This window comes from Pseudomonas chlororaphis subsp. piscium (assembly GCF_003850345.1).
Lineage (GTDB): Bacteria > Pseudomonadota > Gammaproteobacteria > Pseudomonadales > Pseudomonadaceae > Aquipseudomonas > Aquipseudomonas piscium.
This window is the reverse complement of the sequence record NZ_CP027707.1, coordinates 6117002-6174672: the sequence shown is the minus strand read 5'-3', so window position 1 is coordinate 6174672 and position 57671 is coordinate 6117002. Positions and strand designations below refer to the sequence as shown.

The 57671-nt window shown below is 63.9% G+C and carries 49 protein-coding genes (2 of these 49 running past the window's edge); 29 read left to right on the top strand and 20 right to left on the bottom strand.

Going from position 1 to position 57671, the window contains the following annotated elements; all coding sequences use genetic code 11:
- From C4K38_RS27995 to C4K38_RS27980, 4 genes are all read left to right on the top strand, one after another.
- Positions 1-418 carry the 3' portion of an IclR family transcriptional regulator gene (locus C4K38_RS27995; protein ID WP_053281040.1) on the top strand. The gene continues 359 nt to the left of window position 1, outside the view, so only the last 418 of its 777 coding nucleotides appear in the window; the start codon falls outside the window, past its left edge; it ends in the stop codon at positions 416-418.
- A 233-nt stretch (positions 419-651) separates the two neighbouring features.
- Positions 652-1707: a Gfo/Idh/MocA family protein gene (locus C4K38_RS27990; RefSeq protein WP_053281039.1), complete on the top strand. Its 1056-nt coding sequence runs from the start codon at positions 652-654 to the stop codon at positions 1705-1707.
- A 2-nt stretch (positions 1708-1709) separates the two neighbouring features.
- A complete protein-coding gene (locus C4K38_RS27985) occupies positions 1710-2525 on the top strand; it encodes a sugar phosphate isomerase/epimerase family protein (protein ID WP_053281038.1) in 816 nt (271 codons plus the stop codon).
- Between the two features lie 124 nt (positions 2526-2649).
- The gene (locus C4K38_RS27980) at positions 2650-3528 is read left to right on the top strand and encodes a DMT family transporter (RefSeq protein ID WP_053281037.1); all 879 of its coding nucleotides are present in this window, start codon (positions 2650-2652) and stop codon (positions 3526-3528) included.
- Here C4K38_RS27980 and C4K38_RS27975 read toward each other — a convergent pair whose 3' ends face one another.
- Positions 3529-5151 carry a methyl-accepting chemotaxis protein gene (locus tag C4K38_RS27975; protein WP_053281036.1) on the bottom strand — a complete coding sequence of 541 codons (1623 nt, stop codon included), beginning with the start codon at positions 5149-5151 and terminating at the stop codon, positions 3529-3531.
- A gap of 84 nt (positions 5152-5235) precedes the next feature.
- On the bottom strand, positions 5236-6573 hold the full coding sequence (locus tag C4K38_RS27970) for an MFS transporter (RefSeq protein ID WP_053281035.1): 1338 nt from the start codon (positions 6571-6573) through the stop codon (positions 5236-5238).
- 581 nt (positions 6574-7154) lie between these two features.
- On the opposite strand from C4K38_RS27970, the gene quiC reads away from it, so the two are divergent.
- Both quiC and C4K38_RS27960 read left to right on the top strand, forming a co-directional pair.
- A complete protein-coding gene (quiC, locus tag C4K38_RS27965; RefSeq protein WP_053281034.1) occupies positions 7155-9065 on the top strand; it encodes a 3-dehydroshikimate dehydratase QuiC in 1911 nt (636 codons plus the stop codon).
- Between the two features lie 104 nt (positions 9066-9169).
- Entirely contained in the window at positions 9170-9847 is a 678-nt protein-coding gene (locus C4K38_RS27960; protein ID WP_053281033.1) for a TetR/AcrR family transcriptional regulator, read from the top strand.
- Between the two features lie 4 nt (positions 9848-9851).
- Here C4K38_RS27960 and pdxR read toward each other — a convergent pair whose 3' ends face one another.
- The gene (gene pdxR, locus C4K38_RS27955; protein WP_053281032.1) at positions 9852-11339 is read right to left on the bottom strand and encodes a MocR-like pyridoxine biosynthesis transcription factor PdxR; all 1488 of its coding nucleotides are present in this window, start codon (positions 11337-11339) and stop codon (positions 9852-9854) included.
- Positions 11340-11476: 137 nt separating this feature from the next.
- Between pdxR and C4K38_RS27950 the strand changes: the two genes are divergently transcribed.
- Positions 11477-12676: a benzoate/H(+) symporter BenE family transporter gene (locus tag C4K38_RS27950; RefSeq protein WP_053281031.1), complete on the top strand. Its 1200-nt coding sequence runs from the start codon at positions 11477-11479 to the stop codon at positions 12674-12676.
- Between the two features lie 98 nt (positions 12677-12774).
- Here the strand turns inward: C4K38_RS27950 and C4K38_RS27945 are convergent, their stop codons facing one another.
- Both C4K38_RS27945 and aroQ read right to left on the bottom strand, forming a co-directional pair.
- The gene (locus tag C4K38_RS27945) at positions 12775-13629 is read right to left on the bottom strand and encodes a shikimate dehydrogenase (RefSeq protein WP_053281030.1); all 855 of its coding nucleotides are present in this window, start codon (positions 13627-13629) and stop codon (positions 12775-12777) included.
- The gene (gene aroQ / locus C4K38_RS27940; RefSeq protein ID WP_053281029.1) at positions 13626-14075 is read right to left on the bottom strand and encodes a type II 3-dehydroquinate dehydratase; all 450 of its coding nucleotides are present in this window, start codon (positions 14073-14075) and stop codon (positions 13626-13628) included. The genes C4K38_RS27945 and aroQ overlap by 4 nt, the downstream gene beginning before the upstream one ends.
- Positions 14076-14331: 256 nt before the next feature.
- Between aroQ and C4K38_RS27935 the strand changes: the two genes are divergently transcribed.
- From C4K38_RS27935 to C4K38_RS27905, 7 genes are all read left to right on the top strand, one after another.
- Positions 14332-14850: an RNA polymerase sigma factor gene (locus tag C4K38_RS27935; protein ID WP_007928868.1), complete on the top strand. Its 519-nt coding sequence runs from the start codon at positions 14332-14334 to the stop codon at positions 14848-14850.
- Positions 14851-14913: 63 nt separating this feature from the next.
- Entirely contained in the window at positions 14914-15918 is a 1005-nt protein-coding gene (locus C4K38_RS27930; RefSeq protein ID WP_053281028.1) for a FecR family protein, read from the top strand.
- Positions 15919-16048: 130 nt separating this feature from the next.
- The gene (locus tag C4K38_RS27925; RefSeq protein ID WP_053281027.1) at positions 16049-18733 is read left to right on the top strand and encodes a TonB-dependent receptor; all 2685 of its coding nucleotides are present in this window, start codon (positions 16049-16051) and stop codon (positions 18731-18733) included.
- Positions 18734-18814: 81 nt separating this feature from the next.
- On the top strand, positions 18815-19435 hold the full coding sequence (locus C4K38_RS27920; protein WP_053281026.1) for a heme acquisition protein HasA: 621 nt from the start codon (positions 18815-18817) through the stop codon (positions 19433-19435).
- Between the two features lie 218 nt (positions 19436-19653).
- Positions 19654-21435, top strand: a complete 1782-nt coding sequence (locus C4K38_RS27915) for a type I secretion system permease/ATPase (protein ID WP_053281025.1) — start codon at positions 19654-19656, stop codon at positions 21433-21435.
- Positions 21432-22787, top strand: coding sequence for an HlyD family type I secretion periplasmic adaptor subunit (locus tag C4K38_RS27910; protein ID WP_053281024.1), 1356 nt, complete (start codon positions 21432-21434; stop codon positions 22785-22787). The genes C4K38_RS27915 and C4K38_RS27910 overlap by 4 nt, the downstream gene beginning before the upstream one ends.
- Entirely contained in the window at positions 22784-24127 is a 1344-nt protein-coding gene (locus C4K38_RS27905) for a TolC family outer membrane protein (protein WP_053281023.1), read from the top strand. Before C4K38_RS27910 ends, C4K38_RS27905 begins: the two co-directional genes overlap by 4 nt.
- Before the next feature lie 171 nt (positions 24128-24298).
- Here C4K38_RS27905 and trmA read toward each other — a convergent pair whose 3' ends face one another.
- Positions 24299-25378: a tRNA (uridine(54)-C5)-methyltransferase TrmA gene (gene trmA, locus C4K38_RS27900; protein ID WP_053281022.1), complete on the bottom strand. Its 1080-nt coding sequence runs from the start codon at positions 25376-25378 to the stop codon at positions 24299-24301.
- Complete coding sequence (locus C4K38_RS27895) at positions 25375-26670, bottom strand: NCS2 family permease (protein ID WP_053281021.1); 1296 nt, start codon at positions 26668-26670, stop codon at positions 25375-25377. Before C4K38_RS27895 ends, trmA begins: the two co-directional genes overlap by 4 nt.
- A gap of 204 nt (positions 26671-26874) precedes the next feature.
- Between C4K38_RS27895 and C4K38_RS27890 the strand changes: the two genes are divergently transcribed.
- Positions 26875-27324, top strand: a complete 450-nt coding sequence (locus C4K38_RS27890) for a DUF4879 domain-containing protein (RefSeq protein ID WP_053281020.1) — start codon at positions 26875-26877, stop codon at positions 27322-27324.
- Between the two features lie 69 nt (positions 27325-27393).
- Complete coding sequence (locus tag C4K38_RS27885) at positions 27394-27945, top strand: DJ-1 family glyoxalase III (protein ID WP_053281019.1); 552 nt, start codon at positions 27394-27396, stop codon at positions 27943-27945.
- A gap of 3 nt (positions 27946-27948) precedes the next feature.
- Here C4K38_RS27885 and C4K38_RS27880 read toward each other — a convergent pair whose 3' ends face one another.
- The 3 genes from C4K38_RS27880 to C4K38_RS27870 form a co-directional block, all read right to left on the bottom strand.
- Positions 27949-28239, bottom strand: a complete 291-nt coding sequence (locus tag C4K38_RS27880) for a HigA family addiction module antitoxin (RefSeq protein ID WP_053281018.1) — start codon at positions 28237-28239, stop codon at positions 27949-27951.
- Between the two features lie 15 nt (positions 28240-28254).
- The gene (locus tag C4K38_RS27875; protein ID WP_053281017.1) at positions 28255-28533 is read right to left on the bottom strand and encodes a type II toxin-antitoxin system RelE/ParE family toxin; all 279 of its coding nucleotides are present in this window, start codon (positions 28531-28533) and stop codon (positions 28255-28257) included.
- A 108-nt stretch (positions 28534-28641) separates the two neighbouring features.
- A complete protein-coding gene (locus tag C4K38_RS27870; RefSeq protein WP_053281016.1) occupies positions 28642-29880 on the bottom strand; it encodes an MFS transporter in 1239 nt (412 codons plus the stop codon).
- A gap of 501 nt (positions 29881-30381) precedes the next feature.
- On the opposite strand from C4K38_RS27870, the gene C4K38_RS27865 reads away from it, so the two are divergent.
- From C4K38_RS27865 to C4K38_RS27855, 3 genes are all read left to right on the top strand, one after another.
- Complete coding sequence (locus C4K38_RS27865; protein ID WP_053281015.1) at positions 30382-31818, top strand: cytochrome ubiquinol oxidase subunit I; 1437 nt, start codon at positions 30382-30384, stop codon at positions 31816-31818.
- Between the two features lie 3 nt (positions 31819-31821).
- Positions 31822-32829, top strand: coding sequence for a cytochrome d ubiquinol oxidase subunit II (gene cydB, locus C4K38_RS27860; protein WP_009050973.1), 1008 nt, complete (start codon positions 31822-31824; stop codon positions 32827-32829).
- Positions 32830-32919: 90 nt separating this feature from the next.
- The gene (locus tag C4K38_RS27855; protein WP_023969448.1) at positions 32920-33087 is read left to right on the top strand and encodes a DUF2474 domain-containing protein; all 168 of its coding nucleotides are present in this window, start codon (positions 32920-32922) and stop codon (positions 33085-33087) included.
- 218 nt (positions 33088-33305) lie between these two features.
- On the opposite strand, the gene C4K38_RS27850 is transcribed toward C4K38_RS27855, so the two are convergent.
- On the bottom strand, positions 33306-34430 hold the full coding sequence (locus tag C4K38_RS27850) for a methyltransferase (RefSeq protein WP_053281013.1): 1125 nt from the start codon (positions 34428-34430) through the stop codon (positions 33306-33308).
- 228 nt (positions 34431-34658) lie between these two features.
- Here C4K38_RS27850 and C4K38_RS27845 point away from each other — a divergent pair, with 228 nt between their 5' ends.
- Positions 34659-35435, top strand: a complete 777-nt coding sequence (locus C4K38_RS27845) for a ferredoxin--NADP reductase (RefSeq protein WP_053281012.1) — start codon at positions 34659-34661, stop codon at positions 35433-35435.
- Between the two features lie 58 nt (positions 35436-35493).
- Here the strand turns inward: C4K38_RS27845 and mscL are convergent, their stop codons facing one another.
- The gene (gene mscL / locus C4K38_RS27840) at positions 35494-35898 is read right to left on the bottom strand and encodes a large-conductance mechanosensitive channel protein MscL (protein WP_053281011.1); all 405 of its coding nucleotides are present in this window, start codon (positions 35896-35898) and stop codon (positions 35494-35496) included.
- A gap of 286 nt (positions 35899-36184) precedes the next feature.
- Between mscL and katB the strand changes: the two genes are divergently transcribed.
- The 4 genes from katB (at position 36185) to C4K38_RS27820 (ending at position 40626) form a co-directional block, all read left to right on the top strand.
- Positions 36185-37726 carry a catalase KatB gene (gene katB, locus C4K38_RS27835; protein WP_053281010.1) on the top strand — a complete coding sequence of 514 codons (1542 nt, stop codon included), beginning with the start codon at positions 36185-36187 and terminating at the stop codon, positions 37724-37726.
- A 181-nt stretch (positions 37727-37907) separates the two neighbouring features.
- Entirely contained in the window at positions 37908-38456 is a 549-nt protein-coding gene (locus C4K38_RS27830; RefSeq protein WP_053281009.1) for an ankyrin repeat domain-containing protein, read from the top strand.
- 45 nt (positions 38457-38501) lie between these two features.
- A complete protein-coding gene (gene radA, locus C4K38_RS27825) occupies positions 38502-39869 on the top strand; it encodes a DNA repair protein RadA (RefSeq protein WP_053281008.1) in 1368 nt (455 codons plus the stop codon).
- Between the two features lie 28 nt (positions 39870-39897).
- On the top strand, positions 39898-40626 hold the full coding sequence (locus C4K38_RS27820) for a hypothetical protein (protein WP_053281014.1): 729 nt from the start codon (positions 39898-39900) through the stop codon (positions 40624-40626).
- A 25-nt stretch (positions 40627-40651) separates the two neighbouring features.
- Here the strand turns inward: C4K38_RS27820 and C4K38_RS27815 are convergent, their stop codons facing one another.
- Both C4K38_RS27815 and C4K38_RS27810 read right to left on the bottom strand, forming a co-directional pair.
- Positions 40652-41020, bottom strand: coding sequence for a PilZ domain-containing protein (locus C4K38_RS27815; RefSeq protein ID WP_053281007.1), 369 nt, complete (start codon positions 41018-41020; stop codon positions 40652-40654).
- A 58-nt stretch (positions 41021-41078) separates the two neighbouring features.
- The gene (locus C4K38_RS27810) at positions 41079-41540 is read right to left on the bottom strand and encodes a methyltransferase family protein (RefSeq protein ID WP_053281006.1); all 462 of its coding nucleotides are present in this window, start codon (positions 41538-41540) and stop codon (positions 41079-41081) included.
- 209 nt (positions 41541-41749) lie between these two features.
- Here C4K38_RS27810 and C4K38_RS27805 point away from each other — a divergent pair, with 209 nt between their 5' ends.
- The 3 genes from C4K38_RS27805 (at position 41750) to yjiA (ending at position 45123) form a co-directional block, all read left to right on the top strand.
- Positions 41750-43816 carry a carbon starvation CstA family protein gene (locus C4K38_RS27805; protein ID WP_038575596.1) on the top strand — a complete coding sequence of 689 codons (2067 nt, stop codon included), beginning with the start codon at positions 41750-41752 and terminating at the stop codon, positions 43814-43816.
- Between the two features lie 15 nt (positions 43817-43831).
- The gene (locus C4K38_RS27800; protein ID WP_007930039.1) at positions 43832-44029 is read left to right on the top strand and encodes a YbdD/YjiX family protein; all 198 of its coding nucleotides are present in this window, start codon (positions 43832-43834) and stop codon (positions 44027-44029) included.
- A 107-nt stretch (positions 44030-44136) separates the two neighbouring features.
- Positions 44137-45123: a GTPase gene (gene yjiA, locus C4K38_RS27795; protein ID WP_164487026.1), complete on the top strand. Its 987-nt coding sequence runs from the start codon at positions 44137-44139 to the stop codon at positions 45121-45123.
- A gap of 81 nt (positions 45124-45204) precedes the next feature.
- On the opposite strand, the gene C4K38_RS27790 is transcribed toward yjiA, so the two are convergent.
- From C4K38_RS27790 to C4K38_RS27765, 5 genes are all read right to left on the bottom strand, one after another.
- A complete protein-coding gene (locus tag C4K38_RS27790; protein WP_053281004.1) occupies positions 45205-45915 on the bottom strand; it encodes a GntR family transcriptional regulator in 711 nt (236 codons plus the stop codon).
- A gap of 45 nt (positions 45916-45960) precedes the next feature.
- Entirely contained in the window at positions 45961-46665 is a 705-nt protein-coding gene (locus C4K38_RS27785; RefSeq protein ID WP_053281003.1) for a FadR/GntR family transcriptional regulator, read from the bottom strand.
- A gap of 83 nt (positions 46666-46748) precedes the next feature.
- Entirely contained in the window at positions 46749-48062 is a 1314-nt protein-coding gene (locus C4K38_RS27780; protein WP_009050961.1) for a C4-dicarboxylate transporter DctA, read from the bottom strand.
- Between the two features lie 354 nt (positions 48063-48416).
- Positions 48417-49670 carry a serine hydroxymethyltransferase gene (gene glyA / locus C4K38_RS27770; RefSeq protein WP_009050960.1) on the bottom strand — a complete coding sequence of 418 codons (1254 nt, stop codon included), beginning with the start codon at positions 49668-49670 and terminating at the stop codon, positions 48417-48419.
- Between the two features lie 208 nt (positions 49671-49878).
- Positions 49879-53718: a sensor domain-containing protein gene (locus C4K38_RS27765; protein WP_053281002.1), complete on the bottom strand. Its 3840-nt coding sequence runs from the start codon at positions 53716-53718 to the stop codon at positions 49879-49881.
- Positions 53719-54003: 285 nt separating this feature from the next.
- Between C4K38_RS27765 and ettA the strand changes: the two genes are divergently transcribed.
- A complete protein-coding gene (gene ettA, locus C4K38_RS27760; protein ID WP_007924767.1) occupies positions 54004-55668 on the top strand; it encodes an energy-dependent translational throttle protein EttA in 1665 nt (554 codons plus the stop codon).
- A 260-nt stretch (positions 55669-55928) separates the two neighbouring features.
- Complete coding sequence (gdhA, locus tag C4K38_RS27755; protein WP_053281001.1) at positions 55929-57266, top strand: NADP-specific glutamate dehydrogenase; 1338 nt, start codon at positions 55929-55931, stop codon at positions 57264-57266.
- Here gdhA and C4K38_RS27750 read toward each other — a convergent pair.
- On the bottom strand, positions 57263-57671 hold the 3' portion of the coding sequence (locus tag C4K38_RS27750; protein WP_053281000.1) for a GreA/GreB family elongation factor. The gene runs 86 nt beyond the window's last position; the window shows 409 of its 495 coding nt (coding positions 87-495); its start codon lies off the right edge, out of view; its stop codon occupies positions 57263-57265. The genes gdhA and C4K38_RS27750 overlap by 4 nt on opposite strands.

Below are 57671 nucleotides of genomic sequence, written 5' to 3'. Positions count from 1 at the left end.
GTTGCGCTACGACCCCGACATGGGGCGTGAGGCGCCGCTGTTCTATACCGCTTCCGGGCACGCCTGGCTGGCCTGCCTGAGTGATGCCGAGGCCTTGTCGCTGGTGGAGCGCCAGGCTGCCGAGATTCCCGCGGACCTGGGCCCGAACGCGCCGCGCTCGAACATCGAGCTGCTCGAACGCCTGCGCCTGGCCCGGGAGCAAGGCTACGCCTGGGTCGAGGAAAGTTCGGCGGTGGGCACCTCGGCGGTGGCCGCGGTGGTGCGTCACCCGGTCGATGGCCGGGTGGTCGGGGTGCTGAGCATCGCCGGCCCGAGCGCGCGCATGCCGCTGGCGCGCCTGCATGAACTGGCGCCACTGCTGTTGAAGTTCACTGATGAACTCTCGGCTGCCAGCCAGGCTTCCGAGCTTTTCAGCTGAGCCATATTTTCTTTTTGTGTAGGAGCGAGGCTTGCCCGCGATAGGCGTGACGCGACCTTCTGCCGTGCCTCGCTGCCCTGATCGCGGGCAAGCCTCGCTCCTACACATTCAAGTCATCCTTAAAGCTGTTCGCTGATCGGACACTATTTTGTTTTGCTCTTGTGTGAAAGTGGAACCAGGTTCTAAATATTTTAAATCTCGCGTTCCGATAACAATCACAAGAGGATCCCGCCTTGGACTCACCTTTGCGCATTGCCTTGATCGGCGCCGGCAACATGGGCCAGCAGCATTACCAGCACCTCAAGACCCTGACCGAAGCCAGGCTCTGCGCCGTGGCCGATCCCGGCCCGCAAGCCGCCGGCATCGCCGCACAGTGGGAGGTGGCGTATTACTCCGACTATCGACAGATGCTCGAACAGGCCCGCCCCGACGCGGTGATAGTCGCCAACCCGAACAACCTGCACGTCAGCACCGCCCTGGATTGCCTGGCGGCCGGGGTACCGGTGCTGCTGGAAAAACCGGTCGGCGTGCACCTGGATGAAGTCCGTGAACTGGTCGCCGCCGTGAAAAGCAGCGGAGTGCCGGTGCTGGTGGGCCATCATCGTCGCCACAACCCGCTGATCGTCCACGCTCATGCGCTGGTGCAGGGCGGGGCACTGGGGCGATTGACCACGGTCACCGCGCTCTGGCAATTGCAGAAGCCCGACAGTTATTTCGAGATTCCCTGGCGCCGCGAACCCGGGGCCGGAATGCTGCTGACCAACCTGATTCACGACCTCGACCTGCTGCGTCACCTGTGTGGTGAGGTGCATCAGGTGCAGGCCGTCACCAGCAACGCGGTGCGCGGTTTCGCCAACGAGGATTGCGCCGCCGTCCTGCTGCAATTCGCCAACGGCGCCCTGGGCAGCCTGACCGGTTCCGACGCGGTGGCGGCGCCCTGGAGCTGGGAGCTGGATTCCGGCGAGAACCCGGTGTACCCGCGCCAGGCCGACCAGCCGTGCTATTTGCTGGCCGGCACCGGTGGCGCCCTGAGCATTCCGCAACTCAAGCGCTGGCAGTACGCCGAGGCTGGTGCTGGCTGGCATCAGCCATTGCTGGCGGTCGAGGAACCTTTCACAGCCGCCGAAGCCCTGCGCCTGCAATTGCAGCATTTCGTCAAAGTGGCGCGGCGCGAGGTCGAGCCGCTGGTCAGCGTGGCCGATGCGGCGCGGACCCTGGCGCTGATCGAGGCGATCCGCGAAGCGGCAGCGACCGGTCGCGCCTGTGCCCCGGCGCTGATCGAGGGATGAGCATGAGCGAGCGTATTCTTTCCCTGGCCAGCCTCACGGTGCTGGAGATTTCACCGCCGCAGATGGTCGAGGTCGCGGCCCGCGCCGGTTACAGCCACGTTGGTTTGCGCCTGGTGCCGGCGACACCGGAGGAGCATCACTTTGCCCTGGTGGCCGATGCCGATCTGCGCCGACAGACCCTGAGCCGCCTGCGCGACACTGGCGTCGGTGTGCTGGATGTGGAGATCCTGCGGCTCAAGCCACAAACCCGGGTGGCGGATTTCGAGGCGGTGCTGGCGGTCGGCGCCGAGTTCGGCGCCAGCGAGCTGCTGGTGGCCGGCAACGACCCCGACGAGGGGCGCATGACCGAACGCTTCGCCGAACTTTGCGACCTGGCGTCGATCTACGGCTTGCACCCGCACCTGGAGTTCATGCCCTGGACCGATGTGCGCAACCTGGAGCAGGCGGTGCGGGTGGTGGAGAACGCCGGTCGCGACAACGCCGCGGTGCTGGTGGACGCGTTCCACTTCGATCGCTCGGCCTCGCGCCTGGAGGATCTGGCAAAGGTCGCGCCGTCACGGCTGCGTTATGCCCAGCTGTGCGACGTGGCCGGCCCGCGACCGGACGACATGCAGGAGATCCTGCGCCAGGCCCGTAACGAGCGGCGTTTCCCCGGGGATGGCGATTGCGACCTGGCGGGGCTCTTGCGTTGTCTGCCGGCCAACCTGCCGTTGAGCCTGGAGATCCCCACGGTGAAATTGCTCGAGCAGGGCGTCGGCGCCCTGGAGCGGGCGCAGATGGCGTTGGACAAGACCCGGGCGTTGTTGGCCCGGCTCTAGTGGGTAGTCCGTATGACCCCAATCGCGGGCAAGCCTCGCTCCTACAGACGGTGTTGACCGTAGGAGCGAGGCTTGCCCGCGAAGCTGTTTCTACAAACAAAACCTATCTTGAGAGACCCCGCGGATGACCCTCAGCACACCCCTTTCCGGTGTCAACCAGCCCTTCAAGGGCATCCTGCTGGTCGTCGTGGCGACCTTTCTGTTTTCCAGCCACGACGCCCTGTCGAAATACCTCTCGGGGTTCTATCCGATCGTGATGGTGGTCTGGGCTCGCTACCTGATTCATACCCTGCTGATGGCTGGGATCTTCCTGCCGCAATCGGGCCTGCGGGTGTTGCGCACCAAGCGGCCGTTACTGCAGCTGGCGCGGGCCTTGTGCCTGCTCAGCACCAGCCTGCTGTTCACCTCGGCGCTGCTGTTTATCCCTCTGGCCGAAGCTACGGCGGTCAACTTCCTGGCACCGGTGCTGGTCACCGCGCTGTCGGTGCCGCTGCTGGGCGAGCGAGTCACGAAGGGCCAGTGGCTGGCGGTGATCTGTGGTTTTATCGGCGTGCTGATCATCGTTCACCCGGGCGGCGATCTGTTCACCCCGGCGGTGCTGCTGCCTTTCTGCTCGGCGCTGTTTTTCTGCTTTTACCAACTGCTGACCCGCAAGCTCGCCGAGCACGACAGCCCGACCACCAGCAACTTCTTCGCCGGCCTGTGCAACACCCTGGTGATGAGCGCGCTGGTGCCGTTCTTCTGGCAGGTGCCGAGTTTTTTCCATGGTGTGCTGATGCTGGCGCTGGGGGCCTGCGGCATGACCGCCCACCTGTTCCTGACCCAGGCATTTCGCCTCGCGGCACCGGCCCTGCTGGCGCCGTTCGGCTATTGCCAGATCGTCTTCGCCGGGCTGCTGGGCTGGCTGTTGTTCAGCCATACGCCGCAGCCGATCACCCAGCTGGGTATCGCGGTGATCTGCCTCAGCGGCCTGGCGGCTGCCTGGCAACAGCGCCGGGGCTGATCAGAAGCGAAAGCGCAGCACCAGGCCCTGCAGGCTCGCCGCCAGTTGCGACAGCTCCTGGCTGGTGGCGTTGGTCAGGGTCGAGGCATCGGCGCTTTCCAGGGACAGGTCGCGAATGTTCAGCAGGTTGCGATCCACCTCGCGGGCGACCTGAGCCTGTTCCTCCGAGGCGCTGGCGATCACCAGGTTGTGCGCGTGGATCTGCTCCATGGCCCGGGTGATTTCCGCCAGCGCCAGCCCGGCTTGTTCGGCGACCGACAGGGTCTGTGCCACCCGCTGGCTGTTGCCGTGCATCGACAGCACCACGCTGTCGGTGTCGCCTCGGACCCGGGCGATCATCTGCTCGATTTCCCGGGTCGATTGCTGGGTGCGATGGGCCAGGGCCCGCACCTCGTCGGCGACCACCGCGAATCCGCGTCCGGCTTCCCCGGCCCGGGCCGCCTCGATGGCGGCATTCAGGGCCAGCAGGTTGGTCTGTTCGGCGATGGCGCGAATCACGTCCAGCACCTTGCCGATTTCCCGGGACTGCTCGGCCAGGGTCTGCACCTGTTGCAGAGCGGTACCGACCTCCGTGCTCATGACCTGGATCGAATCCAGGGTCTCGATCACTCGCGCCTGGCCCTGGGTGGCTTCGAGGCTTGACTGGTGGGTGGTGTCGGAGGTGGACAGCGCATTGCGCGCCACCTCTTCGACGGCCACCGTCATCTGGTTGACGGCGGTGGCGGCCTGTTCGATTTCATTGTGCTGGCGTTGCAGGCGGCTGGAATCCTGGCCGGTGCGCTGGCTCATCTGCTGGGCGGCGCTGGCCAGTTTGGTCGAGGTACCGCTGATCAGTTGCAGGGTGTCGCGCAGGCTGTACTGCATGCTGGCCAGGGCCTTGAGCAGGCGCGCGGTTTCATCATTGCCGTGGCTGACGATGGGGGAACCGAGGTCGCCCCGGGCCACTTGTTCGGCGACCTGCACCGCCTGGCGGATCGGTACGACGATGCTGCGAATCAGCAGCCAGGCCAGCAACAGGGTCAGCAGGGCCACGGCCAGCAGGGCGCCGATCACGGTGGCCTTGACCTGGTCGTACAGCGCGTCGGCATGGCTGGCCGACTGGTCGACCTGCGCGACGGTGAGGCTCATCAGTTCGCTGAACTGATCGCCAGTCAGGGTCGAGTATTCCTGGATCCTGCCGTTGAGCAGGGCGGTCATCTCGGCGCTACGGTTCTCCCGCGACAGCGCCTGGTATTGGTCCAGCGCCTGGCGGTAGCTGTTCACCGTGGCGACGAAGGCCTCGTACTGCGGGCGATTGTAGTCACCCACCAGCGGTGCGAATTTCTCGAGGCTCTGGTCCAGCCAGGCCTCCACCTGATGCAGGCGGGCGACGGTGGCTTCGAGCACCTTGGGTTCGCGGTTGAGGGCCATGCGCAGGCTGAGCACGCGGATGCTCAGGATGTAGTCGCGCACTTCGCCCAGGTAGCGGGTGCTGGGCAGGGAGACGTTCTCGGTGTGCTGGCCGGTGGCACGCACCTGGGCCACCTGCTTGAGGGAAAACAGCCCTTGCAACAGCACCAGCAGGGCGATGACCCCGAAGCTGATCACGGCGCGTTGGGCAATGCTCAGGTTACCAAGCGGCATGGAGCGACCTCTGTGGTAGGGACGGAACAGGGTAGGGGAGACGAAAAAAAGCAGGCCCGGAACCGGGCCTGCGAGAGGAAAGCGTCAGTCTTCTACTTTCGGAATCTTGCGGGGGGCCATGAAGTACATCCAGGTCAGGGCGATGAAGTACATCGCCGGGATCAGGGTGAACAGCACGGTGTAGTTGTTGTTGGTGACGGTCAGGATGTGGCCCACCAGCTGGGTCATGAACATGCCGCCGATGGCTGCGCACATGCCGCCGAAACCGAACACCGTGCTCATCATGTGCTTGGGCGTGTAGTCCATCACCAGGCTCCAGATGTTGGCGGTCCAGGCCTGGTGCGCGCCGATGGCCAGGGAGATGGCGAGCACCGCGATCCACAGGTTGCTGGCGCCGGCGGCCATGACCACGCTGACGATGCAGCAGGCGAACAGCAGCATGGACATCAGGCGCGCCTTGATCGGGTTGACGCCGCGGCCGATCAGGAACGACGAGAGGATACCGCCGCCGACGCTGCCGAAGTCGGCGGTCAGGTAGATGATGATCAGCGGGATGCCCATCTGGGTCACGTTGATGCCCAGGTTGTACTGCTGGTTGAGGAACGGTGGCAGCCAGTACAGATAGAACCAGAACACCGGCGCGGTGATTGAGTAGGCCAGGGCGAAGGCCCAGGTGCCGCGCATGCGCAGGATGCGCGAGAAGGGCACGCGGGTCTGTTCCGGTTCGACTTCTTTCTGGATGTACTCGAGCTCGGACTGTTTGACGGTCGGGTGATCTTCCGGGTTGAAGTACTTCAGGCCCCAGAACAGCAGCCAGACAGCGCCCAGCGCGGCCATGCAGAGGAACGCCGCCTGCCAGCCCCAGGCGTGCAGGATCAACGGCAGCAGCATCGGGGTGAACATGGCGCCGACGTTGGTCCCGGCGTTGAAGATGCCGGTGGCCACGGCGCGTTCGCCGGCCGGGAACCACAGGCGCGTGGTCTTCACGCAGGCCGGGTAGTTGGCGGCCTCGGTCAGCCCGAGGATGAAGCGGCAGACCATGAAGCCCGCGGCCGAAGTGGCCAGGCCGTGAGCGCCGGTGGCCAGGCTCCACAGCAGCACGGCGAAGAAGAACACGCGCTTGACGCCGACCCGGTCGATCAGCCGTCCTTGCAGGACGAAACCGATGGCGTAGCCGACCTGGAACCAGAAGTTGATGTTGGCGTAGTCCATCGCCGTCCAGCTCATTTCCTTGGCCAGGATCGGCTGCATCACACCCAGTGCGGCGCGGTCGATGTAGTTCAGGGTGGTGGCGAAGAACACCAGGGCGAGCATGCCCCAGCGGGTCTTGCCGACCGCCATGGCGCCGCGGATCTTGTCGCCGATGCCGCCGGAGGCGGTGCCGACGCTCGGGGCCATGCGGGAGCTTTGAGAAGGAATCATGTGTGCCATCCGTTCAATGACTGACGAGGGACAACTCGTCGGGACTCAAGGGCGCGTGATCGATCGTCGGCTGGGCGGACGGGTCGCGGGTGAACGCAATGATCGATCGGCTGAGTGCTTTGCTCGACGCGCATCGGGCGCGGCGATTGAAAGCGGTCGGGTCAGCGTGCAAGCACGGTTCAGCCCAGGGGCCGTAGTGCGTCCGTCTGAAGGCGGCGGTTGGAGGTGTGGCCGGGTGAGAGCCGGAGGACCAGGCAGAGAGGTGTGGCGTTGAGTGCAAGCATGAGGGTGTACCCGATTTTTGAAATTTTTATGGTGTGTTCTGGGTCTTTGGCGATTGAAGCCAGCGGTTCGGTGCCGGCTCAATGTGCTGTCGATGGTGCGCAGTGGACGAAAAATCGTCAATTCGCCAACGGCCATTTTGTTCGATAATCGCACGAAAAACTAACTGGTTCGTACACTTTGAATTGCTGTCTGCAATGCCCGGCTCAATAATCCGCTCCATCCAATAACAAACCTGTACCTGCGGCAGCGGCCACAGGCACGGCGCCCGATCTGTAGTCATTACCGGGAGTTGAAACATGCAGCGTTCCATTGCCACCGTCTCCTTGAGCGGTACCCTGCCGGAAAAACTCGAAGCCATCGCCGCCGCCGGTTTCGACGGCGTGGAGATTTTCGAGAACGACCTGCTCTACTACGACGGCAGCCCTCGGGAAATCCGCCAGATGTGCGCGGACCTGGGCATCGCCATCACCCTGTTCCAACCCTTTCGCGACTTCGAAGGCTGCCGCCGCGACCGCTTGCAACGCAACCTGGAGCGTGCCGAGCGCAAGTTCGACCTGATGCAGGAACTGGGCACCGACCTGGTGCTGGTGTGCAGCAATGCCGCGGCCGACAGTGTCGGCGACCGGCAGATCCTGGTGGACGACCTGCGCCTGCTGGCCGAGCGCGCTGGCAGCCGTGGCCTGCGGATCGGCTACGAAGCCCTGGCCTGGGGCCGGCACGTCAATACTTATCAACAGGTCTGGGACATCGTCCGCGAGGCCGACCATCCAAGCCTGGGCGTGCTGCTCGACAGCTTCCACACCCTGTCGCTCAAGGGCGACCCGGCGGCGATCGCCGAGATTCCTGGGGACAAGATCTTCTTCGTGCAGATGGCCGACGCGCCGATCCTGGCCATGGACGTGCTGGAGTGGAGCCGGCATTTTCGCTGCTTCCCGGGGCAGGGCGATTTCGACCTGCCGGGGTTCCTCGCGCCGATCATCAAGAGCGGCTACACCGGGCCTTTGTCCCTGGAGATCTTCAACGACGGTTTCCGCGCCGCGCCACCCCGGGCCAACGCCGCGGACGGCCTGCGTTCGCTGCTGTACCTCGAAGAGAAAACCCGTCAGCGCCTGGCGCAGGAAGCCACGCCCGTGGCCAATATCGATACGCTGTTCGCGCCGCCGCCGGCCAGTGAATACGGCGGCACCGAGTTTCTCGAGTTCGCCGTGGACGAAGCGCTGGGCGCCAAGCTCGGCGGCTGGCTGGAACGCCTGGGGTTTGCCAAGGCCGGCCAGCACCGCTCGAAGAACGTCAGCCTGATGCGCCAGGGCGATATCAACCTGATCCTCAACTCCGAGCCTTATTCCTTCGCCCACAGCTTCTTCGAAGCTCACGGCCCTTCGGTGTGCGCCACGGCGATCCGGGTCAAGGACAGCGCCAAGGCGCTGGAGCGCGCGGTAGCCTACAAGGGCCAGCCGTACCGCGGGCTGGTGGGCCCCAACGAACTGGAACTGGCCGCCGTGCGCGAGCTGGATGGCAGCCTGATCTACCTGGTGGATCAGGAGCAGGGCGGGCAGAACCTGTACGACACCGATTTCAATATGCTTCCCGGGGTGGTGGCCAAGGGCGGCCTCAAGCGCATCGACCACATGGCCATGGCACTGCCGGCCGACAACCTCGACAGCTGGGTGCTGTTCTACAAGAGCCTGCTGGATTTCACCGCCGACGACGAAGTGGTGCTGCCCGACCCCTACGGGCTGGTGAAGAGCCGGGCGCTGCGCAGCCGTTGCAGCACCATTCGGTTGCCGCTGAACATTTCCGAGAACCGCAAGACCGCGATCTCCCATGCGCTGTCCAGCTATGGCGGCTCGGGCGTGCATCATATCGCCTTCGATTGCGACGACATCTTTGCCGAAGTCAGCCGGGCCAAGGAGGCGGGTGTACCGCTGCTGGACATCCCGCTGAACTATTACGACGACCTGGCGGCACGCTTCGATTTCGACGACGAGTTCCTCAGCGAGCTGGCCTACTACAACGTGCTCTACGACCGTGACGCCCAGGGCGGCGAGCTGTTCCACGTCTACACCGAGCCGTTCGAGGGGCGCTTCTTCTTTGAGATCATCCAGCGCAAGAATGGCTATGTCGGCTATGGCGCGGCGAACGTCGCGGTGCGCCTGGCGGCCATGGCCAAGTCGCGCAGTGGCGCGGTGCGGCACGCCAAGTTGTAGGAGTTTCGTAACGGCGGAGGCAAAGGGCCGCCGTCCTGCTTTCCTTCGCTGCGCGACGCGGCCCATAATCGCCCGCGTGTGCAGCGATGGCCGTGAGCCCCAGAATGACAATGACCACAGAACTCTCCGTAGTGCCCGAGCAGTCCGTGAACGAGCCGCGCAAGAGTCGCAAGAACAACCCGGAAAAGACCCGCGAGAACATTCTTCAAGAAGCCATTGTGGAGTTCGTGCAGCAGGGCCTGTCCGGCGCTCGGGTGGATGCCATCGCCGAGCGCATCCACACCTCCAAGCGCATGATCTATTACTACTTCGGCAGCAAGGAACAGCTGTACGTCGAGGTGCTGGAGAAGCTCTACGGCGATATCCGCAGCACCGAGAGCCGCCTGCACCTGGCGGAACTGGCGCCGCGCGATGCGATTCGCCGGTTGGTGGAGTTCACCTTCGATCACCACGACCGCAACGTCGATTTCGTGCGCATCGTCAGCATCGAGAACATTCACAACGCCGAGTACGTGAAGCACTCCGAGACGATCAAGGCGATGAACAACACCATCCTCCATGCCTTGGGCGAGATCCTGCAGCGCGGGGTCGACGAGGGCGTGTTCCGCGCCGGCCTGGACCCGCTGGATGTGCACTTGCTGATCAGCTCGTTCTGCTTCTACCGCGTGTCCAACCGCCACACCTTCGGTGAGATCTTCCAGATCGACCTGCCCGACGAGACGATCAAGCAGCGTCATCGCGAGATGATCTGCGAGTCGGTGCTGCGTTACTTGCAGGCCTGATTGCCTAAAGGGTTGAACCCCGCTGCCGATCGATCAGGCGGCATAGGGTTTCAACCGCATCCTGCATCGACTCCGCCCGGGTATTGCCAAAGCCCATCAACAAGCCAGGACGTGGCCGGCCCTGGGCGCCAACGAAAAAACCTGACAGCGGTGCGACGCCGATTTTCCGGGCATGGGCGGCGGCAGCGATAGCCTGGTCGTCGAGGCCATCGGGCAGTTCGGCGAGCAGATGCAATCCGGTAACGCTGCTGGCTACCCTCATGCGCTCGCTGCCGGCGTTGTGAATGGCCGCCAGCAAGGCTGCGCGACGTTGCGCATAAACCGCCTGGCTACGACGGATATGGCTACCGAGGTGGCCATTGCCGATGAACTCCGCCGCCGTCGTCTGGAGCGACAAAGGTACGCGGTGGCCACTGCCATTGCGCACCTTGCGCAACACGTCCACCACCGCCTCGGGGGCGACCAGGAACCCCAGGCGCAGCCCCGGCGCCAGCAGCTTGCTCAAGGTCCCCACATAAATCACCCGCCCCTGATGACCGTCCAGGGCCTTGAGCGCCGGTGTTGGCGCGCCGCCGTAACGGAACTCGCTGTCGTAATCGTCTTCGAGGATGAAGGCATCGGCATCGTGGGCCCATTGCAGCAAGGCCAGGCGTCGCGCCAGACTCATGCCGACCCCCAGGGGATATTGGTGTGAAGGTGATACCAGCGCGAGCCTGGCGTCTGGCGCGAGCCGGCGGCCGGCCTGCACATCCAGCCCTTCTTTATCTACTGGAACGCCCACCGCCTGCACGCCAGCCAGCAACACGCTGCGGTAGGCCGCATCGTAGCCGGGGTTCTCGACCCAGACGCGATCTCCCTGGTCGGTGAGCGCCAGTGTCGCAATCGACACCGCCGCTTGGGCACCGGGAGTAATCACGATGTGACTGGCCTGGCAGACCACCCCGCGTGCCGCGCCCAGGTAAGCCGCCAAGGCTTCGCGTAATGGCAGGAAACCCTGTGGGTCGCCGTAGGACAGGTCGGGAAGTGGCCGGCGTCGCCAGAACCGACCTTCCAGGCGCCCCCACAGGGCATAGGGAAAGGCGTCCAGCGCCGGCAGGCCCGGAGTCAGCGGCCAGGCGGCGGGGGCCACGGACATCGAGTCGTTCCCGGTCAACGCCCGGGCCCGGGTGGAGCCGATGGTGGCCCCTGTCCGGGCGGGCGGCGAGGCCGTTGGTTCGGCGATGCGGGCCATGACATAGGTGCCCGAACCTGTCCGGGCCTCCAGGAACCCCTCGGCGATCAACTGCCCATAGGCCTCGGTCACGGTCATGCGTGACAGCCCCAGCTGGGCCGCCAGCACACGTGAGGCCGGCAGGCGGATGCCGGCCTTGACGCTGCCCTCGGCGATGCCTTTGCGCAGGAACAGCAGCAATTGCTCGCGCAAGGACAAGTGGCCGTCCTTGGCCAGTTGCAGACGGTTCCAGATGGGATAGGCGGTTTTACGGGTTTTCATCGGGGGCCTGTGGATCGTTGGACTGCGCGACAAGCTGGAAAAGTGGTCTGGGATATTGATGGAAAGTGGATATTTTATACAGACCATTACCTGCGGATACTCCCTCGCCTCGCCAACACATCCAGAGGGGCCCACCGATGAAAACCGCCAGCATCAGAATCGCTGACCTGCTGCATCCGAGCGTTGCCGCGCTGATTTCGGTCATCGTCAATTACGGGGGAACCTTCATTCTGGTTTTCCAGGGGGCCAAGGCGGCGGGGCTGAGTCCCGAGCAGACCGCTTCGTGGATCTGGTCGATCTCGATCGGCGTCGGCCTGACCGGCGCCTGGCTGAGCTATCGCTACCGCGAGCCGATCATTACCGCCTGGTCGACCCCGGGCGCGGCCTTCCTGATCGCGGTACTGCCGAGCACGCCTTACCCGGAAATGATCGGCGCCTTCATGCTGTCGGCTGTCGGCTTCGTCGTGCTGGGGATGTCGGGTTATTTCGAGCGGGTGGTGAAGCTGATCCCGCCGGGAATCGCGGCGGGCCTGCTGGCGGGCATTTTGCTGCGCTTCGGGATTGGCGCTTTCGACGGGGCGGGGGTGGATCCTTTGCTGGTGGGCGCGCTGCTGCTCAGCTATGTGCTGCTACGCCGCTTTACCGCGCGTTATGCGATTGTCGGGGTATTGCTGATCGGCATCGTGCTGTTGCTCGGGTTGGGGCAAGTCAGTTTCGCCGGCCTCGAACTCAAGCCGGCCGTGCCGGTGCTGACCTTGCCGGTGTTCTCGCTGAATGCGCTGTTGAGCGTGGCCCTGCCGTTGTTCCTGATCACCCTGACCGGCCAGTACATGCCCGGCATGCTGGTGCTGCGCAACGACGGATTCAAGACCAGTGCCAATCCAATTCTTACGGTGACAGGGCTGGGCTCCTTGTTGATGGCGCCGTTCGGTTCCCATGCATTCAACGTCGCCGCGATTACCGCCGCCATCTGTACGGGCAAGGAGGCGCATGAGGAGCCCGCCAAGCGTTATCTGGCCGGGCTTGCTTGTGGGGTGTTCTATCTGCTGGTGGGGATTTTCGGCAGCACCCTGGCGGCGCTGTTCGTGGTCCTGCCGGCGACCTTTATCACCACCCTTGCGGGTTTGGCCCTGTTGGGTGCGATCGGCGGGAGTCTTGCCACCGCGCTGGTCGAGCCCAATGGCCGGGAAACCGCCTTGATCACCTTCCTGGCGACCGCTGCCAATATCACCTTGTTCGGTTTGGGCGGCGCATTCTGGGGGTTGCTGGCGGGGTTGCTGGCGCACGGCGTGATGCACGGCCGGCTGCGGCCAGCCGGTCGTCAGGAACGTGCGTAGTCGCAAGGGGGGTATTGCAATGGGGTACCTCACCGTACGGCGGGCACCTGTCGAGAGCGGGGCTGATCACGGCCCCGCACCGACCCGGTCATGCACGGTCAGCCATTCATGCTCTGGAAATGCGCGAGCATGCGCTGGGCATCCGGCGCCACGCCGCTGAACAGCTCGAACGCCTTCACCGCCTGAAATACCGCCATGTTGCCGCCGTCCAGGGTGCGGCAACCGAGGGCGCGGGCATTGCGCAGCAACTCGGTTTCCAAGGGGAAGTAGACGATCTCCGCGACCCACAGCTCAGGGCGCAGCAACTCGACCGGCACCGGCATGCCCGGCAGCTTGGCCATGCCCATCGGTGTGGTGTTCACCAGGCCGTCGGCGGCGGCCAGGGTGGTGGGCAGGTCGACGCCGGCCTTGGCCCGGCCGGGGCCGAAATGCTGGTTGAGGTTATCTGCCAGGCTCTGGGCGCGGGCGCTTTCCACATCGAAGATGCTCAGCTGCTGCACGCCTTCGCTGAGCAGCGCATGGGCCACCGCCGCACCGGCGCCGCCGGCGCCCATCTGCACCACACGCTCCAGGGCCACGCCCTGCAAGCCGCGGCGGAAACCTTCGGCAAAACCCAGGCAGTCGGTGTTGTGGCCGACGCGCTTGCCGTCCTTGAGCACCACTGTGTTCACCGCGCCGATGCCGCGGGCCTCGGGCGACAGCTCATCGAGCAACGGGATGATGCTCTGCTTGCAGGGAAAGGTGATGTTCAACCCGGTGAAGTTCATGCGCTCGGCGGCCAGTAGCAGGTCGGGCAGGGCGTTGCTGTCGAGTTGCAGCTGGTCCAGGTCGATCAGCCGGTACAGGTAGCGCAGGCCCTGGGCGTCGCCTTCGTGCTCATGCAGTGCCGGGGTGCGCGAGGCCTGGATGCCGGCGCCGATCAGTCCGGCCAGTACTGTGTTCTGCTGGGTCATGCCTGGGCTCCTTGAAAACGCTGGCTGAAGTGCGCCAGTGCCAGGCGATAGCCATGGCTGCCGAAGCCGCACATGACCGCCAGGGCGATGCCCGAGACAAAGGAGTGATGGCGGAAGGGTTCGCGGGCGTGGACGTTCGACAGGTGCACTTCGATCACCGGCAGTTCGCTGGCCACCAGGGCATCGCGGATCGCCACCGAGGTGTGGGTCCAGGCCGCCGGGTTGATCAGGATCCCGGCGCAACGGCCACGAGCGCCGTGAATCCAGTCCAGCAGTTCGCCTTCGTGGTTGGTCTGGCGAAACTCCACGGTCAGGCCGAACTCCTCGGCGGCACGCCCGCACTGGGCGGAAATGTCGGCCAGGGTCTCGTGACCGTAAGTGGCGGGTTCGCGGGTGCCGAGCAGGTTCAGGTTCGGGCCGTTGAGCACCAGAACGATAGGGCGCATGAGGGGAATTCTCCGTTGTTATTGTGGGCGCGGCTTGAGCGGCCAGCGGCTGCAGCTAAATTGTACTAACTGGTTAATTTGGTCAATAAGTCGGGGGACGGCCCCGAAATAGTGGTTCGATAATCGAACACTACCCGGATGAGTGGAGAAGTTCTTTCACCTTCTCGGCAGAAGATGCGTATTCATATCAATTGAAAATAATTCTTAGTAAGCCGTAAGATGCCGGCCAATTTCCTTCAAGTTCCAGGGAGTCGGTTTGTCGGACGTGGATCTCAAGGGGCTGTTTCTCAAGCATGCCGCTACCTTGCGTGGGTATCTGGCGCGCAAGGTACGGGACCCGCAGTTGGCCGCTGATCTGGTGCAGGAGAGTTTCCTGCGGCTGGCCGAACAGACGCGCGGCGAGCGCATCGACAATTCCCAGGGTTATCTCTACCGAACGGCGAACAATCTGCTGATCGACCATGTCCGTCAGGAAGCGCGGCGCAAGACCGACACCGTGCCCCATGAGGCCCTGGCCGAGATCGAGGATGAGCAGGCCGGTCTGGAGGCTCAGGCGATGGCGCAGCAACAGCGCAAGGCATTGAAGCAGGCCATTCTGGAGTTGCCGCCGCGCACTCAGGAGATTTTCCGCTTGAACCGGATCGAAGGCATGACCCACGCCGAAGTGGCCAGGCATCTGGAGATTTCCGACAGCTCGGTGCAGAAACACCTGTCCAGGGCCCTGGCCCATGTGATGCAGCGCCTGGCTACCGGCGGTCGGGCGGCCGACGAGTGAGTTACGGTAAAAACCGGGGTCAGTCGTCACTGCTTATATATAACGAGAAATCGAGATTCACACGTGAATAGCCAGGGTCCGCAAGAGCGCAGTATCACTGAGGCCGCCGCCGACTGGGCGGTGCGTTTGCACGTCGGTGGACTGAGCGCCGCCGAGCAGGCCGAGCTGGAGCAATGGCAGGCGCGGGACCCGCGCCATGCCCAGGCGCTGGCGTTTGCCCGGCAGACCTGGGACGCGCTGGGCGAGCTGCGCCTGGAGCCGCAACTGGCGCAACCGCGTCGGGCGCCCGCCGCCAGGGCCACGGCGGTTCACCGACCGCGCCGTCGGCGTTTCCTGCCGCGGGCGGCCAGCGCCGCGGTGCTGGTGCTGGCCGTCGCGCTCGGCGGGTGGCAAGGGCCGCAAGCCTTGCTGCACATGCAGGCCGACTACCTTACCGGCAAAGGCGAAGTACGCACCGTGCAGTTGGCCGATGGCAGTACCGTGGAGCTGGATTCGTCCAGCGCCATTCGCCTCGATTTCAACCAGACCCAGCGCCAGGTGCACTTGCTTGCCGGCTCCGCGGTGTTCGACGTGGCGCCCATGGACGGCGAGGAGAGCCGCCCTTTTGTGGTCGAGAGTGCCGGCGGGCAGACCCGCGCCCTGGGCACGCGCTTCGTGGTGGGGCGTGAGAGCGACCGGCAGGCCTGGGTCGGCGTGCTGCAACACAGTGTTGCCGTGAGCCTGGATACGCCGGCGCAACAGGGCGCTTCCGAACGGGTGCTGCAGGAAGGGCAGAGCGCGCGCTACAACCCGCTGTCGGGGGTGGTCGCCCTGGAGGCTGTCGATCTGCAACGGGCAACCGGCTGGCGTCGTGGCGTGCTGGTGTTCGATCGCCAGCCGTTGGCGCTGGTGATCGAACAGCTCAATCGTTATCGCCCCGGCCGGGTGCTGCTGGGCAACGATGCCCTGGCCCAGCGTCAGGTCAGCGGCGTGTTCCGCCTGGACATGCTCGACACCGCCCTGGCCACCCTGACCCGGGAACTGCAGGTGCGGCACTTCGATCTGGCCGGCGTCAGCCTGATTTACTGAGGCCTGGCGCCGCCTGTTTCCTCCCCGTGAAAAATAATTGGAAAAAACCTTACTGAGTTTTCCTGCCTGGCACGTCTAGCTAACTGAGATGCATTCGCATAAATAAAACAGCCAGCGCAGGAATACGAGTATGAGGGTAAGCAGTCGCACTGGAGTTCACGCCGCAAGCCGCTTGGCCCTGGCCATTCACCTGGGCGCCGCGGGGCTGCTGCTCGATGCCGGCCTGGTGCACGCGGCGCCGAGTGCCGCGGTTGCCGGCGCCGAGCAGCCAAGCCGCCTGATGTTCGACATTCCTGCGCAAGCCCTGGACAGCGCCGTGCTGGCCTTCGCCGAACAGGCCGGGCTGCAAGTGCTGTTCGACAGCCAGCGCCTCAAGGGCCTGCACAGCTCGCCGCTCAAGGGCAGCTACAGCGTCCAGGAAGGCCTGGCGCGGCTGCTGGGCAATGCGCCGGTGGAATACCGCTTCACCGGCGACAGTCAGGTCACCCTGAACCGTGTCGCGGCCGAGCACCAGGGCGCTTTGGCTCTGGCCACCACCACTGTGTCCGGCAATCTCGAAGGGCGAAAAAGCGACTGGGTCTACAGCGCGCCGCGTTCGATGAGCGTCGTCAGCCGTGAGCAGATCGACCGCAACCCGCCCCGGCACGCGGCGGACATGCTGGAAGAAACCAGCGGCGTGTATTCGGCGGTCAGCCAGCAGGACCCCGGCCTGTCGGTGAACATCCGCGGCATCCAGGATTACGGCCGGGTCAACATGTCGGTCGACGGCATGCGCCAGAACTACCAGCAGAGCGGCCACCAGCAACGCAACGGCACCCTGTATGTCGACCCCGAGCTGCTTTCCGAGGTGGTGATCGAGAAGGGTGCGACCTCCAGCATGGGCGGTGCCGGGGTGATCGGCGGGATCGCCAATTTTCGTACCCTGGAAGCCCGCGACCTGATCAATCCGGGCGAGGAAATGGGCGGGCGCATTCGTCTGACCAGCGGCCTGGGCGGGCGCAGCAACGGCACGCACTTTATCGGCAGTTCAGCCTTCGCCATCGGCACCGAAGTCTGGGACATGCTGGTCGCCGCCAGCGAGCGGCACCTGGGCGACTACGATCCGGGGACCCGCGGCAGCATCGGCGAACTGCGTACTGGTGGCTGGCGGGACCCTTCGATCAACGACCGGGTAAAGAACTCGCCGGTGGCCTACTCCGGTTCGGTGATGCGCTCGCGCCTGGCCAAGCTCGGGCTGAACCTGCCCCAGGACCAGCGCCTGCAGTTCAGCTACCTGACCACCCAGGTGTCCTACGACGACGCCAACATGCTCAACACCGAGAAGGACCAGCTGTGGGAGAAGCTGGGCAGCAGCGATGTGCGCTCGCAGAACTTCGCCCTCGACTACAGCTACACCCCGGACAACCCGCTGGTGGACTTCAAGGCCAAGCTCTATTACGTCGACAACCGCAACGACCAGAGCACCCTGCAACGGGGCATCACCCCCGGTTATTCGATCACCTACCAGACCGACACCTACGGCGCCCAGGCGCAGAACACCTCGACCTTCGCCCTCGGCGAGCTGTCGACGCTCAAGGCCAACTACGGCCTGGAGTTCTTCTACGACAAGGTGCGCCCGGACTCCAGCCAGCCGGTGGCGAGCGGTTCGGCGGTGAACGCCCCGGCCTCGGAAGGCATGACGCCCAAGGGCGATCGCGCGCTCGGCAGCCTGTTCGCCCGCCTGGACTACGACTACGACGGCTGGCTGAACCTGAACGCCGGGTTGCGCTACGACCGTTACCGGTTGCGCGGCGATACCGGGATCAATACCCGCACCTTCATTCTCGGCACCACCCGGCAAACCACGGTGCCGGTCAATTATGACGTGGACACCGAGGAAGGGCGTTTCTCGCCGACCTTCGGCCTGTCGATCAAGCCCGGCGTGGAATGGCTGCAACTGTTCGCCAGCTACGGCAAGGGCTGGCGTCCGCCGGCGATCACCGAGACCCTGATCACCGGCCGCCCCCACGGCGGTGGTGCCGAGAGCATGTACCCGAACCCCTTCCTGCGCCCGGAGCGTTCCACCACCTGGGAAGCCGGGGTCAACCTGTTCAAGGAAAACCTGTGGTTCGACGATGACCGGCTGGGGATCAAGGTCGCCTACTTCGACACCCGCGTCGAAGACTTCATCTTCATGAACATGGGCATGCAGCCCCCCGGCTACGGCATGGCCGGGATCGGCAACAGCGCCTACGTCAACAACCTGCAGGACACCCGCTTCAAGGGCGTGGAGTACCAGCTCGACTACGACGCCGGGCGTGCCTACGGGCAGTTGGCCTACACCCACATGATCGGCAGCAACGACTTCTGCTCGAAGACCGCGTGGCTGGGCGGGGTGACCCAGACCGTGAAGAACAGCACGGCCGGCCGCGCCCCGGTGGTCGGCATGCGCCCGGACGAGCAGGCCAACAGCGCCAGCCATTGCAGCGCGATCCTCGGCTCGGCCGAGCACATGCCGATGGACCGTGGCACCTTGACCCTGGGCGCGCGCTTCTTCGAGCGCAAGCTGGATATCGGCGCCCGGGCCCGCTACAGCGCGGGCTACTCGGAAGGCGGCAGCAACACCCGCACCACCACCAGCGTCTACCCCGCGGACTGGAAGTCCTACACCGTTTACGACCTGTACGGCAGCTACCGCGCCACCGAAGAACTGACCCTGCGCCTGGCGATGGAGAACGTCACCGACCGCGCCTACCTGGTGCCCATGGGCGACGTGCTGGCCTTCACCCTGGGGCGTGGCCGCACCTTGCAGGGCACCCTCGAATATCAGTTCTGACCGCTTTTGCCCAGAGAAGGGCAAAACCGCAGCGGGCATCGGCCCGCTGCGGAGTGACCAACCTATGTACTGGAGTTTTGCATGAGCATTTCCATTTCCTACAGCGCTACCTACGGCGGCGTCAGCGTTTCGAACTACCTCAATGACTGGTCGGCCTACTTTGGCGACGTCAACCATCGCCCGGGCCAGGTGGTCGATGGCACCAACACCGGCGGCTTCAACCCGGGCCCGTTCTCGGGGACCGAGTACGCCCTGAAGAGCACCAACAGCGACGCCGCGTTCGTGGCCGAAGGCAACCTGAACTACACCCTGTTCGAGAGCCCGAGCCACACCCTGTGGGGCAACCTGAACAGCGTCTCGCTGGGCGACACCCTGACCGGTGGCCCGAGCGCCGGTGGCTATGACCTGGTCAGCCAGGAAGTCAGTTTCACCAACCTGGGCCTCAACAGCCTGCGCGACGAAGGCCGTGCCGGTGAGGTGCACAAGGTGGTCTATGGCCTGATGAGCGGCGACAGCTCGGCGCTGGCCGGCGAGATCGATGCCCTGCTCAAGGCGATCAGCCCGAACCTGTCGATCAACTCGACGTTCGACGACCTGGCCGCGGCCGGTGTCGCCCACGTCGCCCCGGCATCCGCCGCCGCGGCCGACATCGGCCTGGTGGGTGTGCAGGACGTGGCCCAGGACTGGGCGCTGGCAGCCTGAATGGCCGCTTGAGGCATAAAAAAACGAATGAAAGATCGCTCTTCCATTCGTTCGCTTGAATCACCCCCGTCGCCCGAGTTTTCGAAGGCCAGGGCGGCGGCGGTGGCAAATTCTGGGGAGCGCCGCGATGGCTGTCAACGCACGCGGCACGCCTCTTGCCGACCCGCTCCGCCGGAACGGGTGACGGTGTATTTCTCGACTCCCAACAGGACACCTCGATGAGCAGGCCGAACCCACTTGCCGGTTCCGAGACGCTGGCGGCCCTGGCCGCCTATAAGAGCGGCTTCTTCAACATCGGCCTGTTTTCGGCGGTGATCAACCTGCTGATGCTGGCGCCCGCACTGTACATGCTGCAGGTGTACGACCGGGTGCTGGCGTCCGGCAACCAGATGACCCTGTTGATGCTGACGCTGATGATCGTCGGTCTGTTCGGCCTGATGGGCGCCCTGGAGTGGGTACGCAGCCAGGTGGTGATCCGCCTGGGCACGCAGATGGACATGCGCCTGAACCAGCGGGTCTACGACGCGGCCTTCGAGGCCCAGCTCAAGGGCAGCCCGCAAGCCGCCGGCCAGGCCCTGAATGACCTGACGGCCCTGCGCCAGTTCGCCACCGGCAATGCGCTGTTCGCGTTTTTCGATGCGCCGTGGTTTCCGGTCTACCTGCTGGTGATCTTCCTGTTCCATCCCTGGCTCGGCCTGCTGGCCCTGGGCGGCGCGCTGCTGCTGGTGGCCCTGGCCTGGATCAACCAGCACATCTGCCAGGCGCCGCTGGCCGAGGCCAGCCAGCTGTCCATCGGCACCAGCCAGCAGGCCACGGCCAACCTGCGCAACGCCGACGCCATCGAAGCCATGGGCATGCTCGCCGCGCTGCGTGAGCGCTGGTTCGGCGGGCACCAGGCGTTCCTGGCCCAGCAGAACCTGGCCAGTGAAAAGACCGCGCTGATCAGCGCCTGGTCCAAGGGCGTGCGCCTGGCCCTGCAATCCTTGGTGCTGGGCCTCGGCGCTCTACTGGCGGTGCAGGGGGAAATCACCCCGGGGATGATGATCGCCGGCTCGATCCTGATGGGCCGGGTGCTCAGCCCCATCGACCAGCTGATCGCCGTGTGGAAACAGTGGAGCTCGGCGCGCCTGGCCTATGCGCGGTTGTCAGAGATGCTGCAGGCCAATCCGCCACGCCCGGCGCGTATGAGCCTGCCCACGCCCAAGGGCGAGTTGAGCGTCGAGCAGTTGAGCGCCTGCGCCCCGGGCAGTCGCCGGCCGGCCCTGGCCAACCTGGGTTTCACCCTGCCGGCCGGGCAGGTGCTGGGGGTCATCGGCCCCTCCGGTTGTGGCAAGTCGACCCTGGCGCGGCTGTTGGTGGGAGCCTGGACGCCGCTGGCGGGCAAGGTCCGCCTCGACGGCGCGGAGCTGAGCCAGTGGGACCGCCAGCAACTCGGCCCGCACATCGGTTACCTGCCCCAGGATATCCAGCTGTTCGCCGGCAGCATCGCCGAGAACATCGCGCGCTTCGGCGAGGTGAATGCCGATCAGGTTTTGGCGGCGGCGCAGATGGCCGGGGTGCATCAGCTGATCCTGCAATTGCCGCAAGGCTATGACACCCGCCTGGGGGAGGGCGGGGCCGGACTGTCCGGGGGGCAGAAGCAGCGCATCGCCCTGGCCCGCGCGCTGTATGGCCTGCCGGCGCTGATCGTGCTCGACGAGCCCAACGCCAACCTCGATGAGGCCGGCGAGCAGGCGCTGTTGCAGGCGATTGCCCAGCTCAAGCAGCAGCGCCGCACCCTGGTGCTGATCACCCACAAGCCCAATGTGCTGAGCCTGACCGACCAGCTGATGATCCTGCGCGAGGGCCAGTTGCAGGCTTTCGGGCCGACGACGCGGGTCCTGGAAGGCATGCACAAGCCCAAGGCGGCTCCAGTGGCCCCGGCGAGCACCCCGGCGGCCAGCATGAATGTCAGTTATCGCCTGGGCGTGGCCGCCACTGGCGAAGGAAAAAAAGCATGAGCCAAGCACAACCCCTAGGTCGCCTGCCGACCGCCGACAGCAACAATCGCGCCCCGGGCAACCTGCTGGCCCTGGACGAGAAGAAATACTCGCGCCTGGGCTGGCTGCTGGTGCTTGGCGGCTTTGCGGGCTTCCTCGGCTGGGCCGCTCTGGCGCCCCTGGACAAGGGCGTGGCGGTGGCCGGCAAGGTCATGGTCTCCGGGCATCGCAAGGCGGTGCAGCACCCCAGCGGTGGCATCATCGAACGCATCGAGGTGCGCGACGGCGAAGTGGTCAGTGCCGGCCAGGTGTTGATTCGCCTCAAGGAGTTGCCGCTGCGCACCCAGGTGCAGTCGCTGCGCACGCAGTTTCTCGGCTCCCTGGCCAGCGAGGCCCGCCTGAACGCCGAGCGTGATGGCAGCCAGGTCCTGGCCTTCGCCCCGGAACTGCTGGCCCAGGCCGATGACCCGGAAGTGGCCGCCACCATGGCCCTGCAACGCCAGCTGTTCAGCAGCCGCGCCCAGGCCCTGGCCATGGAGCAGCAGGGCATCGCCGAAAGCATCGCCGGTTCCGAGGCCCAACTGCGCGGCACCCGCGATTCCCAGGCGAGCAAGGTGCTCCAGCGCAGTGCCTTGAACGAACAACTGCAAGGGCTGCGCGAACTCGCGCGCGACGGTTATATCCCGCGCAACCGGCTGCTGGACAGCGAGCGCCTGTATGCGCAGATCGACGGCTCGATCTCCGAGGATTTCGGGCGCATCGGCCAGTTGCAGCGGCAGATCCTCGAGATGCGCTTGCGTATCCGCCAACTGGCCGAGGAGTTCCAGAAAGAGCTGCGCAGCCAGCTGGCCGAAACCCGTACCCGCAGCGAAGACCTGCGCAACCGCCTGGCCTCGGCCGAGTTCGAGCTGGCCAACAGCCTGGTGCGCGCACCGGCGGCCGGGGTGGTGGTGGGCCTGGAGGTGTTCACCGAAGGCGGGGTGGTCAAGCCGGGACAGGCGCTGATGGAGATCGTGCCCCAGGGCGAGCCGCTGCTGGTGGAGGCGCGGGTGCCGGTGCAGATGATCGACAAGGTGCACCCCGGGCTGCCGGTGGAGTTGATGTTCTCGGCCTTCAGCCAGAGCACCACGCCGCGGGTCGCCGGGCAGGTGACCCTGGTGTCGGCCGACAGGCAGGTGGACGAGCGCACCGACGAGCCCTACTACACCTTGCGCGCCGAGGTCAGCGCCGATGGCATGCAGCAGCTGCGCGGCTTGCAGATCCGTCCGGGCATGCCGGTGGAAGCCTTTGTGCGCACCGGCGAACGCTCGATGCTCAATTACCTGTTCAAGCCGTTGCTGGACCGCACGCACATGGCACTGGTGGAAGAATGAACCGGCGTTTTATCCCCTGGCTGCTGGCCAGCCTGTGTGGCCTGTGCACCCCGGCGGCCCACGCCCTGGGGCTGCTGGACGCCTACGCGCTGGCGGTACGCAACGACCCGACCTTCCAGGCGGCGATCCAGGAACGCGACGCCGGCGAGGAGAACCGCGCGCTGGGCCGCGCCGCCCTGCTGCCGACCCTGTCGTGGAACTACAACAACTCGCGCAACCAATCCGAGGTGACCCAGACCACGCCCCTGGGCGACTCCTCCACCGATCGCGACTACCGCAGCTACGCCTCGACCCTGACCCTGCAGCAGCCGCTGCTGGATTACGAAGCCTATGCGCGCTTTCGCCAGGGCGCGGCCCAGGCGCTGTTCGCCGACGAGCGTTTTCGCAGCAAGAGTCAGGAACTGGCGGTGCGGCTATTGGGCGCCTACAGCCAGGCCCTGCTGGCCCAGGAGCGTATCGAACTGAGCCAGGCCCAGCGGCGCGCCTATGCCGAGCGCCTGCAACTGAATCAGCGTTTGCTCAAGGGCGGAGAAGGCACCCGCACCGACGTGCTGGAAACCCAGGCGCGGTTGAGCCTGGCCCTGGCCGAGGAGATCGAGGCCCGCGACCTGCAGGACAGCGCCCTGCGCGAGCTGGAAGCGATAGTCGGCCAGCCGTTGCGGGTCGACGAACTCGACCCGCTGGCCCGCCGATTCGCTATCCAGCCGGTGCAGCCCAACCGCTTCGAGAGCTGGCGCGACCTAGCCATCGCCAACAACCCGGAACTGGCTTCCCAGCAGCACGCGTTGCAGGCCGCGGAATATGAAGTGGAACGCAAGCGCGCCGGGCATCTGCCCAAGGTCAGCCTCTACGCCAGCAGCCGCCAGACCAGTTCGGATTCGGAAAGCACCTACAACCAGAAATACGACACCAACAGCGTCGGCATCCAGGTCAGCCTACCGCTGTTCGCCGGCGGCTCGGTTTCGGCGTCGACCCGCCAGGCGGCCAGCCAGCTGTCCCAGGCGCAATACGAGCTGGATGCGCAGACCGCCAACGTGCTGATCGAGCTGCGCAAGCAGTTCAACCTCAACACCAGTGGCGCGGCTCGGGTCCGCGCCTATGAGATGGCGGTCGAGTCGGCCGAAGCCCTGGTCCAGGCCACCCTGAAAAGCGTGCGCGGCGGCGAGCGGGTCAACCTCGACGTGCTGGATGCCGAGCAGCAGCTGTTCGGCGCCCGGCGCGACCTGGCCGATGCGCGGCATGCCTACCTGCTGGCGCGGATCCAGCTCAGGTTCTACGCCGGCCTGCTCAATGAACAGGACTTGCAGCAGCTGGCCGGCTACTTTCGCCCCGTCAGCTGACACTCCTCTGTAGCCGCTGCCGCAGGCTGCGATAAGGTCCGCAGGATCTTCAGCGATTTCAAGATCGCCTCGGCCGTTCCGGCCGATCGCAGCCTGCTGCAGCGGCTCCAGGGAAGCGTGGAATGCAAACAGCCGTCACGAGGACGGCTGTTCGGGTGGTGCGGGGCGGGTTCAACGCCGGGTCAGCAAGACCCCGGATTCCATGTGGTGGGTCCACGGGAACTGGTCGAACATCGCACAGCGGGTGATGCGGTGGGTGTCGTGCAACTGGGCGATGTTGGCCGCCAGGGTTTGCGGGTTGCACGAGATGTACAGGATGTTGTCGAAGCGCCGGGTCAGCTCGCAGGTGTCCGGGTCCATGCCGGCGCGCGGCGGGTCGACGAACACGCTGCCGAACTCGTAGCTCTTCAGGTCAACGCCCTGCAGGCGGCGGAACGGACGCACTTCGTTCAGGGCTTCGGTCAGCTCTTCGGCGGACAGACGCACCAGGGTGACGTTCTCCACCGCGTTTTCGCTGAGGTTGCTCAGGGCAGCGTTGACCGAGGTCTTGCTGATCTCGGTGGCCAGCACCTTGCGCACCCGGGTGGCCAGGGGCAGGGTGAAGTTGCCGTTGCCGCAGTACAGCTCCAGCAGGTCGTCCGGACGATCGCCCAGGGCGTCGTAGGCCCAGTTGAGCATCTTCTGGTTGACCGTGCCGTTGGGCTGGGTGAAGGCGCCTTCCGGTTGGCGGTAGCTGAAGGTGCGCCCGCCGACTTCGAGTTTCTCCACCACGTAATCGTGGCCGATCACTTCGCGCTTGCCCTTGGAGCGGCCGATGACGCTGACGTCCAGCTCGGTCGCCAGCTTGCTCGCCGCGGCGTGCCAGTGCTCGTCCAGCGGGCGGTGATAACACAGGGTGATCATCGCGTCGCCGGCCAGGGTGGTGAGGAACTCGACCTGGAACAGCTTGTGGCTCAAGGCGCTGCTGGCTTGCCAGGCGGCCTTGAGTTGCGGCATCAGCTGATTGATGCGCTGGCTGGCGATCGGGAATTCCTCGATCAGGATCGGCGTGCGTTTGTCTTCCTGGGAAAACATCGCGTAATGACGTTCGCCGGCTTCGCGCCACAGGCGGAACTCCGCGCGCAGGCGGAAGTTCTGCAGCGGCGAGTCGAAGACCTGTGGCTCGGGGGCAGCGAACGGCGCCAGCAGTTCACGCAGGCGCGCGACCTTGTCGGCGAGCTGGGTGGCGTAAGCCTGGGAATCGAAAGTCATGCGTTGAACCAACCCAACTTGATCACAAACAGTACCGACAGGATCACCAGCGGCGCGTTCAGTTCACGGGCGCGGCCCGACAGCAGCTTGATCGCGGTCCAGGCAATGAAGCCGAAGGCGATGCCGTTGGCGATGGAGTAGGTGAACGGCATGGCCAGGGCGGTGACTACCACGGGCGCGGCAACGGTGATGTCGTCCCAGTCTATTTCCGCCAGGCCCGAAGTCATCAGCACCGCGACGAACAGCAGGGCAGGCGCGGTGGCGAAGGCCGGGACGCTGGCCGCCAGTGGCGAGAAGAACAGCGCCAGGAGGAACAGGATCGCCACGACGATGGCGGTCAGGCCGGTGCGGCCACCGGCGCTGACGCCGGCCGCGGATTCGATGTAGCTGGTGGTGGTCGAGGTGCCCAGCAGGGAACCGGCCATGGCCGCGGTGCTGTCGGCGATCAGCGCCCGGCCCATTTTCGGCATGTGGCCGTCCTTGCCCATCAGGCCGGCGCGCTTGGCGACGCCGATCAGGGTGCCGGAGTTGTCGAACAGGTCGACGAACAGGAAGGCGAAGATCACGCTGACCAGGCCGATGTCCAGCGCGCCCTTGATGTCCAGTTGCAGGAAGGTCGGGGCCAGCGAAGGCGGCATCGAGGTCACGCCACCGAACGGGGTGAAGCCCAGGCCGATGGAGACGATGGTCACCGACAGGATGCCGATCAGTACCGCGCCACGGACTTTCAGGGCTTCCAGGGCGACGATCAGGGCGAAGCCCAGGGTCGCGAGGATCGGGGCTGGTTGCTTCAGATCACCGAGGCCGACCATGGTCGCCGGGTTGCTGACCACGATGCCGGCGTTGTGCAGGGCGATCAGCGCCAGGAACAGGCCGATACCGGCGGCGATCGCCGAGCGCAGCGGCAGCGGGATGCTGTTGATGATCCATTCGCGGATCTTGAAGATCGACAGCAGGAAGAACAGCACCGCCGAAATGAACACCGCGCCCAGCGCCACTTGCCAGGTATGGCCCATGTGCAGGACCACGGTGTAGGTGAAGAAGGCGTTCAGGCCCATGCCCGGAGCCAGGGCGATCGGGTAGTTGGCGATCAGGCCCATCACGGTCGAGCCGATGGCGGCGGCCAGGCAGGTGGCGACGAACACCGCACCCTTGTCCATGCCGGTCTCGCCGAGGATGCTCGGGTTGACGAAGAGAATGTAGGCCATGGCCAGGAAGGTCGTGAGGCCCGCAAGAATCTCGGTCCGCACGTTGGTGTTGTGTGCCTTGAGTTGAAACAGCCTTTCCAGCATGTCTGCTCCCCGTGGCGCGCAGGGCGCCGTGAATGTATCGACCCAGACAGCAAAGCACAGACCGTAAAAAGCGTCCGGGGATTTTGTGCGGGTCGGAAAAAGCCGCGCATCATACCAGCAGCGTAAGGCTATGGCTGCGATCGTCGGCGATGTTTTGCCCGAGTGGCGACTGGGGCATACTGCGCCGACGTTTTGGGGGGACTTATGCACAGCACGATAAAAGCGATGACCTTGGCGGTAGTGGCCAGCAGCCTGTGGTTGGGAGCCGCGCCGGCCATGGCCCGTTCCGCGCCGCCCTTGAGCCAGGTGGAAATCCTCAAGGTCGAGTCGCCGTCCTGCGGCCTGGAGGATGTGTCGGACGGGCGTGACAAGACCGCCTGCGATCATCAGGGCCCGAATATCAAGGTGTATGTGCTGGAAATCGGCTATGGCCGTCAGCCCCGGGTGGCGCTGGACGGCTTCGAAGTCAACGGCACGCGCGCGGCAGTCTGCGAAGAAGGCTCCAGCCTGGTGCCGTGCGGTAACTCCGGGATCACCGTCGGTTACATCTATACCTTCGACCTGGCCGGCAAGCAGGAAGGCACCTTCACCTTCAGCAACACCTCGCTGAATGCGCCGGGCAACAGCATGAGCGCGCAGATCTACATCAAGTGATGGCAGTGTCCGAACGCGGAGGGCTTTAAAGCTGACTAAGCTTTAAAGACCCTACCGCGGACACAGCCCATGACCTTTAGAGCCCTGATTCCCCTCGCCGAGGGTGTCGACGACCTGCAAAGCGTGACCCTGATCGATGTGCTGCGCCGCGCTGAAGTCGAAGTGCTGGTGGCCAGTATCGAAGGGCGGCGCATGCTCACCTGCGCCCGCGGCACCCGGATGACCGCCGACGGCATGCTGGTGGATGTGCTGGCCCAGAACTTCGACCTGATCGTGCTGCCCGGTGGCGCCGTCGGCGCGCAGCACCTGGCGGCCCATCAACCGCTGATGCAATTGGTCAAGGACCAGGCCGCCGCCGGGCGCCTGTTCGCCGGCATCGCCGAAGCGCCGGCCCTGGCGTTGCAGAATTACGGCGTGCTGCGCCAGCGGCGCATGACCTGCCTGCCCAGCGCCAGCCATCAGCTGTCGGGCTGCAACTTCGTCGACCAGCCGGTGGTGGTGGATGGCAACTGCATCACCGCGCAAGGCTCGGGGGCGGCCCTGAGTTTTGCCCTGATCCTGGTGGAGCAACTGTGCGGCAGGGGCCGGCGGACGGTGGTGGAGGGGGAGTTGCTGGTTTAGCGATCAGCAGACATGAGCGGCAATAGGCTCGATGCGCGGTAACAAGTCTTGTTCGGTCTGCCAGATATCGTAGTCAGCCTGTACCGCCAGCCAGACCTTGGCTTTACCTATTCCGGCGCGTTCCAGCCTTACCGCCAGTTCCGGCCGGATCGGCGCGTGGCCGTTCAGCACCTTGGAGAGATGGGGGCGGGCGTAGCCAAGACGCCTGGCCAGTTCAGTCACGCTGATTCCCAACTCGGGCAATACATCCACACGCAGTGTTTCACCGGGGTGTGGCGGGTTGTGCATGGGCATGATCCTGCCTCCTGTTCAGTGGTAATCCAGATAGTCGACCAACTCGATATCCGAACCCGTAAAACGAAAAATCACTCGCCAATTGCCCGATACGGTCAGTGACCAGTATTCGCGACGCTCACCCTTGAGCGGATGCAACCGCCATCCCGGGAGGTCGAGATCGTCAGGCTCTGTCGCGTGATCCATGAAAGGCAGCATGCGCGCCAGGCGCCTCGCATGATCGGCCCGGATCCCTCGAGTCGATCCCGTTTCATAGAAGGCCTTGAGGCCTTTGTGCTGAAAGGATGTGATCATGCGGCGAGTGTAAGGCGATACCTTACACTCTTCACAGCGGACATGTATTGCAGCGCGTGAACCGGACGATCAACGGCGACGTTCCACGCGGCTGTTATCTGCCCCGAATCAGGCCTTGGCTTCTTCCACCGGCCCATGCATGCGATCGCGCCGGGCCAGGGTCGGGAACAGTTTTATCCACACCCCGGTCACCAGCAGGGTGCCGACTCCGCCCAGGACCACCGCCGGCACGGTGCCGAACCAGTGGGCGGTGAGCCCGGACTCGAACTCGCCGAGCTGGTTGGAGGCGCCGATGAACAGGCCGTTCACGGCGCTGACCCGGCCACGCATTTCGTCCGGGGTTTCCAGCTGCACGAAGGAGGCGCGGATCACCATGCTGATCATGTCCGCCGCGCCCAGCACCACCAGCACCAAGAGCGAGAACCAGAACGAGGTCGACAGGCCGAAGGCGATAGTAGCGACGCCGAATACGCCGACGGCGGTGAACATCACTCGGCCGACATGGCGGTCGACGGCAAAGCGCGCCAACCACAGCGACATCAGCAAGGCCCCCACCGCCGGCGCCGAGCGCAGCAGGCCCAGGCCCCAGGCGCCGGTGAGCAGGATGTCCTTGGCGAACACCGGCAGTAGGGCGGTGGCGCCGCCCAGCAGTACGGCGAACAGGTCCAGGGAGATCGCCCCGAGAATGTCCGGCCGGCTGCGAATGAAGCGCACCCCGGCCAGCAGCGAATCCAGGGTGGCCTTGCCTTTGTTCAGCGGCGTCTGCCGCGCGGGCAGGTTGAGCATCAGGCAGCAGGCGATCACATACAGCAGCACGGTCGGGCCATAGACCCACACGCTGCCAAAGGCGTAGAGCAGCCCGCCGAGGGCTGGCGCGACGATGGTCGCCGATTGCTGGGCGGACTGCGCGGCTGCCACGGCGCGCGGGAACAGTGCGCTGGGCACGATGCTCGGCAGCAGCGCCTGGGTGGTCGGCATCTCGAAGGAGCGGGCGGCACCCAGCAGGAAGGCGAGGATGAAGATCATCTCGCGCGTGACGTGGTGGGTGGCGCTGCCGATGGCCAGGGACAGGGCGATCAGCGCCTGCAGCGACTGGCAGATGGCCGCCACCTTGCGCCGGTCATAGCGGTCCGCCACATGCCCGGTGTGCAGCATGAACAGTACCCGCGGCGCGAACTCCACCAGCCCGACCAGGCCCAGGTCGAGCACGTTGCCGGTCAGTTGGTAGAGGTTCCAGCCGATGGCCACGGTGAGCATCTGGAAGCCGCTGGCGGTGAAGATCCGCGCCAGCCAGAAAGCAATGAACGGACGGTGATGGCGAAGCAGCAGAGGGTCTTGGCTGGGCATCTGAAAGGCAGGTCTGGGCGTGGAGTAGGGCGAGGTTATCACCAAGATGTAACCAATAGTTGCGGAATCGTTAGCCCTGCACCTATCCCGTTTATTCGAAATAACCCAATCCCTGTAGCCGCTGCCGCAGGCTGCGATCGGCCGGAACGGCCGGGGCTTTCTCAAAATCCCTGAAGGTCCTGCGGACCTTATCGCAGCCTTTGGCAGCGGCTACAGGTGCGGCAAAACTTCGAGAAAACCCCGTTCTTGACGTGGTGAGGCAAGCTGTCACGCGACAAAAGACCACACAAACCAACGGCGAAAATAGGACTACTCTTTCAGCGTTGATTGATCCAGATCAAAACCTTTTCCAGGGTTAGGTCTGGCGGCCAGATGGCCAGACTCCCTGCGTTGCGATGGGTTTAAAAAGAACGAATTCGAATTCGCCACACTCCAGATCCGTGGGGGCAGTGGGTGCAGGCCTCCAGCCGGCAGCCGGTATTACCTGACAGAGGAAAGCTTATGTTCGGTTTGGAGGCACTAGATCTCGCCCGAATTCAGTTCGCGTTCACCATCTCGTTCCACATCCTGTTCCCCGCCATCACTATTGGTCTGGCGAGCTACCTGGCGGTGCTCGAAGGTTTGTGGCTCAAGACGCGCGACGATACCTACCGTGACCTGTATCACTTCTGGTCGAAGATCTTCGCCGTCAACTTCGGTATGGGGGTGGTCTCGGGCCTGGTCATGGCCTACCAGTTCGGCACCAACTGGAGCCGGTTCTCCGACTTTGCCGGTTCCGTTACCGGGCCGCTGCTGACCTATGAAGTGCTCACGGCATTCTTCCTCGAAGCTGGCTTCCTCGGTGTGATGCTGTTCGGCTGGAACCGGGTCGGGCGCAAGCTGCACTTCTTCGCCACCGTGATGGTGGCCATCGGTACCTTGATTTCGACCTTCTGGATCCTCTCGTCCAACAGCTGGATGCAGACGCCCCAGGGCTTTGAAATCGTCGACGGCCGAGTGATCCCGGTCGACTGGTTCGCCATTGTCTTCAACCCGTCGTTCCCGTACCGCTTGGCGCACATGGCCACGGCCGCCTTTGTCGCTACCGCGTTCTTCGTGGGTTCGTCCGCCGCCTGGCACCTGCTGCGCGGCCGCGATAACCCGGCAATCCGCCGCATGCTGTCGATGGCGATGTGGATGGCCCTGATCGTCGCGCCGATCCAGGCCGTGATCGGCGACTTCCACGGTCTCAATACCCTCAAGCACCAGCCGGCGAAAATCGCCGCGATCGAAGGTCACTGGGAAAACGTCGGTAACGAGCCGACCCCGCTGATCCTGTTCGGCTGGCCGGACATGAAGGAAGAAAAGACCAAGTTCGCCGTCGAGATCCCGTATCTGGGCAGCCTCATCCTCACTCACTCGCTGGACAAACAGGTGCCGGCGCTCAAGGAATTCCCGCCGGAAGACCGGCCGAATTCGACCATCGTGTTCTGGTCGTTCCGGATCATGGTCGGCCTGGGCATGCTGATGATCCTCACCGGCCTGTGGAGCCTGTGGCTGCGCAAGCGTGACCGCATCTACGAGAATCGTGCGTTCCTCTACCTGGCGTTGTGGATGGGGCCATCCGGCCTGATCGCGATCCTCGCCGGCTGGTTCACCACCGAGATCGGCCGCCAGCCGTGGGTGGTCTACGGGCTGATGCGCACCGCGGACGCTTCGTCCGGGCACAGCCTGATGCAGATGAGCATCACCCTGGCGCTGTTTGTCGTGGTGTATTTCTCGCTGTTCGGTGTCGGTATCGGCTACATGATGCGCCTGGTGCGCAAAGGGCCGAAGACCAACGAAGGCGCGGAAGTCAGCCACGGTGGTCCTGGCCAGAAACGCACGCCGGCCCGTCCGCTGTCGGCCGCCGACGACGATGCTGACGACAACGGCACCAGCCTGAACAAGGGGAATTGAGTCATGGGTATTGATCTTCCGCTGATCTGGGCCGTGATCATCATCTTCGGCATCATGATGTACGTGGTCATGGACGGGTTCGACCTGGGGATCGGGATTCTCTTCCCGTTCGTCAAGGACTCCCGCGACCGTGACGTGATGATGAACACCGTCGCCCCGGTCTGGGACGGTAACGAAACCTGGCTGGTCCTGGGCGGTGCTGCGTTGTTCGGCGCCTTCCCGCTGGCTTATTCGGTGGTGCTCTCGGCGCTGTACATGCCGCTGATCCTGATGCTCATCGGCCTGATCTTCCGCGGCGTGGCCTTCGAGTTCCGCTTCAAGGCCAAGGAAGCCAAGCGCCACATCTGGGACAAGGCGTTCATCGGCGGTTCACTGGCGGCAACCTTCTTCCAGGGCCTGGCGCTGGGTGCCTTCATCGATGGCCTGCCGGTGGTCGACCGCCAGTACGCCGGCGGTTCGCTGGACTGGTTCACGCCGTTCACCCTGTTCTGCGGCGTCGCGCTGGTGGTGGCCTATGCCTTGCTCGGCTGCACCTGGCTGATCATGAAGACCGAAGGCAAGCTGCAGGAGCAGATGCATGACCTGGCGCGGCCGTTGGCCTTCGTGCTGCTGGCGGTGATCGGTGTCGTCAGTATCTGGACGCCGCTGGCCCACCCGGAAATCGCTTCGCGCTGGTTCACCCTGCCGAATCTGTTCTGGTTCCTGCCGGTGCCGATCCTGGTGCTGGTGACCATGTACGGCTTGCTGCGCGCCGTGGCCCGCAATGCTCACTACACGCCGTTCCTGCTGACCCTGGTGCTGATTTTCCTCGGCTACAGCGGCCTGGGCATCAGCCTGTGGCCGAACATCGTGCCGCCGTCGATCTCGATCTGGGACGCCGCCGCGCCGCCGCAAAGCCAGGGCTTCATGCTGGTGGGCACGCTGTTCATCATCCCGTTCATCCTGGGTTACACCTTCTGGAGCTACTACGTGTTCCGCGGCAAGGTCACCCACGAAGACGGCTACCACTAGTCAATGCGCGCTCCTGTGTAGGAGCGAAGCTTGCTCGCGATGGCGCCCCGGGCGGCGCCATAGTCCCCATTCCGAGAGGAGTATTCGATGATGGCTGGCAAACCCACATTGCAGGAAATCGAAGAAGCCGAGAAGAAACCGCTCTGGCAGCGTCTGGGCTGGCTCGCCGGGATCTGGGTCGGCAGCGTGCTGGCGCTGTTTATCGTCGCCAGCCTGATGCGCATGTTCATGAACGCCGCAGGCCTGACCACGCACTGATTTTCACCACCGCTCATCCCATCCCGTTGCCTTGCGGCACGGTTTTATAACCCTCCTCTGGAGGGTTTTTTTTGGCCTGGGGTTGCCACTTTTTTCTTCCGTAGGAGCAGCCGGTCGACGCTCGATTGCTCGCGATCAGCCACGACGCGTTATGCCTGGCACACCACATGGGTCTTCATCGCGAGCAAGCTTCGCTCCTACAGAGGGGCAGGGTGGTGCTATTTGCGCGCCTTGAGGATCACGAACTTGGGCGTGGCGGCCACTTGTTCGACGCCGCGGAACAGCCGCGCCAGCTTGCTGTGATAGCCCAGGTGGCGATTGCCGACTATGTACAGCGCACCGCCCACCACCAGGGCTTCGCGGGCCTGCTGGAACATGCGCCAGGCAAGGAAGTCGCCGACCACCTGCTGCTGGTGGAAGGGCGGGTTGCACAGCACCACGTCCAGCGACTGCGGCTCCTGCCCGGCCAGGCCGTCGCCGGCGCGCACGGTCACTTCACGCTCGCCCAGGGTCGCGCGCCAGTTCTCCAGGGCCGATTGCACGGCCATGAAGGACTCGTCCACCAGGGTGTAGTGGGCATCGGGGTTGTGCAGGGCGCTGGCGATGGCCAGCACGCCGTTGCCGCAACCCAGGTCCGCGACCCGGGCCTTGCCGAGGTTTTTCGGCAGGTGCGGGAGGAAGGCGCGGGTGCCGATGTCCAGGCCTTCGCGGCAGAACACGTTGGCGTGGTTGAGCAGCTCGATGGCGGGCTCGTCGAGTGTGTAGCGGGTCGGGTAGGGCGAAACCGCCGGGGTTTTCGCCTCCGGCGTGGCGATCAGCAAGCGGGCTTTTTTCACCGCCAGCGAAGCCTGTACCGGGCCGATATAGCGTTCCAGCAGGTCGCCGGCGGCCCGCGGCAGGTGCTTGACCATCGCCGCCGCCACCACCTGGGCGCCCGGGGCCAGTTGGCCTTGCAGGCGAATCAGCTGTTCTTCCAGCAGGGCCAGGGTCTTGGGCACGCGGATCAGTACGCGGTCGAAGGGCCCGGTCACTGGCTCGCTGGCCGGCACCAGGGTGACGGCGTCGAATGGCCGGCCATTGCGCACCAGGTTTTTCTCCAGCGCCAGCGCGCCGAGAAACGAGTCGCCGCTGCTGTGCACCTGCATCCGTCCGACCAGGCTGGCCGCCAGCGCGCCGAAGCTGTCGTTGAGGACCAGCACCCGGGTGTCCGCCGTCGGCTGCTGTTCGGCCAGATGATTGAGCAGGTATTCGTCCGCCGCGTCGAAAGCTTGCAGGGGCTCGTTCTGTTGTTCGGGCTGGCGGATCAGGTCGAGCTGGGCGAAGGGGCTTTCGAGCAGGGGCATGGGGCGGACTCTTGGTAATCGGTGAATGTCCTGCCGGCGGGAGGGGCGCGATGCGGGCTGGACCGTTCGGGCAGGTGGCGCGCAGGCCGCGTGGCAGCTGCCCAAAGAGGGGGCCAATGGTACTTTTTTTTGCGCCCGATTGCCCGCGCTCTATGCCATTACAAACCGCCGGTGTTTCTGTCGCGCGCTTTGCGGGACACTAAGGGCATTCGCTTATTGGAGCCTGCCATGACTGCCAGTGCAGAAAAATACACGCGCCAGACCTTGCTCGACGTCCAGCCCCTGACTCCCAGCCTGTTTACCCTGCGCGCCACGCGGGATGCGGGCTTTCGCTTTCGTGCCGGGCAATTCGCCCGCCTGGGCGTGACCAAGGCCGATGGCAGCACGGTGTGGCGCGCGTACTCCATGGTGTCTTCGCCCTTCGACGAGTTTCTCGAGTTTTTCTCCATCGTCGTGCCCGGCGGAGAGTTCACCAGCGAACTGAGTCGGCTGGGGGAGGGCGATACCCTGATGGTGGACCGGCAGGCGTTCGGCTATCTGACCCTCGACCGTTTCGTCGATGGCCGCGACCTCTGGCTGCTGTCCACCGGCACCGGGATCGCACCTTTTGTCTCGATCCTGCAGGACTTCGAAGTCTGGGAGAAATTCGAGCGGATCATCCTGGTCTACAGCGTGCGCGAGGCCAAGGAGCTGGCTTATCAGCAATTGCTGGCCGAGCTGAAACAGCGCGATTATCTGGCGGAAGTTGCGCACAAGCTGCAAGTCATCACCACTGTGACCCGGGAATTGCATCCGGGCAGCCTCAATGGGCGGATCACCCATTTGATCGAGAACGGCGAGCTGGAGCGCGTCGCCGGCGTGCCGCTGAGCGCCGAGCACTCGCGAGTGATGCTCTGCGGCAACCCGCAGATGATCGACGACACCCGCGCCCTGCTCAAGCAGCGCGACATGCACCTGAGCCTGACCCGGCGGCCCGGGCAGGTGGCGGTGGAAAACTACTGGTAAAAAAAACGGCGCCGCCTGCAATACCAGCAGGGGCGCCGTTTTTGTTGCGGCAGCAGCCTCAGGGCTTGTTGTTCTGCGCCTTGAGCAGGTCGCGGATCTCGCCCAGCAGCGCTTCTTCCTTGCTAGGAGCGGCCGGTGCCACGGCCTCTTCGCGCTTCAGGCGGTTGATCACCTTCACGCCCATGAAGATGGCGAAGGCAACGATGATGAAGTCGATCAGGCTCTGGATGAATTTGCCGTAGGCCAGCACCACGGCCGGCGTCTCGCCGACTGCGTCCTTGAGCGTGATCGCCAGATCACTGAAGTCCACCCCACCGATCAGCAAGCCGATTGGCGGCATCACCACATCGCCAACAAACGACGAAACGATCTTGCCGAATGCGGCGCCGATGATAATACCGACGGCCATGTCGACCACATTACCTTTGACCGCGAAGGCCTTGAACTCACTTAGCACGCCCATAGGTTATTCCTTGTTACAGATGAGGTTGGTGAACGCAGTGTAATTCAGCAAAAGGCATCTTGCTTGAAACAACGGATTACAGCGTTCGGAGTTATCGACCGAGTTAACGGCAAATAGTTTACAAAGTGCCATCAATCGCGCGCGAAATACCCGCGCTTGCTCTTACATACCAGAATATTTTTTCAATCGGACTGTTGCGACCTTTCTATTTAGATTTCGACTCTTTGGTCACTAGCCTCTGACAGGCGCACCTGGATGCGTTTGATTAAAACCAGAGGAATAAAACATGACCATGATCATTGGCCTTGGGACTTTTTCCCAACGACGCATAGTGGGCGTACTCGCCGCCAGTATGCTTTCTCTTTCCGTACAGGCCGCCACTCTGACCCGCGATAACGGGGCCGCGGTAGGCGATAACCAGAACTCGCAGACCGCAGGCGCTACCGGACCGGTATTGCTGCAGGACGTGCAGTTGATCCAGAAGCTCCAGCGCTTCGATCGCGAGCGCATTCCAGAGCGGGTGGTGCATGCCCGTGGCACCGGTGCCCATGGTTCCTTCACCGTGACCGACAGCCTGAGCGACCTGACCAAGGCCAAGGTATTCGCCGCCGGCCAGGTAACGCCGGTATTCGTGCGTTTCTCCGCGGTAGTGCACGGCAATCATTCGCCGGAAACCCTGCGTGACCCGCGCGGTTTTGCCACCAAGTTCTATACCGCCGACGGTAACTGGGATCTGGTCGGCAACAACTTCCCGACTTTCTTTATTCGTGACGCGATCAAATTCCCGGACATGGTTCATGCGTTCAAACCTGATCCGCGCACCAACCTGGATGACGATTCCCGTCGCTTCGATTTCTTCTCCCATGTTCCGGAAGCCACCCGGACTCTGACCGAGCTGTATTCCAATTCCGGTACTCCGGCCAGTTACCGGGAAATGGACGGTAATGGCGTGCACGCCTACAAGTTGATCAATGCCAAGGGCGAAGTGCATTACGTGAAGTTTCACTGGAAGAGTTTGCAGGGCATCAACAACCTCGATCCCAAACAAGTGGTCGAGGTGCAGGGGCGTGATTACAGCCATATGACCAATGACCTGGTCACCCATATCAACAAGGGCGATTTCCCTAAATGGGACCTGTATGTCCAGGTACTGAAGCCGGAAGATCTGGCCAAGTTCGATTTCGACCCGCTGGATGCCACCAAGATCTGGCCGGGCGTGCCTGAGCGCAAGGTCGGGCAGATGGTGCTCAACCGCAACCCGGCCAACGTGTTCCAGGAAACCGAACAGGTGGCCATGGCCCCGGCCAACCTGGTGCCGGGCATCGAGCCGTCGGAAGACCGCCTGCTGCAAGGCCGGGTGTTCTCCTATGCCGATACCCAGCTGTACCGCCTGGGCGCCAACGCCCTGCAATTGCCGATCAACGCGCCGAAAGTCGCGGTGAACAACGGCAACCAGGACGGCGCGATGAACAGCGGCAGCACCAGCACCGGCGTGAACTACCAGCCGAGCCGCCTGATGCCGCGTGAAGAGCCGCAAAGCGCGCGTTACAGCCAGCTGGCGCTGAGTGGCAGCACCCAGCAGGCGAAGATCCAGCGCGAGCAGAACTTCAAGCAGGCCGGCGATCTGTATCGCTCGCTGAGCAAGAAGGAGCGTCAGGACCTGATCGAGAACTTCGGCGGCTCCCTGGCGACCACCGATGACGAGAGCAAGCACATCATGCTGTCGTTCCTCTACAAGGCCGATCCTGAGTACGGCACCGGCGTGACCAAGGTGGCCAAGGGCGACCTGGCCCGGGTCAAGGCCCTGGCCGCCAAGTTGTCGGATTAACGCTCAACCAGCGTCACGCCCAGGCGTGACGCTTCCTCTTCTGTAGGAGCGAGGCTTGCCCGCGATGGGCCGCGCAGCGGCCCCTATACCGGTGACTGGGTTCTACCTGACGAACGTCGGGCCAAAGTCATCGCGGGCAAGCCTCGCTCCTACAGGTTTTGTAAGGCAAGGGAGTCGCACCATGCGCTTGTTCATTTCGCTGCTGCTGGCCGCCTGCTCGCTGGGCGCTTATGCGGAGCAACCGGTCCCCACGGACCCGGCGGCAGTCAAAGCCCAGTTACAGAATTACTACTTCGATGCGGCCCGTCGCGGCGACGTCGAGATGCTCAATACCTTTATCGAGGCCGGTTATTCCCTCGATACCCAGGACGAGAAGGGCTACACCGCCCTGATCCTTGCGGCGTATCACGGCCAGGGGCCGGCGGTGGAGCGTTTGCTGGCCGCCGGTGCCGATGCCTGTACCCAGGATAAAAGAGGCAACACGGCGCTGATGGGGGCCATTTTCAAGGGTGAAGTGAAGATCGCCCGGCGCCTGCTGGCCACCGACTGCAACCCCGACCAGCGCAACGGCGCCGGCCAGACCGCGGCGATGTACGCCGGGCTGTTCAAGCGGGTGGAGTTGCTCGATGCCCTGGCGACCAAGGGCGCCGACCTGAATGCCGAAGATCCGCTGGGCAATAGCGCCGCGCGTCTGGCCGACGGTGAAATCCACACGGCCGCGCCGCGCTGATCCGCTCCAGCTGAGCTATCATCGCGGTTTTTGCCGGGGGATCAGATGGCCAAGGCCAAGCGCATGTACGGCTGCACCGAGTGCGGCGCAACCTTTCCCAAGTGGGCCGGCCAGTGCGGTGAATGCGGAGCCTGGAACACCCTGACCGAAACCATGGTGGAAAGCGGCGGCGCCGCGGCCCCCAGCGGTCGCACCGGCTGGGCCGGCCAGCAGGCGCAGATCAAGACCCTGGCCGAGGTCAGCGTCGAGGAGATCCCGCGCTTTTCCACGGCTTCCGGCGAACTGGACCGGGTGCTCGGCGGCGGCCTGGTCGACGGTTCGGTGGTGCTGATCGGCGGCGACCCGGGGATCGGTAAGTCGACCATTCTGTTGCAGACCCTGTGCAACATCGCTACCCGCATGCCGGCGCTCTACGTCACCGGCGAAGAATCGCAGCAACAGGTGGCGATGCGCGCCCGGCGCCTGGGCCTGCCCCAGGACCAACTGCGGGTGATGACCGAAACCTGTATCGAAACCATCATCGCCACGGCCCGGCTGGAGAAGCCCAAGGTCATGGTGATCGACTCGATCCAGACCATCTTCACCGAGCAACTGCAATCGGCCCCCGGCGGTGTTTCCCAGGTGCGCGAAAGCGCGGCGCTGCTGGTGCGCTATGCCAAGCAGAGCGGCACGGCAATCTTCCTGGTGGGCCACGTGACCAAGGAGGGCGCGCTGGCCGGGCCGCGGGTCCTCGAACACATGGTCGACACCGTGCTGTATTTCGAAGGTGAATCCGATGGCCGCCTGCGCTTGCTGCGGGCGGTGAAGAACCGCTTCGGTGCAGTCAACGAGCTGGGCGTGTTCGGCATGACCGACCGCGGCCTGAAAGAAGTTTCCAACCCTTCGGCGATCTTTCTCACCCGTGCCCAGGAAGAAGTCCCGGGCAGTGTGGTCATGGCCACCTGGGAAGGCACCCGGCCGATGCTGGTGGAAGTCCAGGCGCTGGTGGATGACAGCCACTTGGCCAACCCGCGGCGGGTGACCTTGGGTCTGGACCAGAATCGCCTGGCGATGCTGCTGGCGGTGCTGCATCGCCATGGCGGCATCCCGACCCACGATCAGGACGTGTTCCTCAACGTGGTCGGCGGGGTCAAGGTGCTGGAAACCGCGTCCGACCTGGCGCTGATGGCGGCGGTGATGTCCAGCCTGCGCAACCGGCCCTTGCCCCACGACTTGCTGGTGTTCGGCGAAGTCGGCCTGTCCGGCGAAGTGCGCCCGGTGCCGAGCGGCCAGGAGCGCCTCAAGGAAGCGGCCAAGCATGGTTTCAAACGGGCCATCGTGCCCAAGGGCAATGCCCCGAAAGAGCCGCCACAGGGCCTGCGGATCATTGCGGTAACGCGTCTGGAGCAGGCGCTGGATGCGCTGTTCGAATAACCCTTGTGCCACTGAAAGGATGCAGTTCATGCGGATGACAGGAGCGGGCCTGGGTGCCCTCGGTTTTGCATTGTTGTGGGGCAGTGGCCTGGCTGTAGCCAGCCAGGAGGATGCGCCGCACGGTTATCGGATCGCCCAGGAGTTGCTGGTCGGCGACGGCACGGTGCTCGAGGTGCTGGAAGACCGGCGCATCACTGCGCAATTGCACGCGCAGAGTTGGGGCAACGGCCTGGACGAAGAAACCTTCGACGAGTCGACGGACAGCGAGCATCAGCCACAGCTGGAGGCCCGGGTACGCCTGGTCTCGGAGGTTGGCGAAGTGCTTGCCGAGCAGTCCCTGGGCTATCCGCTGGCGAAGGTGGAAAAGGCGCCGCTCAGCGGCCTGCCATACCCGGCGTTTTTCCTCACCGTCGATCAGACAGCTCCGCTGGGCAGCTACAGCGGCCCGGCCACGCAGCTCCTGGCGCCGACGCAAAGCCGGCTGGAGCCGGTCCAGTATCGGGACGAAGGCGGGGAGCAGCGCCCGCTGGGGTTGGCCCAGACCGGCAAGGCGGCCTGGCAGATCCTTCCAGCGGCGGCGGGCGCTACCGAGGCGATTGCCCAGGTGTCTTCGGCGCCTGCCAGCGAGGGTGACGATTTTGTGACCACCTACCGGATCTATCGCTGGGTGGACGGGCAGTGGGCCGCCGCCAGTCGGCAACAGCCCGGTTATTGGGATATGGAAAGCGAATTCCCCGAGCCCTCGGCGTTCCCCTGAGCGGCTGGCGGGAAGCGGCGGGCGCTCAAACCTCCAGCAGCGCCCCCAGCTCGCGCTCCAGCTCCTGCGGGTCGGCGAGGTTGAGTTCGATCAGCCGGCGCAGGTGTTCGATCGATTCCAGGTCTATATGCAGGCAGACGAAGCCCAGCTGGCCGTGATCGTCGTGCGCCAGCTGTACGTCCATGCGCACTTCGGCGTCATCGCTCAAATGGATATCGGCCTCGAACGGCTGGCTTTCGTCCCCCAGCCAGGGATCGGGCCGCTGGATCAGCATGCCCTTGAGCGAGAGATCGACCAACTGCACGGACCAGCGATGAGGGCCCTGGCTCAGTTCGGTGCGGGCATCGAAGGCGATGCGTTTGAAACGACGACGATCGGAATGGTGTTCGCTCATGAGCAGCCCCTCTGCGTGGTGAAATGACTATAGACCAGACCCGGGTGCGCTCCCACCGCTACAGCCAGCGGCGCACCTTGCGGCAATAGTCACGGTAGCGGTCGCCGAACAACTCCAGCAGGCGGATCTCGTCCGGCCGGATCACCGTCAGGTTCATCAGGTAAATCAGCAGCGGCAACAGCAGCCACGGCCACAGGCTGCCCAGCAACAGGGCGATGGCGCAGTAACCCAGGGTGTCGCCGAGATTGATGGGGTTGCGCGAGATCGCGAATGGGCCGTCGCACAGCAGGCGCCGGGGTTCGCCGAGATTGCTGCTGGTGGTGTGCCGTTGCCTGAGACGCCACATCGCCCAGAACGACAAGCCCTGGCCGCCGATAATCAACAGCAGGGCCAGGGTGCGCAACCAGCCGTTGACCGGGACCGGCAAGGGCATAGCGTCGGCAAGCAGCAGCGCCACCACCAGGAACAGCAGATACAGCAGCGGCGGTGACAGCAGCGGTCCATCGGGCGGCTTGGACATGGGCACTCCAGACGACGAGTCCTTACAGGTGCGACCGCTTTTTCGCCCGGGTGGTTCAGTGCTACAGGAGCGGTTGCACCGAGGCGGTGCAAAACCTAGGAAAAAACTCAAAAGGACGCTCTAGACCAACGTGGGGGGTGGTCTTTGAGGCCAGTAGCGCTAAACTCCGGGTGGCTGTCTTTCTTGTCCACCCTGGCTGGAATAATAAAATGAAAAATAATAATAGCCCGCTACGCCACTTACCCTGGCTGGTGCTGGCAATCGTAGGAGCGTGCGCCCTCGGCGTAGTGGCATTGCGCCGCGGCGAGGCGATCAACGCCTTGTGGATCGTGGTCGCTGCCGTGGCCATCTATCTGGTCGCATACCGTTACTACAGCCTGTTCATCGCTAACAACGTGATGCAGCTCGATGCGCGCCGGGCCACCCCCGCCGTGCTCAACAACGACGGTCTGGACTATGTTCCGACCAACAAACACATTCTCTTCGGTCACCACTTCGCGGCCATCGCCGGCGCGGGCCCGTTGGTGGGGCCGGTACTGGCGGCACAGATGGGCTATCTGCCTGGCACGCTCTGGCTGATTGCCGGGGTGGTCCTGGCGGGGGCGGTGCAGGACTTCATGGTCCTGTTCATGTCCACCCGGCGCAACGGCCGTTCCCTGGGTGACATGGTCCGCGAGGAAATGGGCCGGATCCCGGGGACCATCGCACTGTTCGGCTGCTTCCTGATCATGATCATCATCCTCGCGGTGCTGGCGCTGATCGTGGTCAAGGCCCTGGCCGAGAGCCCGTGGGGCATCTTCACGGTGATGGCGACCATCCCGATCGCGATGTTCATGGGCGTCTACATGCGCTACATCCGCCCGGGCCGCATCGGTGAAATCTCCATCGTCGGCGTGCTTCTGCTGCTGGGCTCGATCTGGCTGGGGGGCCAGATTGCTGCGGACCCCGTGTGGTCCAAGGCCTTCACCTTCACCGGCGTGCAGATCACCTGGATGCTGATCGGCTACGGTTTCGTCGCCGCGGTGCTGCCGGTCTGGCTGATCCTGGCGCCTCGCGACTACCTGTCGACCTTCCTCAAGATCGGTACCATCATCGCCCTGGCGATCGGCATCCTGATCACCATGCCGGAGCTGAAAATGCCGGCGCTGACCCAGTTCACCGACGGCACCGGCCCGGTCTGGAAAGGCGGCCTGTTCCCGTTCCTGTTCATCACCATCGCCTGTGGCGCGGTGTCCGGCTTCCACGCGCTGATCTCTTCCGGGACCACGCCGAAGCTGCTGGATAACGAAACCAACGCCCGCTACATCGGTTACGGCGGCATGCTGATGGAGTCCTTCGTGGCCATCATGGCGATGGTTGCCGCTTCGGTGATCGAGCCTGGCGTGTACTTCGCCATGAACAGCCCGGCGGCTATCGTCGGCGGTGACGTGGTGGCTGTGGCGCAGACCGTCAGCAGCTGGGGCTTCGCCATTACCCCGGACGCCCTGCAAGCGGTGGCCAAGGACATCGGTGAAACCACCATCCTGGCCCGTGCCGGCGGTGCGCCGACCCTGGCGGTCGGTATTGCGCAGATCCTCCACCATGTGCTGCCGGGCGAGAACACCATGGCGTTCTGGTACCACTTCGCGATCCTGTTCGAAGCGCTGTTCATCCTGACCGCGGTGGATGCCGGTACCCGTGCCGGTCGTTTCATGCTGCAGGACCTGCTGGGCTCCTTCGTGCCAGCCCTGAAACGCACCGAGTCCTGGACCGCCAACCTGATCGCCACCGCCGGTTGCGTGGCCCTCTGGGGTTACCTGCTGTACCAGGGCGTGATCGATCCGCTGGGCGGCATCAACACCCTGTGGCCGCTGTTCGGCATCTCCAACCAGATGCTGGCGGGTATCGCGTTGATGCTCGGCACCGTGGTGCTGATCAAGATGAAGCGTCAGCGCTACATCTGGGTAACCTTGCTGCCAGCCGCCTGGCTGCTGATCTGTACTACCACCGCGGGCCTCATCAAGCTGTTCGACGCCAACCCGGCAGTCGGTTTCCTGGCCCTGGCCAAGAAGTACAGCGATGCCCTGGCCAATGGTCAGATCCTTGCACCGGCCAAGGACATCACGCAGATGCAGCACGTGATCTTCAACGCCTACACCAACGCCACGCTGACGGTGCTGTTCCTGTTGGTGGTATTCAGCATCCTGTTCTACGCACTCAAGGTGGGTATCTCCGCCTGGGGTAAAAAAGAACGCACGGATAAAGAATCGCCATTCCATGCACTGCCGGATGCGTAATCGAGGATTGCAATCGTGTTCAATGACCTGAGTCGCCTCGGTAAATACCTCGGTCAGGCCGCGCGCCTGATGGTCGGCATGCCCGACTACGACAACTACGTCGAGCATATGCAGACCAAGCACCCGGACAAACCGGTGATGTCGTACGAGGCGTTCTTCCGGGAACGCCAGGAAGCGCGGTACGGCGGCAAAGCCGGGCCGAAATGCTGTTGAAGCACGACCATTGAGCAACACCCCACTGTAGGAGCCCGGCTTGCCGGCGATAGCGATCTTCAGGACGCTATCGCCGACTGGCTTGGCTCCTACAGTCTTTTCTGCCCATGGGAGATTTCGTTTTGTTAGCCCCAATCCCCGTCACCGTTCTCAGCGGCTTCCTCGGCGCCGGCAAGACCACCTTGCTGCGCCATCTGCTCAAGGCCGAGCACGGCCTGAAAATCGCCGTGATCGAAAACGAATTCAGCGATGCCGGCATCGACACCCAGTTGCTGGGCGACGAGCCGGTGCAAGTGATGACGCTGTCCAATGGCTGCGTCTGCTGCACCATTCACACAGATCTGACCAAGGCGCTGTACCTGCTGCTCGAGCGGTTGGACAGCGGCGAAATTGCCTTCGACCGTCTGGTGATCGAATGCACCGGGCTGGCCGATCCCGCGCCCGTGGCCCAGACCTTTTTCATCGACGAAGAGCTGCGTGAGCGTTACATCCTCGACGGCATCATCACCCTGGTGGACGCCAAGCATGCCGAGCACCACCTGACCCAGACCATCGCCCAGGCCCAGATCGGCTTCGCCGACCGCCTGCTGGTGAGCAAGCGCGACCTGGTGGACGAGCCGACCTTCAACGCGCTGAGTGAGCGCCTGACCCGGATCAACCGCCGTGCGCCGATCCGTGTGGTCGAGCATGGCCGCATCGACCTGGCCGAGCTGCTGGATGTGCGCGGCTTCAACCTGAATGCCGACCTGGGGGGCGGTGTCAGCCTGCGCCCGGTGAGCAAGGCGCCTTCCATCGATCGTATTTCCAGCCTGGTGCTGCGTACCGACGCGCCGCTGGATATCGACAGGCTCAGCGAGTTCATGAACGAACTGCTGGAAGAGCATGGCAAGCAGCTGCTGCGCTACAAGGGCGTGCTGAATATTGCCGGTGAGCCGCGGCGCCTGGTGTTCCAGGGTGTGCTCAAACTGTACGGTTTCGACTGGGATACCGAGTGGGCCGAAGGCGAGGCACGGGAGAGTGTGATTGTGTTTATTGCCGACGATCTGCCGGAAGAGAAGATCCGTGCCGGGTTCGCTCGGATGGCGGCGCAGTAGTTTCGTTACAGCTTTGTTGTGAGGTCATCGCGAGCAAGCTCGCTCCGGTCTGCAGGAGCGAGCGTGCTCGTGAAACGCAGATTACTGTGAGGCCGCGCTGGCCTTGAGCAACCTTTCCTCCAGGTGATCCAGGTGCCCGGTCATCAAGGCGACCGCGGCCTTTACGTCACCGTCTTCAATGGCATCGACAATCGCCGCGTGCTCCTGCCAGGCGCAATGGCTGCAGGTGCGGCTTTCATGGTGGGCAATCGCCAGTGACGTCAGCGGCACCAGGCTGCCGAGGAAATGCGCCAGCGGCGCGTTGCCGGCCACTTCGGCCAATTGCAGGTGGAACTCGCCGGACAGGCGGATCGCCGGGCCACGCAAGCCGCGGTCGATGCAGTCGCGCTCACCGGCGATCAATTCCCGCAGGCGCTTGAGGTTGCGCGGTGCCGGTTGCTGGCAGGCGAGCCTGACCAGGGTGATTTCCGTCAGGCGGCGGGCGTGCAGGATCTGCCGCGTCTGTTCGTGGTCCGGTGCCGCCACCTGGGGCCGGTGGTTGGGCCGCAGGATAATCACCTGCTGGTGGGACAAGCGCGCCAGGACCTGGCGAATGATGCTGCGACTGACCCCGAACACTTCGCCGAGGCTGTCCTCGGTGAAACGGCTGGCGGGGGCGATGCGTTGTTCGAGAATGGCATCGAAAATCTGCGGATAGACATCGTCGACCAGCAGTTTTTTCTCGCCGGTGCGGCGCCGTGGCAGGGCACCGGGGAGGGGGAATGCAAGTTTGTTCAAGGCGTAGCTGGCCATGGCCTGTCTCCAGTCCGGTTACCGATACGAAAGTGTGGGTGCGGCTTAGTTGCCCAGATGGTCGTCCGGGATGTTCAGCTCGATGCCCATGCGCTGGCCTTCCTTGAGGATGTGCCGGCGCATTTCGGCACTGGCCAGCGCGCTGTTCTTGTTGCGGATCGCCCGGACCACCGCTTCGTTTTCTTCCAGGCGTTCGGCCAGGTGCTCCGGCGAGTTGCGCAGGATCTCCGCGCTCTGCTTGAGGGCGTTGCTGGTCTGCTGCACCACGTTCTGGAAGATCGGGTTGGAGGTCAGGGTGAACAGCTCTTCATGGAAGGCGATGTAGGCGTTCATCCCGGCTTCGCTGTCGTTGGCGTCCAGGGCCTCGCGCATGTCCATCAGGGTCAGGCGCAACTGGCCCACTTCCTTGCTGCTGATGGATTGCGCCACCAGGCCGACGATGAACGGCTCGAGGGTGTAGCGCAGTTGCAGCACATCCTCGAGGCTGGCGCCCGCCACGCCGCTGTCGCTGGCCGGTTGTTCGTTGAGGCTGGCCTCCAGCACCACCACGCCTTTGCCGGGCATGGAACGCACCAGGCCCAGGGTTTCCAGAACAGTCACCGCTTCGCGCAGGCTCGGGCGGCTGATGCCCAGCTGTTCGGCCAATTCACGTTGCCCCGGCAGCATGTCGCCGGAGCGCCATTGGCCACGGGCCAAGGCCGCCCGCAGCTTTTCTACCACTGAATTTACAACCGTTGACGAGGTGATCACTGTTCACTCCCTGGAATATGGCGGATGAGGCCCATGGCAGGCGCTGATTGTTGTGCCTGCCGGCGACAGGCACAAGGCATGGCTCAGAACTCCTGCTGCTGCGCGCCGGGCAGCGGTTTTCGCGGTTGGAAACCATAACCCTGCTGGCCGCTCAGGACTTTGTTGGCCCGTTGAATATCGATGTCTCTTTCCCAGCGGGCAATGGCCACGGTGGCGACGCAGTTGCCGATCAGGTTGGTCAGCGCCCGGCCGATGCCCATGAACCAGTCCACCGCCAGCACCAGTACCAGGCCCACCACCGGAATGGCCGGGATCGCCGTCAGGGTGGCGGCCAGGATCACCAGCGCCGAACCGGGAATCCCGTGGGCGCCTTTGGAGGTGATCAGCGACACCAGCAGGATGGTCAGCAGGTCGGACATCGACAACGGCGTACCGGTGGCATTGGCGATGAAGACGATAGCCAGGGTCAGGTAGATCGAGAAACCGTCGAGGTTGAACGAGTAGCCCGTCGGGATGACCAGGCCGACCGTGGAACTGCCGATGCCTAGGTGTTCCAGTTTGCGCATGATCTGTGGCAGTACGGCGTCGGAGGAGGCGGTGCCGAGGACGATCAGCAGCTCTTCGCGCAGGTATTTGAGGAAGGGCAGCATGCGCAGGCCGGAACAGCGCATCACCACGCCGAGAATGATGGCCACGAACGCGAAGCAGGTCAGGTAGAACAGGCCCACCAAGCTGCCCAGGTGCTGCAGCGAGTCCAGGCCGTACTTGCTGGTGGTGAAGGCGATGGCGCCGAACACGCCGATCGGCGCCAGGCGCACGATCATGCCCATGATGCGGAAGATGATGTGGCTGAGTTCGTTGATCAGCCGCGAGATGCCGGAAGCGGCTTCGCCCACCAGGTTCAGCGCGCTGCCGAACAGCACGGAGAACAGCAGCACCTGCAGGATGTTGTTTTCGGCGAAGGCGCCCAGTACCGAATTGGGGATCAGCCCCATCAGGAACTCAGAGGTGCCGTGCATGTGCTGGCTGCGCTGGGCGATGTCGCCCATGTCGGCGGCGGACAGCTGCTCCAGATGGATATTGGCGCCGCTGCCGATGCCGGTGGTGAAGGCGAAGACCAGGCCGATCACCAGGGCGATGGTGGTCAGGACTTCGAAGTAGATGACGGATTTGAGCCCGATGCGTCCGACCTTTTTCAGGTCGCCGGCGCCGGAGATGCCGCTGACCACCACACAGAAGACGATCAGGCCGATCAGCATCTTGATCAGCTTGATAAAGGCATCGCCCAGTGGCTTGAGTTGCGAGGAGTATTCGGGGAGTGTCAGTCCGCACACGATGCCGAGCATCAGTCCTAGGACTACCTGGAGGAAAATCGAACGCGAGCACCATCTGAGCATGAGGGGAATCCTGGTCGGTGTCCCGGCTGCCGTGCGCGGAGCGCATCAGATTCGGGACTTAATTATTGTGGTCTTACCGGTATGTCCAGTGCAGGCGCAGTCTATGCCCGATTTCCCCGTGAATACAAGGGCAGATCCGAAAATTGGCATGACCGGTCTGACCAGTGGTGCTGGTCCTGTAGCCGCTGCCGAAGGCTGCGATCGGCCGGCACGGCCGCGACACTCTGAAGATCGCAGGAAGGCCTTCGGCCTTATCGCAGCCTTCGGCAGCGGCTACAAGTCCCGGGCCAGACAATTCGCAGGCGAAAAAAAGCCCGGCGCTAAGGCCGGGCTTTTCATGCAACACTCTGCGAATCAGGCGCCGTATACCGGCAGCTTCTTGCAGATGGCTTTGACTTTCTCACGAACGGCGTCGATCACCGCTTCGTTGTTCAGGTCGGCCAGGATGTCGCAGATCCAGCCAGCCAGTTCCTTGCACTCGGCTTCCTTGAAGCCGCGAGTGGTCACTGCCGGAGTACCGAAGCGCAGGCCGGAGGTGACGAACGGGGAGCGTGGGTCGTTTGGCACGGAGTTCTTGTTCACGGTGATGAAGGCCTTGCCCAGAGCGGCATCGGCATCTTTACCGGAGATTTCCTGCTTGATCAGCGACAGCAGGAACAGGTGGTTCTGAGTACCGCCGGAAACCACGTCGAAACCGCGCTCGATGAACACGCCGGCCATGGCCTGGGCGTTCTTCACCACTTGTTGCTGGTAGGCCTTGAACTCAGGCTGCAGCGCTTCCTTGAAGCAGATCGCTTTGGCCGCGATCACGTGCTCCAGCGGGCCGCCCTGGGCACCCGGGAATACCGCGGAGTTCAGCTTCTTCTCGATGTCGGCGTTGGCGCGAGCCAGGATCAGGCCGCCACGTGGACCGCGCAGGGTCTTGTGGGTGGTGGTGGTGACCACGTCGGCGAAAGGCACCGGGTTCGGGTAGACGCCAGCGGCGACCAGTCCCGCAACGTGAGCCATATCAACAAAGAGATAGGCACCGACCTTGTCGGCGATTTCGCGGAAGCGTGGGAAGTCCAGAACCTGCGAGTAGGCAGAGAAACCGGCCACGATCATTTTCGGCTTGTGCTCGACCGCCAGACGCTCGACTTCGTCGTAGTCGATCAGGCCGTTGGCATCGATGCCGTACTGGATGGCGTTGTACAGCTTGCCGGAGGAGGAAACGCTGGCGCCGTGGGTCAGGTGACCGCCGTGGGCCAGGCTCATGCCCAGGATGGTGTCGCCAGCCGACAGCAGCGCCAGGTAAACGGCGGCGTTGGCTTGCGAGCCGGCGTGCGGCTGAACGTTGGCGTAGTCGGCGCCGAACAGTTCCTTGGCGCGGTCGATGGCCAGTTGCTCAACCACGTCGACGTATTCGCAGCCGCCGTAGTAACGCTTGCCTGGGTAACCTTCGGCGTACTTGTTGGTCAGCACCGAGCCTTGAGCTTCCATCACCGCAGGGCTGGTGTAGTTTTCCGAAGCGATCAGCTCAATGTGCTCTTCCTGGCGCTGGGCTTCTTGCTCCATGGCGGCAAAGAGATCGGCGTCGTACTTGGCAATAGTCAAATCACGGCTGAACATGGCGGTCCTCAAGGATCGGGGCAGAAAAGGGGGGCATTCTAACCCAACGGGTTTTAGATGGCATATGAAAGGACATCATGTCGCAGACAAGTGGCTTTCATGACGGGATAAGCGGCGTTTGTGCACAGAACGTCACGGGCAAACCGAGCACATATTCCCTGGCGCGGAGCTTGCCCGCGATAACGTCACCGGCAAACGCCGCACAATTTCAATCGAACATGAACAGCGCGTCGTTGCTGAACTGCCCTTCGAAGCTGTTGGCCGGCATCGGCCGGCCGAACAGATAGCCCTGGACTTCGTCACAGCCGTGCTCGCGCAGGAAGTCCAGTTGTTCGTGGGTTTCCACGCCCTCGGCGATCACCGCCAGGTTCAGGCTGTGGGCCATGGCGATGATAGCGCGGGCGATCTGCGCGTCCTGCTCGCCGGACGGCAGGCCGTCGACGAAGGTGCGGTCGATCTTCAACACGTCGATGGGGAACTGCTTGAGGTAGTTCAGCGATGAATAGCCGGTGCCGAAGTCGTCGACCGCGATGCTCAGGCCAAGGTTTTTCAGGCCGTCGAGGATCTGCATCGCTTCGCTGACTTCGCGCATCAGGATACTTTCGGTCAGTTCCAGCTCCAGGCAGGCCGGCGGCAGGCCAGTGTCCTTGAGGATGGTGGCGATCCGCATGCCCAGCTGGCCGTCGGAGAACTGGCGGGCCGAGATGTTCACCGAGACCTTCGGCACCCGGACCTTGGCCTGGTGCCAGGCCTTGAGCTGGCGACAGGCTTCGCTGATCACCCAGTCGCCGACATCCACCACCAGCCCCAGTTCTTCGAGCACCGGGATGAAGTCTCCCGGCGGTACCAGCCCGCGCCGCGGATGGCGCCAGCGCAGCAGGGCCTCGGCACCGGTCAGGCGCTTGCCGTCGCCGCTGAACTGCGGCTGGTAGTACAGGATGAATTCCTGCTGTTCCAGGGCATGGCGCAGGTCGCTTTCCAGCTCCAGGCGCTCCAGGGCGCTGGCGTTCATGTCGGCCTGGTAGAACTGGAAGTTGTTCTTGCCGCGTTCCTTGGCGTGGTACATCGCGGTGTCGGCGTTTTTCATCAGCTGGCTCAGCTCGTTGCCGTCCTGCGGGCTGAGGGCGATGCCGATACTGGCGGTGACGAAGAACTCACGGCCTTCGAGCACGAACGGTTTCACCAGGCTGGCGAGAATCTGTTCGGCGACGTGGATCGCGCGGTTCAGGGCGATCTCGCGGCTGGTCCGCGGTTGCAGGAGCAAGGTGAACTCATCGCCGCCCATGCGCGCCACGGTGTCGTCATTGTCGACGCAATCGAGCAGGCGGGTGGCCATTTCCTTGAGCATGCGGTCGCCCGCGGCGTGGCCCAGGGAGTCGTTGATCGGCTTGAAGCGGTCCAGGTCGAGGAACATCAGCACCACCCAGGACTTCTGCCGTTCCGCCGATTGCAGGGCGGTATGCAGGCGGTCCTGGAACAGCGTGCGGTTGGGCAGGTGGGTCAGGGCGTCGTAGTAGGCCAGGCGGTGAATGCGCTGCTCGCTGGCCTTGCGTTCGCTGATGTCGGTGAAGAAGCACACATAGCTGGCCAGGTCGCCTTCGTCATCGAGCACCGCGGTGATGCCGACCCAGGCCGGATAGTGTTCGCCGTTACGGCGCTTGAGCCAGACCTCGCCTTCCCAGGTGCTGTGCTGGTGCAACTGCTTGAGCACATAACGCAGGTGGGCTTCCTGCTGTTCGTCGACGGTGAGCATGTTCGGCAACTGGTCGAGCACCTGGGATACCGCGTAGCCGCTGACCCGGCTGAATGCCTCGTTGGCCTGGACGATGTAGCCCGCCGGGTCGGTGATCAGGATCGCCGAGGTCGAGTGCTCGAATACCGTGGCCGCCATGCGCAGGTCTTTTTCCGCGCGGCGCTGCTGGCTGATATCGCGGCCGACCCCGAGTACGCCTTCGAAGGCGCCGTGCTCGTCCCACACCAGCACCAGGCGCAACTCGATCGGAATCTTGCGCCCGTCGGCCCGCAGGCAGTCGAACAGGAACAACTGGGTCTGCACCTGGTTGCGCAATTGCGCCAGTTGCTCGGGTTTGTCCAGGGCCTTGCTGATCCGCTCCATCAGGGCATAGATGCCGGTCAGCTGTTGCGGGTTGGCGATGGTCGATTGCCAGCCGTTCTGGAAGATCCATTCGGCGTCATAGCCCAGCACCGACTGCACCGAGGGGCTGACATAGTTGAGGGCCATCTTACTGTCGGTGGAGAAAATCACGTCGCTGATGCTTTCGGCGAGCATGCGATAGCGGCGTTCGCTGTCGCGCAGGGATTCGCTGGCCTCGATCTGGTCGGTGATGTCCTTGGCCACGCCGATGATGCGCGTGACCTGGTCGTATTTGTCCCGCGCCAGGGCCTGTTCGCGGATGTCGAAACAGCGCCATTGGCCACTGCGGTGGCGAAAGCGCAAATGGCATTGCAGCAATTGCAGGTAGCCGGCCTGCCGTTGTTCCTGGCGCAGGCGGTGATAGAGGTCTGCGTCCTCCGGATGCAGGAGGATTTCCCAGAAGTACTCGCCCATCTGGTGCAGCTCGGTCTTGTTGTAGCCGAGGGTCTGGCCCAGGTGGTGGTTGCTGAAGATCATCCGCTGGCTGATGACGTCCTGCACATAAAGGTGGTCCGGCACGGTACGCACCACGTCCGACCAGAAGCCTTCGCGCTCCAGCAGCGACAGCTCGATGAGCTTGCGGCTGGTGATGTCGCTGATGCTGAGGATCACCGCCCGATAGTCGGCGGGATCTTCCGGCAGGCGCAGCACCAGCCACAGGTGCTGGTCGTGGCCCTGGGCGTCGCAGAGGCGGATCTCCAGCTCCAGCTGTTTGTGCTGGTTGACCACGGTCTCCAGCAACTGGTTGCCGATGGCGCTGCTGTTAAGCGGGCTGCCTTCGATCAGCAGCTTCCAGGCCTGTTCGCAGGAGTCGACATTGAGCAGCCGCAAGGCCACCTGATTGACTTCGGTGATGCGCAGTTCTTCAAGCAACAGCTGCCGCTGCTGTGGGTTGTGTTCCAGCCAGGCCTTGAGCTGTTCGCTGTCGTGCAGTTGCGCCTTGTCGAGAAACGCCGGCAGCCCGGAGATATCCAGGACGCAGAGGGCGACCCCGGTGCCTTCGAAAATGTCCTGGTAGCGGCGACGCCCTTCGTGCAGCTGACGCTGGCGGCGGCGCATGTTCAGCAGCGCAATCACCGGCAGCAGGGAGAATGCGAGCCCCAGCAGGCATTTGGCGATAAACGCCGGCAGCAGTTGCTCGATCACCGCGCGCTCGTCGAACAGGCCACGCAGTTGCCAGTCGCTGTTACCCAGCGGCGCGACCAGCACGCTGTTGGCTATTTCGTCGGTGGTCACCGGGGTGCTGCTGCCGTCGTCGCGACTGAGGGTTTTCTGGTTCTGGCGATTTTCAATGACCCAGGTCGGTTGGAAGCCCTGGTCGGGGCTGGGGTTCAGGGACTGGACAAAAGTCGGTGCCAGGCGCAGTACCCAGTAACTCTTGAGTGCGCCGCTGGGCTGGTGCAGCAGCAGTTGTACCAACGCGCCGTCACTGGCGTTGCTGTAGTAATAGCGCTGGCCGCGGCTGCGGTTGGTCAGCTCGGCGAGCCACGCGGCGTCCTGGCCGTCGGCGTCGCTGTCGCTGACGAGCTGGCCCTTGGCATCCAGCAGCGCGATGCTTTGCAGGTCGGGCAGGGACAGTTGCAGCTTTTTCAGCAGCAGTTGTTGCTGCTCGGCATCCTGTGGCGGCTCGACGATCGGCAGCAGGTTGAGGGCGATCTGCGCATTGAGCGCCAGGTTGAGGCTGATGTGTTCGGCCAGGTCGGCGTTGTAGTCGATCGCGTGTTGACGCTGGTCTTTGCGGGTCTGTTGCAGTTGGTCGAGCAGTTGCCAGAACAGCAGGGCGAGCAGCAGCAGGACCAGGGTCGCGAGCACGCCTTTCAGGGTGCCGCGCAGGGGCGAGCCGGACGCAGGCGCAGGTGCGCGCAGGGAAGAGGGCGGAGTGGCATTGGACAAACTGTGATCCTGCGGTTTGGCTGGACTGGCGCGACGTGCACTATAAGCCGGACGCCCGAAGGGCGGCTAGCATGCCTTGAGTTGTGGCAAAGTGCCAGCCCTGGCTGGCTGGACCTTGCCCGGCCATTGAGGTAGCTTTGCTGGTTACGCGGGAGCGCTCCAGCTCCAGACAATCAGGCTTTTTCCGTACGCAGGCATTGATCGCGATCAAATGCCGGCGCCGCGCATGGCCTGGCCCGGGCTTCGCCCGCTCTTCATTCATCAGTCACTGACGCTAGGTTCATCATGGCTCAATACGTCTTCACCATGCATCGGCTGGGAAAAGTTGTTCCGCCGAAGCGGGAAATCCTGAAAAACATTTCTCTGTCGTTCTTCCCGGGCGCCAAGATCGGCGTGCTGGGCCTCAACGGTTCGGGTAAGTCCACCCTGCTGAAAATCATGGCCGGCGTCGACACCGAGTTCGAGGGCGAAGCCCGTCCGATGCCCGAGCTGAACATCGGCTACCTGCCCCAGGAGCCTCAGCTGGATCCGACCAAGACTGTGCGTGAAGTGGTCGAGGAAGCGGTCAGCGTGATCAAGGACGCCCAGGCGCGCCTGGACGAGGTCTACGCGGCCTATGCCGATCCGGACGCCGACTTCGACAAGCTGGCCGCCGAACAGGCCAAGCTCGAAGCGATCCTGCAGGCCAGCGACGGCCACAACCTGGAGCGCCAGCTGGAAGTCGCCGCCGATGCGCTGCGCCTGCCGGCCTGGGATGCCAAGGTCGAACACCTGTCCGGTGGTGAAAAACGTCGTGTGGCCCTGTGCCGCCTGCTGCTGTCCGCCCCGGACATGCTGCTGCTCGACGAACCGACCAACCACCTGGACGCCGATTCCGTGGCCTGGCTGGAGCACTTCCTCCACGACTTCCCGGGCACCGTGGTTGCGATCACGCACGACCGTTACTTCCTGGACAACGTCGCCGGCTGGATCCTCGAGCTCGACCGCGGCGCCGGTATTCCTTACGAGGGCAACTATTCGGGCTGGCTGGAAGCCAAGTCCGATCGTCTGGCCCAGGAATCCAAGCAGCAGTCGGCCCATGAAAAGGCCATGAAGGAAGAACTGGAGTGGGTGCGCAAAGGCGCCAAGGCTCGTCAGTCGAAATCCAAGGCCCGTCTGGCCCGCTTCGAAGAAATGCAATCGCAGGAATTCCAGAAGCGCAGCGAGACCAACGAGATCTACATCCCGGCCGGTCCGCGCCTGGGTGACAAGGTCATCGAGTTCAAGAACGTCACCAAGGGCTACGGCGATCGCGTGCTGATCGACAACCTGTCGTTCTCCATGCCCAAAGGCGCCATCGTCGGCGTGATCGGCGGTAACGGTGCGGGTAAATCCACCCTGTTCCGCATGCTGATGGGCAAGGAAACACCGGACTCGGGCAGCATCGAAGTCGGCGAAACCGTGCAACTGGCTTGCGTCGACCAGAGCCGCGAGGACCTGGACGGCAGCAAGACCGTGTTCCAGCAGATCTCCGACGGCTCCGACCAGATTCGCATCGGCAGCTACGAGATCCCGTCGCGTACCTACGTCGGTCGTTTCAACTTCAAGGGCGGCGACCAGCAGAAGTTCGTCAAGGACCTGTCCGGTGGTGAGCGTGGTCGCTTGCACCTGGCCCTGACCCTGAAAGAGGGCGGCAACGTCCTGCTGCTCGACGAACCGTCCAACGACCTCGACGTCGAAACCCTGCGTTCCCTGGAAGAAGCCCTGCTGGACTTCCCGGGCGCCGCCATTGTGATCTCCCACGACCGGTGGTTCCTTGACCGTGTCGCGACCCACATCCTGGCGTACGAAGACGACTCGCAAGCAGTGTTCTTCGAAGGCAACTACACCGAGTACGAAGCCGATCGCAAGAAGCGCCTCGGCGACGCGGCAGCCCAACCGCACCGCGTGCGTTACAAGAAACTGGCCTGATTCGGGTCTGTTGCTTGAAAGAAACGGAGCCTTCGGGCTCCGTTTTTTTTGCCTGTTTTTTGGGCTCGCCAACATGGGGCGTTTCTTGTGATTCTGATCCCCTGAATGGTGCATTAAATGCTGAAAATGGCGAAAAATTTATATCAATTGCACCATTTAAATTCATAACTGCGACATTTTGCTCTGTCATGGTGCTGTTCGAGTTGCTAAAGTCCCGGGCAAATCTCCGTTAACGACAATAAATTTGCCGAGACTTTCTCATGATCGAATCCGTCGAAGACTTTCTCGCCCGCCTGAAAAAGCGCGACCCGGACCAGCCTGAATTCCACCAGGCGGTGGAAGAGGTGCTGCGCAGCCTGTGGCCGTTCCTGGAGGCCAATCCGCATTACCTGACCTCGGGCATTCTCGAGCGCATCTGCGAGCCGGAGCGGGCGGTGGTGTTTCGTGTGTCGTGGGTCGACGATCAGGGCAAGGTCCAGGTCAATCGCGGGTTCCGCATCCAGATGAACAGCGCCATCGGCCCGTACAAGGGCGGTTTGCGTTTCCACCCTTCGGTCAATCTGGGGGTGCTGAAATTCCTCGCCTTCGAGCAGACCTTCAAGAACTCCCTGACCTCGCTGCCCATGGGCGGCGGCAAGGGCGGTTCGGACTTCGATCCGAAGGGCAAGAGCGACGCCGAAGTGATGCGCTTCTGCCAGGCCTTCATGAGCGAGCTGTACCGTCATATCGGTTCGGACGTGGACGTGCCGGCGGGGGATATCGGCGTGGGCGCCCGGGAAATCGGTTTCCTGTTCGGCCAGTACAAGCGCCTGAGCAACCAGTTCACCTCGGTGCTGACCGGCAAGGGTATGAGTTACGGCGGCAGCCTGATCCGTCCGGAGGCTACCGGCTTCGGTTGTGTGTACTTCGCCGAAGAAATGCTCAAGCGCCGTGACGACCGGGTGGAAGGCAAGCGCGTGGCGATTTCCGGTTCCGGCAACGTGGCGCAATACGCGGCGCGCAAGGTCATGGACCTGGGCGGCAGGGTGATCTCCCTGTCAGACTCCGAAGGCACGCTGTACTGCGAGGCCGGGCTGACCGAGGAGCAATGGCAGGCGGTGCTGGAACTGAAGAACGTCAAGCGCGGGCGCATCAGCGAGCTGGCGACGCAGTTCAACCTCGAATTCCTCGTCGGCCAGCACCCCTGGGGGCTGCCGTGCGATATCGCGCTGCCGTGCGCCACCCAGAACGAACTGGACGCCGAGTCGGCACGCACGCTGCTGCGCCATGGCTGCATGTGCGTGGCCGAAGGGGCGAACATGCCGACCACTCTGGAAGCTGTGGATATCTTTATCGAGGCCGGCATTCTGTTCGCCCCGGGCAAGGCCTCGAACGCCGGTGGCGTGGCGGTCAGCGGGCTGGAGATGTCGCAGAACGCCATGCGCCTGCTGTGGAGCGCCGGCGAGGTGGACAGCAAGCTGCACGGCATCATGCAGTCGATCCACCACGCCTGCGTGCATTACGGCGAAGAAAACGGCCGGATCAACTACGTCAAAGGGGCGAACATCGCCGGCTTCGTCAAGGTTGCCGATGCCATGCTGGCCCAGGGCGTGGTTTAAGCCGGGTCGATGCGGATCACCTCGATCAACTGATCGCCCGCCGGCCGCTGCCACAACACTTCATCGCCAAGCTGGGTGCCCAGCAGCGCCCGGCCCAGCGGCGAGCCCCAATTGATCAGGCCCTTGGCGACATCGGCCTGATCCTCGCCTACCAGCTGCACACACTGCTCGGTGCCGTGCTCGTCGGCGAAGATGACCCGGCTGCCGATCTGTACCTTCGACCGCGATGTCGCCAGGGGAACCACCTGGGCGCTTTGCAGGCGCTGGTTGAAGTAGCGCAGATCGCGTTCGATATCGGCCAGCTGCTGTGGGTCCGCCTGGTCGCCCAGCGCCGATTGTTGGTTGTGCCGGGTTTGCAGGAACGCGACCTTGGCCTGCAGTTCGCTCAGGCCCTGTGGGGTGACG

Bases quoted from the DNA above. Each gene is read 5' to 3' on its own strand.
- C4K38_RS27985 (WP_053281038.1), top strand. From the start codon at position 1,710: ATGAGCGAGCGTATTCTTTCCCTGGCCAGCCTCACGGTGCTGGAGATT.
- C4K38_RS27905 (WP_053281023.1), top strand. From the start codon at position 22,784: ATGAACCGGCGTTTTATCCCCTGGCTGCTGGCCAGCCTGTGTGGCCTG.
- C4K38_RS27855 (WP_023969448.1), top strand. From the start codon at position 32,920: ATGGCTGGCAAACCCACATTGCAGGAAATCGAAGAAGCCGAGAAGAAA.
- trmA (WP_053281022.1), bottom strand. From the start codon at position 25,378: ATGACTTTCGATTCCCAGGCTTACGCCACCCAGCTCGCCGACAAGGTC.
- C4K38_RS27920 (WP_053281026.1), top strand. From the start codon at position 18,815: ATGAGCATTTCCATTTCCTACAGCGCTACCTACGGCGGCGTCAGCGTT.
- C4K38_RS27820 (WP_053281014.1), top strand. From the start codon at position 39,898: ATGCGGATGACAGGAGCGGGCCTGGGTGCCCTCGGTTTTGCATTGTTG.
- aroQ (WP_053281029.1), bottom strand. From the start codon at position 14,075: ATGCGCCCTATCGTTCTGGTGCTCAACGGCCCGAACCTGAACCTGCTC.
- C4K38_RS27830 (WP_053281009.1), top strand. From the start codon at position 37,908: ATGCGCTTGTTCATTTCGCTGCTGCTGGCCGCCTGCTCGCTGGGCGCT.
- C4K38_RS27895 (WP_053281021.1), bottom strand. From the start codon at position 26,670: ATGCTGGAAAGGCTGTTTCAACTCAAGGCACACAACACCAACGTGCGG.
- radA (WP_053281008.1), top strand. From the start codon at position 38,502: ATGGCCAAGGCCAAGCGCATGTACGGCTGCACCGAGTGCGGCGCAACC.
- yjiA (WP_164487026.1), top strand. From the start codon at position 44,137: ATGGGAGATTTCGTTTTGTTAGCCCCAATCCCCGTCACCGTTCTCAGC.
- C4K38_RS27865 (WP_053281015.1), top strand. From the start codon at position 30,382: ATGTTCGGTTTGGAGGCACTAGATCTCGCCCGAATTCAGTTCGCGTTC.
- mscL (WP_053281011.1), bottom strand. From the start codon at position 35,898: ATGGGCGTGCTAAGTGAGTTCAAGGCCTTCGCGGTCAAAGGTAATGTG.
- C4K38_RS27805 (WP_038575596.1), top strand. From the start codon at position 41,750: ATGAAAAATAATAATAGCCCGCTACGCCACTTACCCTGGCTGGTGCTG.
- C4K38_RS27975 (WP_053281036.1), bottom strand. From the start codon at position 5,151: ATGCCGCTTGGTAACCTGAGCATTGCCCAACGCGCCGTGATCAGCTTC.
- C4K38_RS27915 (WP_053281025.1), top strand. From the start codon at position 19,654: ATGAGCAGGCCGAACCCACTTGCCGGTTCCGAGACGCTGGCGGCCCTG.
- C4K38_RS27890 (WP_053281020.1), top strand. From the start codon at position 26,875: ATGCACAGCACGATAAAAGCGATGACCTTGGCGGTAGTGGCCAGCAGC.
- quiC (WP_053281034.1), top strand. From the start codon at position 7,155: ATGCAGCGTTCCATTGCCACCGTCTCCTTGAGCGGTACCCTGCCGGAA.
- cydB (WP_009050973.1), top strand. From the start codon at position 31,822: ATGGGTATTGATCTTCCGCTGATCTGGGCCGTGATCATCATCTTCGGC.
- C4K38_RS27780 (WP_009050961.1), bottom strand. From the start codon at position 48,062: ATGCTCAGATGGTGCTCGCGTTCGATTTTCCTCCAGGTAGTCCTAGGA.
- C4K38_RS27810 (WP_053281006.1), bottom strand. From the start codon at position 41,540: ATGTCCAAGCCGCCCGATGGACCGCTGCTGTCACCGCCGCTGCTGTAT.
- gdhA (WP_053281001.1), top strand. From the start codon at position 55,929: ATGATCGAATCCGTCGAAGACTTTCTCGCCCGCCTGAAAAAGCGCGAC.
- C4K38_RS27790 (WP_053281004.1), bottom strand. From the start codon at position 45,915: ATGGCCAGCTACGCCTTGAACAAACTTGCATTCCCCCTCCCCGGTGCC.
- C4K38_RS27910 (WP_053281024.1), top strand. From the start codon at position 21,432: ATGAGCCAAGCACAACCCCTAGGTCGCCTGCCGACCGCCGACAGCAAC.
- C4K38_RS27950 (WP_053281031.1), top strand. From the start codon at position 11,477: ATGAAAACCGCCAGCATCAGAATCGCTGACCTGCTGCATCCGAGCGTT.
- pdxR (WP_053281032.1), bottom strand. From the start codon at position 11,339: ATGAAAACCCGTAAAACCGCCTATCCCATCTGGAACCGTCTGCAACTG.
- C4K38_RS27970 (WP_053281035.1), bottom strand. From the start codon at position 6,573: ATGATTCCTTCTCAAAGCTCCCGCATGGCCCCGAGCGTCGGCACCGCC.
- C4K38_RS27850 (WP_053281013.1), bottom strand. From the start codon at position 34,430: ATGCCCCTGCTCGAAAGCCCCTTCGCCCAGCTCGACCTGATCCGCCAG.
- C4K38_RS27945 (WP_053281030.1), bottom strand. From the start codon at position 13,629: ATGACCCAGCAGAACACAGTACTGGCCGGACTGATCGGCGCCGGCATC.
- C4K38_RS27885 (WP_053281019.1), top strand. From the start codon at position 27,394: ATGACCTTTAGAGCCCTGATTCCCCTCGCCGAGGGTGTCGACGACCTG.
- katB (WP_053281010.1), top strand. From the start codon at position 36,185: ATGACCATGATCATTGGCCTTGGGACTTTTTCCCAACGACGCATAGTG.
- C4K38_RS27875 (WP_053281017.1), bottom strand. From the start codon at position 28,533: ATGATCACATCCTTTCAGCACAAAGGCCTCAAGGCCTTCTATGAAACG.
- C4K38_RS27960 (WP_053281033.1), top strand. From the start codon at position 9,170: ATGACAATGACCACAGAACTCTCCGTAGTGCCCGAGCAGTCCGTGAAC.
- C4K38_RS27980 (WP_053281037.1), top strand. From the start codon at position 2,650: ATGACCCTCAGCACACCCCTTTCCGGTGTCAACCAGCCCTTCAAGGGC.
- C4K38_RS27845 (WP_053281012.1), top strand. From the start codon at position 34,659: ATGACTGCCAGTGCAGAAAAATACACGCGCCAGACCTTGCTCGACGTC.
- C4K38_RS27815 (WP_053281007.1), bottom strand. From the start codon at position 41,020: ATGAGCGAACACCATTCCGATCGTCGTCGTTTCAAACGCATCGCCTTC.
- C4K38_RS27870 (WP_053281016.1), bottom strand. From the start codon at position 29,880: ATGCCCAGCCAAGACCCTCTGCTGCTTCGCCATCACCGTCCGTTCATT.
- C4K38_RS27925 (WP_053281027.1), top strand. From the start codon at position 16,049: ATGAGGGTAAGCAGTCGCACTGGAGTTCACGCCGCAAGCCGCTTGGCC.
- C4K38_RS27880 (WP_053281018.1), bottom strand. From the start codon at position 28,239: ATGCCCATGCACAACCCGCCACACCCCGGTGAAACACTGCGTGTGGAT.
- ettA (WP_007924767.1), top strand. From the start codon at position 54,004: ATGGCTCAATACGTCTTCACCATGCATCGGCTGGGAAAAGTTGTTCCG.
- glyA (WP_009050960.1), bottom strand. From the start codon at position 49,670: ATGTTCAGCCGTGATTTGACTATTGCCAAGTACGACGCCGATCTCTTT.